Consider the following 56020-nt stretch of genomic DNA (forward strand, 5'->3'; position numbering starts at 1 on the left):
GTTCCCAGGGGGTAATGCATGTACGCGCCCAGCCCGAAGGCGAGCGAAACGGCGGCCAGGAACACGCCGCGGGCTAGGTTTTGGTCTGTCATGGGTTGGGTCCGCATGGAATGCTGAATTGCGGTACACCAATGTAGGAAACCGCCCTCCCAAGCGTGCGTCGGTTTCCACCTACGACAGGCTTTCGACAGGTTTCTAACAGCTTGCGCCGCAGCCGCCAGGCGCAGCCGGAACCAGGGCTACCTGGCTGGCGGGAAGCTGCGCAGGTAGGCCAGCAGGTCGGCGATCTTCTGGTCGCCGTAGCCCCAGCTGGCAAAGCGCATCCTGGTGCCCGGCACCACGCTGTCCTGGTCCTTGATGAAGGCCGCCAGCGTCTGTTCGGTCCAGACGATCCTCGAGTTTTTCATCGCGGCCGAATAGGTGTAGTCCGCGGTGGTGCCTGCCGGCCGGCCGATGATGCCGTTGAGCTGCGGCCCGAAGCCGCCGCGCGCCGAAGGGCCGACCTGGTGGCAGGACGCACAGGGCGCAAACGCCGCCTTGCCGGCCACGGGGTCACCGGCTGCATGCGCTTCGCACAGCAGCAAGGCCAGGAACGGCACCAGGAAGGGCACCAGGAAGTTCAGCGGCTTCATCGGCAAGCATTCTGACCCGGCCGGCGAAGCCCCCGCAGGAAGCGCCCGCACAATTGCGGCTTCGCCAGCTTTCGCCGCGTGTTCCGCCCCGCATGTTCAGCCTGATCCGACGCACGATTCAACGCGCCCGCAAGGAGCGCCTGGTGCAGGTGGCTGGCAGCCTGACCTTCACCAGCCTGCTGTCCGCCGTGCCGCTGCTGGCCGTGAGCTTTGCGCTGTTCACCCGCGTGCCGATGTTCGGCCGGCTCGAAGGCGTGATCGACGACTACGTGCTCAAGGGCCTGCTGCCGGCGGACATCTCGCGCACGGTGTTGAAGTACCTGAATCAGTTCGCCGCGAATGCCGGCAGCCTGACCTGGCTGGGCTCGCTGTTCCTGCTGGTGACGGCCGTGGCGATGCTGCTCACGGTGGAAAACGCGCTCAACCAGATGTGGCAGGTCAGGCGCAACCGGCCGTTCTTCAAACGTGTGGGGCTGTACCTGCTGATGCTGGCCGTGGGCCCGCCGGTGCTGGGCTTGAGCCTGTGGGCCAGCTCCTACCTGCTGGGCGCCTCCATGGGCCTGATCGGTGCGCTGCCGCCGTCGCTGCATTTCGTGCTCGACCTGGGGCCGGCGCTGTTGTTCCTGGCCGCGCTGACGGCGCTGTTCCGCTTCGTGCCCAACACCCAGGTGCCGCTGGGCCATGCCTTTTTCGGCGCACTGCTGGCCAGCACCGCGCTGGAACTGGGCAAACGCGGCTTCGCGGCCTACCTGGTCAAGCTGCCCACCTACAAGGCCGTCTACGGCGCGTTCGCGGCCTTCCCGCTGTTCCTGCTCTGGCTGTACTTCTCCTGGCTGGTGGTGCTGCTGGCGGCCATGATCGCGGCCAGCCTGTCGGGCAACGGCGCGCGGCGCGGTGGCGGCAAGGCCGGCAGAAGCGCCGTGCCGGCCAAACCGCGCCGCGGCTGAACTCACTGCGCCGTGTAGCCGCCGTCCACCGCCAGCGACTGGCCGGTCAGGTAGCGCGCCTTGTCGCTGGCCAGGAAGACGATGGTCTGCGCGATCTCTTCGGGCTGCGCCGCGCGGCGGGCCGGGATGGTCGCCAGGAAGCCGGCTTTGTTTGCCTCGTTGTGGCCGACGAAGCGGTCCAGCATCTGCGTGGCCACCGGGCCGGGGGCGACCGCGTTGACCCGCAGGCCGGCCGCGGCGCCTTCCAGCGCGGCGCTCTTGGTCAGGCCTTCCACCGCGTGCTTGCTGGCCACGTAGACCGAAGCGCCCGGCACGCCGACCTGGCCGGCCATGGACGAGACATTGACGATGGCGCCCGCGCCCTGCTTGAGCATCACGCGCATCTGGTGCTTCAGTGCCAGCAGCGTGCCCAGCACGTTGGTGCTGAAGGTGGCTTCGTAGTTTTCGGCGGTCTGCTCGGTGACGGCGCCCAGCGTGCCTTCGGTGCCGGCGTTGTTCACGGCCACGTCCAGCCGGCCGAAGCGTTCGACCACCTGGTCGACCAGGCCGCGCACGTCCGCTTCCGCGCGCACGTCGGCCCGCAGGTATTCGGCCTGCACGCCCAGCGCACGCAGCTCGGTGGCCAGCGCCTGGCCGGCTTCGTCGCGGCGGCCGGAGACGACCACGCTGGCGCCTTCGTGGGCAAAGGCCAGGGCCGTGGCGCGGCCGATGCCGGTCAGCGCGCCGGTGATCAGCACGACGGGGGTGTGGGTTGCGGTGTTCATCTGCGGTTCCTTCAAGGGGTGAATCGATGGGTTGGACTGTGATTCACGCCCGCCAAACGCACTAGCCAGTCGGTCCGCCTAACATCCAGTCCCATCTGGAATGAATGAGGGCAGACACATGGACCGGCTGGCGGCGATGCAGACCTTTGTGCGCGTGGTCGAAAGCGGCAGCTTCTCGGCCGTGGCGCGCGAGACGCGGTCCACGCAGAGTGCGGTGAGCAAGCAGGTGGCGGCGCTGGAGCGCACGCTGGGCGCCAGGCTGCTCAGCCGCACCACGCGCGCGCTGGCGCTGACGGAGGCCGGCCAGCGCTACTTCGAGCAGGCGCGCCGGCTGGTGGGCGAGATCGCCGAGGCAGAAGCCGCGGCACGCGAAGGCGAGCAGCAGCTCAGCGGCTGGCTGCGCGTGGCCTCGTCGGTCGCCTATGGCCGGCTGAAGCTGCTGCCGCTGGTCAACAGCTTCCTGGCTGCGCACCCGGCCGTGAAGATCGAGCTGCGGCTCAACGACGGTTTCGTGGACCTGGTGGAGCAGGGCATCGACGTGGCGGTGCGCATCGGCGAGCTGGCCGACAGCTCGCTGGTGGCGCGCCGCGTGGGCAGCACCCATCGCGTGCTGCTGGCCAGCCGCGAGTACCTGCGCGCGCTAGCGCCCGGCCTGCAGGCGCCGCGCCTGCCGGAAGACGTGTTGCAGCACAACTGCATCGTCTACTCCGAACTGAACAGCGCCATCAACTGGACCTTCACCGCCGGCCCCGGTGCGCCTGTGGCCGTGGGCACCCAGGTCTCGCTGCGCGCACAGGGCAACCTGCAGACGGACAGCAGCGAGGTCATCCGCGCGGCGGTGCTGTCCGGCATGGGCATCGGCCAGGCGCCCACCTGGCTGTTCGAAGCCGAACTGGCTTCCGGCGAGGTGCAGCGGCTGCTGCCCGATTGGCCCGCACCGCCGCTGCCCATCCACCTGGTGAGCCCGCCGCAGCGCCGCCAGTCGGCCAAGGTGCAGGCTTTTGCGGCGCACGTGGCCGCGGCGAGTTAGAGCGCCTTTTCCAGCGGCGGCGCCCGGTACACCAGCACCTTCAGCGAACGCTGGTCAGACACGTCGGCAAACGCTGGCGGGTTGGCCACGCGTTCCACGAAGCTCAGCTCTGGCGCCAGTTCGCGCACCTGGTCCTGCAGGAAGGCCGGGCCCAGCTCTGGCGCATTGAGGCACAGCAAGACGTGGCCGTCGGGCGCCAGCAGGTCCGGCAGGCGCTTGATCAACCGGGCATAGTCCTTGGTCGCGACGAAGCTGCCCTTCTGGTAACTGGGCGGGTCCACGATGATCAGCCCGTAGGGCCCGCTGCGCGTCACCTTGCCCCAGGAGCTGAACAGGTCATGCGGCAGGAAACGGGCGTTGGCCGACACGTCATTGAAGCGGTGGTTCTGCTGGCCAATGCCCAGCGCGCCCTGGCTCATGTCCAGGTTCACGACCTGCCGCGCGCCGGCCTGCAGCGCCACCACCGAAAACGCGCAGGTGTAGGCAAACAGGTTCAGCACCCGCACGCGATGGTCCTCGGTGGTGTGCTTGGCCACGTGCCTGCGCACCCAGCGCCGCCCCTCGGCCATGTCCAGGAAAAGGCCGTGGTTCTGCCCCTTGCCCACGTGCACGCGAAAGCGCGCCCCGTCCTCGCTGACCCAGTGCGGGTCCGGCACGGCGCCGGCCATCAGCTGCGTGCTGCTCTTGCCCTCGTGCCGGCACTGGAAGACCCAGTTCAGCGGCTGGCCCGGCGCGAGCTGCTCCCAGCGCTGTGCCAGCGCCGCGCCAGCAGCGGCCAGTTCCTCGTCCGCCACCGGCTGGAAGCTGGTCAGCACCCACACGGGCGGGAAGAAGTCCAGCGACCAGTGTTCGCAGCCCGGGTGCAGGCCACCGCGGCCGTGGAAGATGCGCTGGGCGTCTGTGGGCAAGGCCGTCGAGGCGATGGCGTCTAACAAGGGCTGCATGGGGCGCGCAAGATCGAAAATGAGGATCGGGAGGCGAGGGCGGCGATTCTGTCGCAGTTCAGCCGCGGGCCTTGGCGCGCCAGAACTCAGTGTCGAACAACTGCTCGGTGCCGCTGCGCTCATTCACCAGCCAGAACTGCCGCCCATCCGGGCTCAGGCGCGAAACCTCGCCGGTGTGGCGCCCGGCGCTCACGCGCTGGCCCAGCGCATTGGCCGGGAAGCCGGGCCGGCGCGCCAGCTCCAGCAGCGGCACGGCCTCGCGCGTGTCGGTGCCCAGCTTCAGCCGCTGCACCAGCGCGGCCAGCATCGGGTTCGTGATGTCGGCCGCCGACAGGTAGACCAGCACCTTGGCCTGCGCCCGGCTCAGCGCCACGTTCAAGAGGCGCTGCGCCTCTTCCGTCTGAAGGAAAGGCTGCGTGCCATCGGCAGGGTCGAACAGCACGGCCGGCGCTTCGCTGCCCTGCGCCCGGTGCACCGTGCTGACCTTCACCGTCTCCGGCACGCCATGGGCCCACAGCCGCTGGCGGATCAGCGCCCGCTGCGCGCGGAACGGCGTCAGCACGATCAGTTCCTGCGGCAGCCAATGCCCGCTTTCCAGCGCCGCGGCCACGGTCGCGGCAATCAGCTCGGCAGACTCTCTGCGAGCCGGCCCGCGCTCCATGGCCGACCAGGCGCCATCGGTCTTCAGCCGATGCACATGCACATGCGTGCCCGCGTCCGCGTCGCCCAGCGCGCGCTGCCGCGCGGCCAGCCAATCGGGCGAGGCCAAGGCGTCTTCGGCCACACGCAGCGCGCCGTCGTAGAACAGGTCGCTGACCAGCTCGCTGATCGGCCCGGCCATGCGTGACTGTTCGTCCAACAAAGCCACGGAAGCGCCACGCGGTGGCATCTCGCCAAACGCCGAACGGCCCAGCCAGCGGCGCGCCAGTCGGTCCGGGCTGCGCAGCACCGGCGAGAGCTGCTGCGGGTCACCCGCGAACAGCCGTGCGCGGCCCAGCGGCATCAGCGCCAGCGCATGCGCCAGGCTCACCTGGCTGGCCTCGTCGAAGACCAGCAGGTCGAACGGTGGCTCGCCCTCCTCGGGCGCCAGCTCGCGCAGCGTCTTCAGCGTGAAGGCTGCGCGCGTGGTGGTCATGCTCACCAGCCGGCAGCTGCGCAACACCTTCAGCGACTGCGCGCGCAGCTCTTCGCGCAGCGCGGCCAGCCGGTCGGCCCAGGCCTTCAGCTTCGCCGCTTCCCTCGACGACGGCCGCGCCGCCTCGACCCGCGCCAGGCGGCCAATCAGGTCGTGGTCATCGGTGGGCAGCAGGTGTTCGCGGCCGGCATAGGCCGCCGCGTCGAAGCGCGTGCCCAGGCGGCGCACGGTGGCGCGCAAGGTCTCCCTGCGACCTTTCTGCAGCGCCTTGTCCACGGCGAGGGTCGCCAGGTCCACCGCCTGGTTGGTGGTGGACAGCAGCAGCACCCGCGCCTCTGGCCGGCGTTCCAGGTACTCGGCCAGCATCACGCCCAGCGTGGTCGTCTTGCCGGTGCCCGGCGGTCCCCAGAGGAAGCCACTGCTGGCCTGCAGCAGCGACAGCGCCTGCCGCTGCGCCGGCCGCAGCCATCGAAACGGCTCGCCGGTCAGCACCGGCCCGTCGGCCAGCACTTCCGGCCGCGCCAGGTCCGGCAGACAGGCCAGCGCCCGCTCGGCCCAGGGCGTGTCCCACCAAGCATCCGCCACTGCGGTCAGGAAGCGCGGCGGGTACAGCCGTATCAACAGGTCAGTCCCCGGCGGCGGCGAACTCGCGTTCTGCAGCACCAGCTGATCGTCTTCCACCACCACCGCCAGCACACTGGCCCCGCCTTTCTCCGGCGCGCCCCACCAGGCCGAAGCCCCGTCCAGGCTGTCGTCCAGCAAGGCCTGCGCCGAAGCCTGCCCCGGCCGCTGGCCCTCCGCGAACACGTAGCCCGGCGCCAGCGTCACCCGCCACAGCGCGCCTTCGCGCTCGCTGCGCAGCACCTTGAAGTCGTAATACTCAGGCGTGGCCGCCAGCTCGGCGTTCAGGGCCGTGCGGAGGTCGGCGAGGGGCATGGGGAAGGCGCGCCGCGAGGGGCGGTACAACGAGGAGGGCGGACTATAGCGGGGGCCGCTGGAGGCGAGACCTCGCGTCCAGAGCTGGTGGAACGAAAGCCTTTGGCCAGCTGTCGCCGTTGGCACAACGGGCTGTCCAGCGGCAGGCAAGGCCCGCGCGCATCGCAAGGCTGCGACTGGGTTGATTTGGGCGGTCCCGTCCGCCATGTCGATGAACACTTTGAGAGAGCGGCTTCGCATGGAATTGAGCACCACCGACGGCTACCTGCAGCTCTTGCAGGAGATTTCGGACACCTACCTCAAGGTCGGCTGCGGGCGGTACAGGCGGTCAATGCCCAACTGATCGACACATACTGGCATGTTGGCTGCCACATCGTCGAATTCGAGCAGGCCGGTCAAGCCCGGGCCGAGTACGGCACGGCGTTGATCCAGCGCCTTGCGATCGAGCTGGGCCTGCGTCACGGCAAGGGCTTCAGTCGCAGCAACCTGGTGTACATGCGCCTCTTCTATCTGCGCTATCCAGCGAGCGCGCCAATAAGTCAGAAGCCTTCTCACCAATTGAGCTGGTCGCATTACGTCGAACTGCTGAAGATCGAAGATGCGCTGGAGCGAGGCTTCTACGAACAGCAGGCGCAGGCCGAACGCTGGTCGGTGCCCGAGCTGAAGCGGCAGAAGGCTGCCGCCCTGTTCCTGCGCCTGGCCGCCAGCCAGGACAAGGCAGGAATATTGCAGTGGGCCCAGCAAGGCCAGGTCGTCGAGCGACCCGCCGATCTGTTGCGCGAACCCTATGTGTTCGAGTTCTTGAAGATTCCCGAGCCCCATCAGGTGTCAGAGACCCAGCTTGAAACCTTGCTGTGCGACCACCCGCAGCCCTTTCTGCTGGAACTGGGCAAGGGCTTCACCTTTGTGGGTCGACAGTACCGGGTGACGATCAACGGCACACACCACCGGGTTGATCTGGTTTTCTACCATCGGATCCTGCGCTGTTTCGTGCTGATCGACCTGAAGCTGGGCGAAGTGCAGCATCACGACATCGGGCAGATGAACCTCTATCTGGGCTACTTCGCGAGCGAGGAGAACGTCGAAGGCGACAACCCGCCCATCGGCATCATCCTCAGCCGGCAAAAGGACGAGTTGCTGGTCGAGTACGCGACCTACGGCATGAGCAGCCAACTCTTTGTCCAGAAGTACCAGTTGTACTTGCCAGACCGGGAAGCCCTGCGACGCGAGTTGGAAGACACCTTGCGAGCAGCGGGACAGCGAAGCCCCAACGGGCTTGAGTGAATCGCGACTCGCTGCCGTCCAAGGCCGCTCGGCGGTGCGTTCTGGCCCATTGAGCGGATCGGGTGACCGACACAGCTTGTGTTGGCTGCCGGATTTGGCGTTTGGATTGGCCGTCCCAGCGGTGACGGTCCAAGCAGCATGTCCGTCCGCCACTCATCCCGCGAGACAGCGCTCCGCGCCGCCTTTCCAGCAGTTCGTCGCAAGCCGTTCGCAGTGCTTGGGCTGGCTCCATAAAGTACATCCATCGACACCCCAACAGCCACTGACTGGAGCCACCAAATGACCACCGCCAACATCCGCTTCGCCTCTGTTTCCAGCACCGCTCGCCTGAGCTTCGCCGGTCTGGCTGCGGTGGTCACGTTCGCGGTCCTGGGCAGCGTCACGCAGATCGCGAGCGCCCAGGTCAAGGAGGCACAACTTGCCCAGGCGCGCAGCGATGCCGCGCTGGTTGCGATGGCTCGCATGGCTGATGCAGCGCCGCTGCAGATCGTGGTCGTGACGGGCAAGCGTGCCTGATCAACCAACACCCGATTCGCGCTCCCACTCAAAGCCCCGCATTGCGGGGCTTTGTTGTTTGCGCGACCCGCGCCCACTTTGGGATGCGCATGGAGGTGGCCGACCCGGCGTCCAGACCGCCGGGATGTGAAAGCGTCGGTCAGGCCTTGGCGCGCAGCCTGAAAGTGCCCACCACGCCGGAAAGCCGCACCACCTGGTCTTTCATCGACTGTGCGGCGGCGGCCGATTCCTCCACGAGCGCAGCGTTCTGCTGCGTCATCTGGTCGAGCTGGTTCACCGCCAGGTTGATCTGGCCGATGCCCGCTGACTGTTCGCCCGCGGCGCTGGTGATCTCGCCGACGATGTCGGCGACCCGCTGCACCGAGGTGACGATTTCCGTCATCGTGCGGCCGGCATCGGCCACCAGGCGCGAGCCGCCTTCGACGCTGTCCACAGAGGCGCCGATCAAGGACTTGATCTCGCGCGCCGCGGTGGCGCTGCGCTGCGCCAGGCTGCGCACTTCGCTGGCAACCACGGCGAAACCCCGGCCCTGTTCACCGGCACGCGCGGCCTCGACGGCGGCGTTCAGCGCCAGGATGTTGGTCTGGAACGCAATGCCATCGATGACGCCAATGATGTCAGCGATCTTCTTTGAGCTGGTGTTGATCTGGCCCATGGTCGAGACCACCTGCGCCACCACATTGCCACCACGCTGGGCCACCTCGGCCGCCGAAGTGGCCAACTGGTTGGCTTGGTGGGCTGCGTCGGCCGCCTGTTTGACGTTGCTGGTGAGCTGCTCCATCGACGAGGCGGTTTCCTGCAAGCTGGAGGCCGTTTGTTCGGTGCGCAGGCTCAGATCGTGGTTGCCGGTGGCGATTTCGCTGCTGGCGGTGTTGATGCTTTCGGTGCTGGCGTGGACGTGACTCACCAATTCCTGCAGTCGGTGCTGAGTGCGCTGCAGTTCGCCCAACAGGCTGCCGGCCGGGGGCACCACCGCAAGCTCGAAGCTGAGGTCGCCGTCGGCCATGCGGCGCAAGGCCTCACGGGCCCCAGCGGGGTCGCCGCCGAGTTCACGCACCACCGTGCGGCGCATCGCCCAGCAAAGGCCAACCGCTACCGCAGCCGCCACCACCGCCAGCGCAAGCGTCAGCACCGTCATCTGGTTGGCGCGCTGCTTCGTTTTGGCATGTGTCTCGATGGCGGTCTTGCGACCGGCGTCAATCTGCTCGAGCAGCTTGGCGCGCAGGCTGCGCCAGGCCGGTGTCTCGCCGGCAGTCAAGGCCTTGGCCGCCGAGGCTGGATCGGTGGTCACCAATCCCAGCACCTCCTTCTGTTTGGCGGCCAGCCCCTCGCGCAAGGGCGCCAGGCTGTCCAGGCTGGCTTGGGCCGGCGTGCCGCGCACGGCCTGCCCGGTCTCGGCTCGGGCCTTTTCGTAGCCGGCTTCGGCGTTCGTGAAGTTGTCGTAGGCCTTCTTGTTGGCGGGGTCGAGCACGATGTTGCGCAGCGCTTGACCCATCTGCAGGCCCTGTGCATACATCTCCGACAAACCACTGGCGGCGGCCTGCTCGGTGCTGATGTATCGGTCGAACTCGTCTTGCGTGCGCACCAGGCTCCAGAGACCGGCGGAGAGTGCGGCGATGAACAGGGCTGCCGGCACCGCGGCGCAGACGAACAATCGAGAGCTGAAGTTCATGCAATGCTTCCAGAAGGGCGGCGCCCATGGCGCCGCTGTGGTGGTTGCCGGGCCTCGGATGGCGCTGCAATGCAGGGATATCGGCTGCCCGGTGAGGTATTTGAGTGCGGCCAGCTCGCGGACCATGGCTGGCGTGCCCCTCGCCACCGCTCATCCCGTCCTGGCAGCGCTCCGCGCCGCCTTACCTGCAGTTCGTCGCAAGCCGCTCGCAGCGCTTGGCGTGTCTTCATAAAGTACATCCATCGACACCCCAACAGCCACTGACTGGAGCCCCCAAATGACCACCGCCGCCACCCGCTTCTCTGCCGTTTCCAGCACCGCTCGCCTGAGCTTCGCCGGCCTGGCCGCGGTGGTCACGTTCGCTGTCCTGGGCAGCGTCACGCAGATCGCAGGCGCGCAAGTCAAGGAAGCCCAGCTTGCCCAGGCCCGCAGCGATGCTGCCCTGGTCGCGATGGCCCGCCAGGCTGACGCAGCGCCGCTGCAGATCGTGGTCGTGACGGGCAAGCGTGCCTGATCAGCCAACACCCGATTCGCGCTCCCACTCAGAGCCCCGCATTGCGGGGCTTTGTTGTTTTGGATGGCCACGGCTTGCCGAGCGCCTGCGCGGCACCCCGGCCACGCCTTCATTTCAAGTCGCGGCGGTGCTGATCGAAGAATTGCCAGATCACCTCGTTGGCGTCGATGTCGCGGGTGGTCTTTCCAAGTGGCAGGCCGACGTTGAACGGATCGGCGCCGGGCCAGGTGTGACCGCCTTCCCTGATCGTGACGAGTGCAACGTGTGCCTCTCCATCGCCGCCTTGTTCGGTCCAGGTCACGTCGGCGCCGTCGCTGGTGTCGGCGTCGATGAGGCGACGGCGCGTGGCGGCTGACGCGACGCCGTTGTGCTTCAGCCAATGGGCATGGGAGGCTTCGGCCGACAAATAGCCGGTTGGCTTGCCGCCGTAGGCGACCACCTGGTCTGCAGTGCCGTGAACCAGCAGCACGCCAACCTTGCCGGGCTTCGTGTGATGCTGGACCACGGGTTCCGGCATGGGCCCACCAACAGAGGCCACGGCCGCGAACAGCTCGGGAAGTTCGGCTGCGATGCGCAGCGCGAAGAAGCCGCCCCGCGACAGCCCGGTGGCGAACACACGTTGCGGATCCACGCGGTAGTCCTTGCTGAGCTGGCCCAGGACGGCTGCGGTGAAGCCGATGTCGTCGGTTCCCCCGAGGTAGGGCATGCCAAAGCCGACGTTCCAGTCCTGCTGAATGCCGGCCGGATACACGGCGATGAACTGGTGACGGTCCGCGGCGCGATTCATCTGCGTGTAGAGCATGTGCTCGGCCATGGTCATGCCGCCGCCGTGGAAGTTGAAGACGACCGGAAAGACCTTGCCGGGCTGGCTGCCGTAGGAGGCCGGCGTGTAGACGAGATAGCGGCGCTTCTCTTCCTTGTGAAGCAGGGATTTCACCTGCGCAAATGCCGTGTGAGATGCGAAGGCAAGGACGACGAAGCTGATCCAGATTTTCATGATGCGCAGGCGGTGAACGGCTGCGCAGGATAGAAGGCTGGTGGTGAAAAACGGGTGAAATCCGGCGGGTTTCAGTGGGCGCGCAAAGGCACGATGTGCACCCGGTAGTCGTTGACGCCGGCATGAATTTCAAGCTCCCAGCGCATGGCCTTGGCAATGCGCAACAGCAGGTTCTGGCCATGCGAGAAGCCTTGCACCACGCCCGCCCGGTCAGGGTCGACTGTGTTGACCACGCACAAGGCCCCGTCTGCAAACGAGATCTGAAAAGGCGAGCCTGGTTGGCCGTGGAACAGGGCGTTGCCAAGGCAGTTGTGGAGCAGCAGCGTGGCCAGATGGCGGTTGCCGATCACGTCGATTCGCTCCGGCAGGTCGAGTGCAAATCGTTCGGCGCCATGGTCGGCGTTTTCCAGCAGCCGCAACAGGCATTCCTCGATGCCGCCACGCAGGTCGAAGGTCTCGGTCGCAATGTGTGTCGCGCGCGCCAGCGCAAACAGAACATCGAGGGTGGCGCGCATGTCGTCCAGGCTCGCCTGCAGTTGCGCCACGTCCTGCCTGGCCAGCGTGCGCGACGTGGCCTGACCGAGGAGGTTGTTCATGACGGTCAGCGGCGTGCGCAGTTCATGGCTGACATCGCGCGTGAATGCATGCTCCCGGCGCAGCGCCGAATGCAATGCCGCAAGCGTCGCGGCAAGCTTTTCTGCCAGGTATCCGATTTCGTCCGGCCGCTGCCTGGCGCTGAAGTTGACCGAGGCTTCCGGCGACGAATCTCTCACTTCGTCTGCCAGCACCTGGAGCGGAAGTACCAGCCGCCGGGACAGCCGGTAGGCCAGCACCAGCGCCAAGGCAATCAAGCTCATTGCAGCGGCCACCAGGCCCCCGCCGACTTCACGGAACAGCTTGGACACCACCAGGAGCGGGCCCACGTCCGCCAGCAGGTAGACATGTTGCGGCTCGCCGGTCGCACCGAGGTCCAGGCTGCGGAGGTGATAGTGCTGGCCGGTATCGGTGAATATCTCCGCGCGTGGGTGACCGCTCAAGACCTTGTCGCGCACGACAGGCGGCAGTGATTCGACGCTTCGGTGCACCTGGATCCAATCGTTGCCGGGCGGCCCGACGTCGCCATGCAGGCGGAAATGCGCGGCCATGGCCTCGGCCTCGCGCGCGAGCAGCCGGTCGATCAGCATGTCTTCGGTCACATAGGAAATGACCAGGGCCAGCCCGGTGTAGAAGACGCAGATCAGGACCGTGAAGCCTGCGAGCGCGGCAAACAGGCCGTGCCGGATGGACCTAAACATCGTCCGCGGCGGCAAGTGCGAGCCGATAGCCCAAATGGGGAATGGTGGCGATCATGTTCGGCGCGCCGGCCTGTTCGAGCTGCTTGCGCAGCGCGTAGATGTGCGATTTGAGGGCGTCCGAATCAGGCGGATCAGCACCCCAGAGTTCGTGCATCAAGGCGGACCGGGAAACGGCGTGGGGATGGGCGGTGCAGAGCATGAACAGGACCTTGAAGCAGGCCTGGGTGAGTGCAACCGGCGTGCCGTTGTGCGAGGCGCGCTTCTCCCTTGCATGCAGGCTCAACGGACCGACACGCATCTCCTGGCCGATGTGCAACTGTCCACGCCTTGCCAGCGCTTCGCAGCGCAGCGCAAGCTCGCGCAGGTCGAATGGTTTCGTGAGGTAGTCATCTGCGCCACCGTGGAAACCGCGAGCCTTGTCTTCGAAAGCATCGCGAGCTGTGAGCATCAGCACCGGCACATTGCGTGGCGCCTGCGCCTTGATCGTGCGGCAGACCTCCAACCCATCGATGTCCGGCAGGTTCAGATCGAGCAGCACGACATCGTAGATCTCATGCATGGCGAGATGGATGGCCATTGCGCCGGTGGCGGCATGGTCGGCCTGCCACTTCAGTCCATCCAGGAAGTCCACGATCTGGTGAGCGATCGTTGGATGATCTTCCACCACCAAAACAGTCAGCGATCTTTTGTTCATGATTTCTTTGTGCGCTCCGCCATCATCGCCCGGAATGCCCCCTCGATCGATGCCGCCGCTCATCCCGGCTGACAGCGCTCCGCGCCGCCTTCCCTGCAGTTCGTCGCAAGCCGCTCGCGGCCGTTGGGCTGTCTTCATAAAGTACATCCATCGACACCCGAACAGCCACTGACTGGAGCCCCAAATGACTACCGCCAACACCCGCTTCGCCTCTGTTTCCAGCACCGCTCGCCTGAGCTTCGCCGGCCTGGCTGCGGTGGTCACGTTCGCGGTCCTGGGCAGCGTTACGCAGATCGCGGGCGCTCAGGTCAAGGACGCCCAACTCGCCCAGGTCCGAAGCGATGCCGCCTTGGTTGCCATGGCCCGCCAGGCTGATGCAGCGCCGCTGCAGATCGTGGTCGTGACGGGCAAGCGTGCCTGAGCCAGCATCCAGCACCCGATTCGCGCTCCGACCAAAGCCCCGCATTGCGGGGCTTTGTGGTTTTGGGGCGCCACGGCCTGCGTCGACGCTGTCTCTTGGTACAACCCACGGCGGCGGGGCGCTGTTCCCCGCCGAGCAAGTCGCCAAGGCGGACGCCGCCGCGCTTGCTGCCCATGACGAAACGCTCCTTCGATGAAACACCAACAACAACGCATGTCGTGCGGCGCGCTCCTTCTGTTGGCGCTGTGCCTGCAGGTTCACGCGGCCGAGCCCACGGTCTCCGAACCGCCCGCATCGGCGGCCGACGAGGCGCGCATGTCGCGGGTGGCGCAAGGCTTGTCCACGCGGGTCGTCGTCAAGGATTCGCCGAACCGCAAGATGGCCATCGCCGAGCGCATGGCGTTCCATCAAGTGCCCGCCGTCAGCATTGCCGTGATCGACCACGGACAGGTGGCCTGGGCCCGTGCCTATGGCGTGCTCGATGCCGCGAGCCAGCGGCCCGCGACGACCACCACGTTGTTCCAGGCCGCGTCCGTCAGCAAGGCCGTCAGCGCCATCGGCGCGCTGCGCCTGGTCGAACAGGGCAAGCTTTCGCTGGATGGGGCGGCGAATCGGCAGCTGTCTGCCTGGCAGATTCCGGGCAATGGGTTCACTCAAGGCCGCGAGGTCAGCCTGCGCATGCTGCTGAACCACAGCGCCGGCCTCTCGGTGCACGGCTTTGATGGCTATGAGGTCGGCCAGAAGATCCCGACGCTGCTGCAGGTGCTTGATGGCCTGCCGCCTGCGAAATCTGCCCCGGTCCGTGTCGAGGCGGTGCCCGGCACCGCGTGGCGCTATTCCGGTGGCGGCTTCAGCGTTGTCCAGCTGATGATGAGCGAGGCCAGCCAGCAGCCGTTCGAGCAGTACATGCAGGCGTCAGTGTTGAACCCTTTGGGCATGACCCACAGCACGTTTGCGCAGTCGCTGCCGCCCGGCTGGCGTGAGCTTGCGGCGAGCGGCCACGGCGCCGACGGCACGGCCGTCAAAGGCGGCTGGCACGTGTACCCGGAAGCCGCCGCAGCCGGTTTGTGGACCACGCCCACCGACCTGGCGCGTGTCATCACCGAAGTCCAGCGCGCCGAGGCAGGCCAGTCCAACGAGCTGCTGTCGCGCGGCATGGCCTCCACGATGCTGACCCGCGGCCTGGGCGAATACGGCCTGGGCTTCTTCGTTGAAAACCTGGGCCAGACCACCAGCTTCAGCCACAGCGGCGGCACCGAAGGCTTCCGCGCGCAGGTCTATGGCTACACGCGCTCCGGCCAAGGCGCCGTGGTGATGACCAACGGCGCAAACGGCGCCGCCCTGATCGACGAAATCCTCTGCAGCATCGCCGCCGAATACGGCTGGCCCGAATTCCAGGTGACCGAGAAACCGGTCGCCAAGCCGGATGCCGCCGCGAACAAGGCGGTGGCTGGCACCTACCAACTGCTGGACAAGCCCGCCCAGGTGATCGCCGCAGGCGAGCACCTCTACTTCCAGAGCGACCTGTTCGGCCCCAAGCGCATGGAACTCTTCCCCGAATCCAAGACCGCCTACTTCATGACGGCGCAGGACATGTCGGTTCGCTTCGAGTTGAAAGACGACGGCACGGCGGCTGGGTTCTCGCTGATCCGCGGGGCGAATGCGTACCCGGGGACGAAGCAGAGGTAGGCCGAAACGGCCCCGTCCTCGGATCATCAGCGCTGCAATCTCGCAACCGGGGCGACTTGACCGGGCGCCGGCCCAACCTTTCCTCGGCGCCCTGCTATCCAAATGAAGCCAGTCCAGGCTGTCGTCCAGCGGGGCTTGTGCCGTACCTGCCAAGCTACTGCCCGTTGGCGCACGGTAGGTGACGCCTTTTGCATCAATTCCGATGATGCAAAATTTCTTGCGCCGTACACGTTGATTCCATAGAATGCATCATGCCGATTGATGCAAAAATATTCAAGATCGACAGCCTGGCTTTGCTGCGGGGTGGTCATCCGTTTCGCGGTGCCGTTGAGGAGTTGGCCAATGGCGATGCATTGGCCGTGCAGATGAAGGACGTCGGCCTTGAGCTCGGAGTTGACTGGGCAGGCGTCACCCGAACCTCGCTTGCTGGACGCAAGCATCCCGATTGGCTCAAGGCCGGGGATGTTCTGTTCGTCTCCAAGGGTACGCGCTTCTACGCTGTCTGCATTGATGAGCCGCCCAGCCCTGCCGTGTGCAGCCCCCACTTCTTTCTTCTACAGGTGGCGGCGCATGCGCCGTTGCTGCCAGCCTTCCTTGCGTGGCAGATCAACCAGCCTCCATTCCAGCGCCAACTTCAGCAGGCTGCCGAGGGCAGCAGCCAACTCAGCATCCGCCGACCTGTGCTGGAGTCACTCACGTTGAGCGTTCCATCACTGGCAGACCAGCGGCGCATCGTCGCCTTGGCTGAACTTGCGCGCCAGGAACGCCGCGCGCTAAACCAACTGATTCACAACCGTGAGCGGCAACTCCAGTCGCTCGCCGAGGACCTGGCTCGCTCAGCCCAGGCCACACCCTGAACACCGCAATAGTTCCAGAACGCATGAACAACAAGACCAACACCCCATCCGCCCCCGTCAGCCAGGACGCGATCAATGCCGCCGTCTGGGCTGCATGCGACACCTTCCGTGGCACCGTGGACCCGAGCATCTACAAGGACTTCGTGCTCACAACGCTGTTCCTCAAGTTCGTTTCCGACGTCTGGCTTGATCACTACGACACTTACAAGAAGCAGTACGGCGACCAATCGGAACTGATCACGGAAATGCTCAAGAGCGAGCGTTTCGTTCTGCCCGCGAGCGCCAACTTCTACGCGCTGCACAACCAGCGCCACACTCCCGGCAATGGCGAGCGCATCGACAAGGCCCTGCATGCCATTGAAGAGGCCAACATCAGCAAGCTGCGCGATGTGTTCCAGGACATCAGCTTCAATTCCAACAAGCTGGGCGACGAGCAGCAGAAGAACGACATCCTGCGCCACCTGCTGGAAGACTTCGCCAAGCCCGAGCTGGACCTGTCTCCCAGCCGCGTCGGCCAGCTCGACGTGATCGGCAACGCCTACGAATTCCTGATCAAGAACTTCGCGTCTACCAGTGGCAAGAAGGCTGGCGAGTTCTACACCCCGCCCGAGGTCTCAGCGCTGATGGCAAGGCTGATGGCGCCTCAGGAGGGTGATGAAATTTGCGATCCCACTTGCGGCTCTGGCTCGCTGCTGATGAAGTGCGGCCGCCTGATCCGCGAGAACACCGGCTCGCGCAAATACGCACTCTACGGACAGGAGGCCATCGGCAGCACCTGGGCGTTGGCCAAGATGAACATGTTCCTCCACGGCGAGGACAACCATCGCATCGAGTGGGGCGACACCATCCGCAACCCCAAGCTGCTGGAAGGCGATGTGCCGGGCTACGACTTCTTTGCGGCGGTTCGCGGCGAGAAGAAAAAGCCGTCGCCAGCCACCGCGCCGAAGCTGCAGTTGCTCAAGCACTTCGACATCGTGGTGGCCAACCCACCGTTCAGCCTGGAGAAGTGGGGCTTTGAAGGAGCCGATGCCGACAGGTTCAGCCGCTTCCGCCGCGGTGTGCCGCCGCGCACCAAGGGCGACTACGCCTTCATCCTGCACATGATCGAGACCATGAAGCCCGGCACCGGCCGCATGGCGGTTGTGGTACCGCATGGGGTGCTGTTCCGTGGCGCGGCTGAGGGGCGCATTCGCCAAAAGCTGATCGAGGAAAACCTGCTCGACATCGTGATCGGCCTGCCGGAAAAGCTTTTCTACGGCACGGGCATTCCCGCCGCCGTGCTGGTGTTCCGCAAGAACAAGGCCGACGACAAGGTGCTGTTCATCGACGCCAGCCGCGACTTCGAGGCCGGCAAGAACCAGAACATGCTGCGAGAAGCCGACCTGCAACGCATCCTGGCCACTGCCTTCACACGGCAGGCTGTCGACAAATACGCCTACCTCGCCACGCCCGCCGAGATCGCCGAGAACGACTTCAACCTCAACATCCCGCGCTACGTGGACACCTTCGAGGAAGAGGCCGAAATCGACTTGATGGCCGTGCGCCGGGAGCGCGAGCAACTGAAGGCCGAGTTGGCCAGCCTGGAAGCACAGATGGCCGTGTACCTGAAGGAGCTGGGCTATGAGTAAGCGAGCCAGTGCAGCCTACAAGGAAAACAGCAAGGCGTTGAAGGCTGGCCACAGCATCACGCGCTCGTCAGCAGCCGAATATCTGACTTTTGTGGCCGCTGCCGGCCAGGGCGGCGTGGAGGCCCTCTACGCCGACGAAAACGTCTGGCTCACCCAAAAGATGATGGGCCAGCTCTATGACGTGGAAACCCAGACCATCAACTACCACCTGAAAAAGGTGTTTGCCGACCGCGAGCTGGCCGAGCAAGCAGTTATTCGAAATTTTCGAATAACTGCCGCAGACGGCAAAGGCTACGACACCAAGCACTACAGCCTGGGCGCCATCATCGCGGTGGGCTACAAGGTCAACTCCGAGCGTGCGGTGCAGTTCCGCAAATGGGCCAGTGCCATCGTCGAGTCCTTCACCATCAAGGGCTTCGCGATGGACGACGAGCGTCTGAAAAGCGACGGCTCGGTGCTCACTCGGCAGTATTTCGAAGAGCAACTGCAGCGCATCCGGGAGATCCGCCTCTCCGAGCGCAAGTTCTATCAAAAGATCACCGACCTCTACGCCACGGCGATTGACTACGACAGCCAGGCTCAGGCCACCCAGCGCTTTTTTGCCACCGTGCAGAACAAGCTGCACTGGGCCATTCACGGGCAGACGGCGGCAGAGGTGATCTACAGCCGCGCCGATGCGAGCAAGGAACGCATGGGACTCACTACCTGGAAGGACGCCCCTCTGGGCAAGATCCAGAAATTCGATGTGGTGGTGGCCAAGAACTACCTGACCGAGGGCGAAATGGCGCAATTGCAGCGCCTGGTGTCCGCTTACCTGGACGTGGCAGAAGACATGGCGCTGCGCCAGATCCCGATGACCATGCAGGACTGGGAGACGCGCCTGAACCGTTTCATCGCCGCCACCGACCGGCGCGTGCTGCAGGACGCCGGCCAGGTCACCGCAGAGATCGCGCGTGCCCATGCCGAGAGCGAGTTCGAGAAATACCGCATCGTGCAGGACCGCCTGTACCAGTCGGACTTCGACAGGTTGTTGGAAGGGCCAGGCTCAGAGGATGAGGTGCCTGTAGTTGTGGTGGCGCCGCAGCTGGCAAAGAAGAAGGGAGAGCGTGATGCTGGTTGATGGTTGGAGAGAATGCAGGCTTGGCGAATTGTTCGATAGCCGCAAGGAACGCGGTCGAGCTGGCTTGCCGACCCTCTCAGTCACCATGAGAGAAGGGCTGGTTGATCGCGATGATTTAGACCGCAAGCAAGACACCGCACTTTCACCTGCCGAGCACCTTCTGGTTAAGCCTGGGGACATCGCCTACAACACGATGCGAATGTGGCAGGGCGCGTTTGGGCTTTCTGACCGCGAGGGTATGGTCAGCCCCGCCTACGTTGTCTTGAAGCCAAGGGCCAACGTTGACCCTGCATTTCTTGCGCAGCTACTGCGCACGCCTCGAATGCTTCATCTACTCTGGGCCTACTCATATGGCCTGACTGATGATCGCCTTCGGCTGTACTTTGACGACTTCGCGGCAATTCCAGTTTCGATCCCAGGACTAGAAGCCCAGCAGCGGATGGCCTCTGGCATGGCGCTGTGGGACAAGGCCGCTAAGGTCCTTGAAAAGCTCGCCGCAAATGCTCGCGCTGAGAAGCGTGCACTCCTTCATCGACTACTGCCCACACCAACGCATCATGCGTCGTCAGGCAAGCAGTCAAGGGACTGGCAGCTTGTCCGGCTCGGCGATGTGGTGGACCTAAATCCGAGAAGGCCCGAAATGCCCGAAGACGGCAGAGTTACGTTTTTGCCGATGGAGGCTGTATCCGAACAAGGACGCATTGATACAAGCCGAGTTCGGCAATATTTGGATGCTTGTGCGGGACATCCAGGCTTCAAAGACGGTGACTTGCTGGTGGCAAAGATCACCCCTTGCTTCGAGAACGGAAAGGGCGCGCTGTTGGCCGATCTGACCAACGGGGTGGGCTTTGGAAGTACGGAATTTCACGTACTCCGCCCCAAAGGGGTGATCGAGCCACGATTGATTGCGCAAGTTCTTCAAAGCCGCGAGTTTCGGAACAGGGGTGCCGCGGAGATGGAGGGGTCGGCAGGTCAGAAACGAATCTCCGCCGATTTCCTTAGGTCATTCAGATTCCTCTGCCCCTTGGACAAGTCTCAGCAGCGTGAGATCTGCAACTTGCTGGACGCAGCGGATCGAGTCGCGCACATGTTCGATCTCGCCAAAGGTGCCGTGTTGCGCGAGAAGCAAGCCTTGGTTCAACGTGTCGCGGGGCAGCATGCGCCCGGTGAGGTCATATGAACATCACGCCCAACTCTCGTGAGCAGTACAGCGCCCATCTGCCCGCGCTGCACCTGCTGTGCAACCTGGGCTGGAACTTTCTGACCACGGCGCAAGCCCTGGCCCTGCGGGGCAGCACGCGCGAGGTGCTGCTCAAGCCGAGGCTGATCGAGGTGCTGCAGACGCGGCGCTACCAGTACAAGGGGGAGTGGTATCCGCTGTCGCCCAGCGGCATCGACCAGATCGTGCGGGAGTTGTCGGCGTTGAGCCTGGCGGAAGGGCTGATGCCCGCCAACGAGCGGCTGTACGGCAAGCTGGCGCTGGGCATCACGGTGACGGAGTTCATGCCCGATGGCAAGAGGCACCAGCCCACCATTCCGGTGATCGACTGGGCCGATGCGGCGGCGAACCGCTGGGACGTGACCGAGGAATTGGATGTGCTGGCCGCACAGGGCATGCACCATCGCTCCCCAGATGTGGTGGGCTACGTGAACGGCATCCCTCTGGTGGTGATCGAGGCCAAACGGCCCGAGTCGGGCGGCGGCAGCCATCCGTCCAAGGCGATGGTGCAAGAGGGCATCAGCCAGCACCTGCGCAACCAACGGCCGGACGAGATTCCCAACTTGTTCGCCTACGCCCAATTGCTGCTGTCCATCAGCCAGACCGAAGGGCGCTACGGCACCACGCACACGGCGGCCAAGTTCTGGGCCAAGTGGCGCGAAGAGGAGTTGGCCGACGCACACATGCAGGCGCTCAAGAACGCGGCGCTGAAGCCGGAGGTGCGCGCGGCGCTGTTCGATGGCAAGCCAGCCGGGCTGGCGGCGTACTTCGACGCGCTGTGGAGCGCGCCCATGCAGGCCACGGAGCAGGACCGCTTGCTGGTGAGCCTTCTCACGCCGGCACGGCTGCTGGCGTTCCTGCGCGGCTACGTGCTGTTCGACCGCAAGGTGGGCAAGATCGTGGCGCGCTACCAGCAGTTCTTCGGCATCCGTGCGCTGCTGGCGCGCGTCTGCCAGATGAAGCCCGAGTCACAAGGCGGCGGCCGCGAGGGCGGCGTGGTGTGGCACACCACGGGTTCTGGCAAGAGCTTCACCATGGTGTTCCTGACCAAGGCGCTGCTGCTGGTGGATGCCTTGAAGGAATGCCGTGTGGTCGTCGTGACCGACCGCATCGACCTGGAAACCCAGCTCGCCCGCAACTTCATGACCGGCGGCGCCTTCGGCTCCAGCATGGCCACGCAGAAAGACGGCGAGAAGAGCCGCAGCCTCTCCGGCCGCGACCTGGCGCAGCGCATCGGCAAGGGCACAGAGCGCATCACCTTCACGCTGGTGCACAAGTTCAACACGGCGTCCAGGCTGCCGGACTGCCGCAACGACTCGGCCGACATGATCGTGCTGGTGGACGAAGGCCACCGCAGCCACGGCGGCGAGACGCACGAGCGCATGAAGAAGGCGCTGCCCAAAGCAGCCTACATCGCCTTCACCGGCACGCCGCTGCTCAAGGACGAGAAGACGGCCAACAAGTTCGGCCCCATCGTGCACGCCTACTCCATGCAGCGAGCGGTGGAGGACGAGACCGTGGCCCCGCTGCTGTACGAAGAGCGCGTGCCTGAGCTGGACATCAACGAAGAGGCCGTCAACCGCTGGTTCGACAAGATCACCGTCAACCTCAGCGAGGCCCAACGCACCGACCTGAAAAAGAAGTTCGCCAAGAAGGGCGCCATCTACGGCGCGGCCAACCGCATCGAGCTGATCGCCTGGGACATCGCGACCCACTTCAGCGAGAACATCAAGAAGCTGGCCCTCGGCCTGAAAGGCCAGGTCGCCACCGACAGCAAGCTCGACGCCGTTCGCTACAAGAAGGCGCTTGACGACACCGGCCTGGTGACCAGCGTGGTGGTGATCTCGCCGCCGGACACACGCGAGGGCAACTCTGAGGTGGACGAGGACACGCTGCCTGAGGTGCAGAAGTGGTGGAAGCAGGCCATGGCCACCTGCGGGAACGACCCTGAGGCCTATGAGAAGCAGGTCGTGAACGACTTCGGCACAGACGGTGCTCCGGACTTGCTGATCGTCGTGGACAAGCTGCTGACCGGCTTCGACGAGCCGCGCAATGCCGTGCTGTACATCGACAAGCCTTTGAAGGGGCACAACCTCATCCAGGCCGTGGCGCGCGTCAACCGCCTGCACGACGCCAAGCGCTACGGTGTGCTGGTCGACTACCGAGGGGTTCTTGAGGAATTGGACACGGCCGTTCGCGCATACCAAGACCTGGAGGCCCGCACGCAGGGCGGCTTTGATATCGGTGACCTGGAAGGCCTGTACCACCAGTTCAGCACCGAGTACAAGCGCCTGCCCGCATTGCACGACCGGGTGTGGTCTTTCTTCAAGCTGGTGGCCAACAAGCTGGACCGTGAGCAGTACCGGCAGGTATTGGCGCCGAAGTTCGGGAAGGGCAGCGATGGCGAGGAATACGACGAGCGGCAGAAGCTGCGTGACGACTTCTATGAGGCGCTGACGGCCTTCGGCCTTTGCTTGCAGACGGCGCTGTCGTCCCGCAGCTTCTTCGAGGACAAGAGCTTTTCCGAGGCGCTGATCGCTCGCTACAAGGCCGACCTGCGTTTCTTCACCGAGCTGCGCCAGACCGCCAGGCGTGATGCGATGGAGGCGGTGGACTACAGCGTCTATGAAGAGCAGATCGGCAAGCTGGTGGACAAGCAAGTCATCGGCACCGAGGTGCGCGAACCCGAAGGTGTCTACTTGGTGCACCAGCTGGGCCGAGCGGAAGACCCGAAAGAATGGTCTGAAGAGAAGACGCGCAACGAGACGGACATGATCCGCACCCGAATGCGCAAGACCATCGAGCAGGAACTGGCGGCGGACCCGTTTGCGCAGAAGGTGTTTGGAGAACTGTTGCGGCAGGCCATCGCCGAGGCCGAGGCGATGTTCGACCATCCGCTGAAGCAGTACGCCTTGTTCAAGTCCTTCGAGCAGAAGCTGGCGTCTCGAGCGACGCCGGGTGTGCCGGATGCGCTGGCGGACAAGCCGCACGCCAAGGCCTACTTCGGGGCGGTTCGCCTGGTCATGGGGGAAGAGGCCTTTGCTGCACAGAGAGAGGAGGCCGTCGAAGACCTGGTGCAGCAGACCCTGGCCATGGATGCCGTCGTTCGCGATGCCGTGGCTGAAAACTCGCTCAACCCGCAGAACATCGAGGCGGCCATCCGCAAGGGCTTGCTGCCCTTGTTGTTCGGCACATTGGGCCTGGACAACGCGAAGCAGGTGGTGGAGCAGGTGATTCAGATCACCCGCCTGGGCTTGAGCAAGTCTTGAGCGTGCTCGTACCTGAAGCCGCCAGCCGGCACCGGTTTGTCTACGGTGATGAGGTCATTGACTTCAGCTTGCGCCGCCAGCCTTCTCGGACTGTGACGCGAATTGCGATCCACGTGGAGCCAGACGGACGCGTCTTGGTCGATGCACCGGAATCGGCTTCGGTGGCTGACGTGCTGGCGGCGGTAAAGAAGCGGGCACGCTGGGTCAGCCAGCATGTGGCGGCCGCCAAGGCGCGGCTGGCCCATGTGCTGCCGCGCGAGTATGTGAGCGGGGAATCACTGCACTACTTGGGCCGCCGCTATCGCCTGAAGGTCATCGTTGCCGCCGGTGCCACGGCAGAGGCACGCATGCGCGGTGCATTCATCGCCGTGAGCGTGCCGGAACATGGTGACGCAGCAACGATACGCGGCGCGCTGGACGCCTGGTACCGGCAGCGCGCGCGAGAGCTGTTCGCGGTTCGTCTGGCAGCTGTGGCTGCACCGCTGCGATGGGTCAAGCAGCTTCCACCCACGCGGCTGCAGTTCATGACGGTGCAGTGGGGAAGCTGTTCACCGTCCGGTCGCATCACGCTGAACCCGCTATTGGTCAAGACGCCACGAGAGTGCATCGACTATGTGCTGCTGCACGAGCTGTGTCACCTGCTGCACCACAACCACAGCCCCAAGTTCTACCAGGCGCTGAACAGGCACATGCCGAACTGGCAGGCGGTGAAGGAGAAGCTGGACAACATGGCGGAAGAGGTGTTCAGGACTTGAGCCCGGGTTTTGCTGTTCGTGGCAATGCCAGCAACCACGCCCCGCGGGCCGTCCCCTCTAGTTCGTCTTGGCTGATCGTCAGGTTCCGTGGCGCAATGAAATTGACAAGCGCCGTGCGGAACGCCGCATTCGACGCCAGCGGCCCTTCAAGAAGCAAATTGTTAGCAGCGGCTCGCGGATCCAGCCGCTGCACCATCGCCGCAATGATCTCCGCGCAGTAAAGCGAAGCCAACGCAGGCCGAAGTTTGTGCGGCACAGCGTCGATGGTGGTTTCAACCCCACGCTTGAACACCTGTCCCCGTTGCCCCGGAAACGGCCCCCCGGCCGCCGCAAACGCCGGCACCGCCTTCCACCCCTCCCGCATCACCTCCGCCAGCGCTTCAGCCGTCGCCAACGCAGGCGAAGCCTCCCCACACAGCACCGCAAACTCCCGCCCGCCCATGAACCGTGCAGTGGGCACCGGCCGGCCGTCGACTGCCACGTTCACGAGTTCATCCCGCGTTGCGTCCAAGCCTTCAACCGAAGCCCCCGGTGCCATCAGCACGCACCAGGTGCCGGTTGAAAGCACCAGCGCGTTCGGGTCGCTGCGCAGGTAGCGGGCGAGGCAGGCGTTGCTGTCGTGGGAGCCGGCCATGACTTGGATGTCGGGGGGCAGGTCCAGGCGTTGGGCGAGGGCGGGGCGCAGGGTGCCGATGGCTTCCCAGGCGCGGCGGATGGGGGCGAAGCGGGCGGCCAGGCCGCTGCGGTGGGCCCAGGGGCTGAAGTCGGCTTTGGTGGGGGACCATAGGCCCGTGTGGCAGCCCAGCGATGAGACCTCGCTGCAGGCCACGCCGCTGAACCACCAGGCCCAGTATTGGGGGTAGGGCAGCCAGTGTTGGACGCGGGCGCAGGCTTCGCCGTGGTGGCGCTGCAGCCAGTGCAGTTGCAGGCCGGCGTTCAGGCCCATGGGCAGGAAAGGGGTGCCTGTTTCTTCGAAGGGGTCGGCCAGGGCCTGCCATTCGGCGCGGGTGTCACCGTAGCCGTCCCATTCGTAGTCCATGGGCGGCAGCACCAGGCCCTCGGCGTCATCAATGCCGCAGAAGGCGGCGCCGTGGGTGGTGATGGACAGGCGGCGGATGGCGCGGCGGCGGGGCAGCTCGGGGATGGTGGCGAGCAGCCAGGCTTCCAGGGCGGGCACGCCGAGGGCGGTGTAGCCGGGGCCGGGGGCGCTCTGGTTGGGCTGGACCTGGCGGGCCACGACCTCGCCGGCAGCGTCGATCAGCACCAGCTTGGCGTGGCTCTTGCCGATGTCCAGCACCAGCGTGAGGTCGTTGTCGGGAGGCGGGGTCTTGCTCATGTTGGAATTTTCAAAACGCGCGGCACTGCCTCTGTTCGGGCTTGTCGAAGCCTGACCCTTCGACAGGCTCAGGGTGAACGGTTCAGTAACGGCCCCTTCGACGAGCTCAGGGCGAACGGATCAAGAACAGGCACTTCGACAAAGCCTTCAGTCCTGAGCCCTGTCGAAGGGTCAGTGCGAACGGATCTAAAACTCAGTCGAACGGATTCAAAACGTCTCGAATAAGAGAAACCTCATTCGTCCATGTGAAACATGCAGGGCAGGGGCTCGACGACGGGCGAGCCGTCTTCGTGGGTGCGCATCAGGTCCGCCATGTGGGCCCACCAGCGGCGCATCACCGGGTGCTCGGGCAGCGCGGCGGTGCTGTGGCCGGGGCGCAGGCGTTGCACGGCAAACAGCACGTGGTGCTCGGCGTCCAGGTAGATGCTGTAGTCGTGCACGCCGCTCTCGCGCAGCAGCGCGGCCAGCTCGGGCCAGAGGGCGTCGTGGCGGCGGCGGTATTCGTCGGCCTGGCCGGGGTTCAGGAACATGCGGAAGGCGCGCTTTTCATCGGCCATCGCTTCACGCTCCTTGCACGCGCAGGCCGGTGGGCGCTTTCAGGCGGCGCAGCAGGCGCGGCAACACCATGGCGACGATGAGCAGCGCGCCGACGATCATGGACATCACGATGCCGGGCACGTTCAGCATGCCCAGGGCGAAGGTGAAGCTGCCCAGCAGCACGGCGGCGAGGACTGTGCCCAGCACGCTGCCGCGCCCGCCTTCGATGGCCACGCCGCCGAGGATCACGATGGTCACCGCGTCCAGCTCCCAGCCCATGGCCAGGTTGGGGCGGGTGCTGCCGATGCGGCCGGTGAGCAGCACGGCGGCCAGCGCAGCCATGATGCCGACGAAGACAAACAGCGCGAAGCGGTAGCGGTTGACCGCCACGCCGGAGAAGCGAGCGGCCACCGCGTTGGCGCCAATCGCATAGATGCGCCGGCCGTGCACCGTGCGGTGCAGCAGCAGGCCGACCGCGACGGCCGCGAGCAGCAGCACCGCGAACTCGACGGGCATGATCAGCTTCTCCACGCCCAGCAGGTCGCCCAGCGTGCCGTTGCCCCAGGTGCTCAGGGTTTCGGGGTAGCCGGTGATGGCCTGGTCCCCCAGCAGCACCAGCGCGAGACCGCGGTAGAGCGACAGCGTGCCGATGGTGACGACGATGGACGGCAGCTGCAGGCGCGTGACCAGCCAGCCGTTCAACGCGCCGCAGGCGATGCCGGTGGCGAGTGCGGCCAGCAGCATCAGCGGCACACCCGCGCCGGCCTTCATCGCAAAGCCCATGGCCAGCGAACACAGCGCCATCGTGGCGGCGACAGAAAGGTCGATCTCGCCGGAGACGACCAGCAGTGCCATGGCCAGCGCGATCAGGCCTTTCTCGGAGAAGTTGAAGGTGCTGTCGGCCAGTGCATAGGGCGAGAGGAAGTTGTCCACCGTGAGGCCGAACAGCAGGTAGACCAGCACGATGAGCGCGAGCAGCACGCGCTCCCAGGTGTCGAAGGCTTTCACGCGGCGGCTCCTGCAGTGGCCATGTGCCTGGTTTCGAGGATCTGCCGGCCGCCCCTGGCCTGGCTGCGCGCGTTCAGCGCCACCGAGAACAGGATGACGGCGCCGGCAATCGCCTGCTGCCAGAAGGGAGAGACCTGGATCACCGGCAGCGCGCCGTTGACCACGCCAATGAACAGCACGCCCAGCACCGCGCCGGTCACGCTGCCAATGCCGCCGGCAATGCTCACGCCGCCGATCACGCAGGCGGCGATGACAGTGAGCTCGTAGCCTGCGGCCAGCTCGGTGAAGGCGATGGAATAGCGGCCCACCCACAACAGGCCGCTGATGCCGGCGAACAGGCCCGAGAGCGTGTAGGCCATCATCACGCGGCGGTTGACCGGAATGCCGGCATAGGTGGCGGCAGACGGGTTGCCGCCCAGCGCGTACAGTTCGCGGCCCTCGCGCCGCCAGCGCAGCAGCCAGGCGGTGGCGGCCACGGCCAGCAGCGCCAGCCACAGCAGGGCCGGCAGGCCCAGCCAGGTTTCGCGCGGCAGGCCTTTGATGAGCGGGTGGATCTGGTGGTCCGAAATCCACGCGCCGCCGCTGGCCAGGAAGATGGCGCCGCGGTAGGCCGACAGCGTGCCCAGCGTGACGACGATGGGCGGCAGCGAAAACGCGGTGATCAGCACGCCGTTGACAGCGCCCAGCAGCGCGCCGATGAGGGCCGCCAAGGCCAGCAGCACCGGCAGCGGCATGCCGGGCCAGGCGCGTGCGGCGAGCGCGCACAGCATGCCGGTGAGCGCCAGGTTGGACGCGGCGGACAGGTCCACGCCGCGAGTGAGCAGCACCAGCATCTGGCCCATCACCAGAATGGCGAGGATGGCCGAGTCGTTGGCAATGTCCAGCGCGTTGCGCAGCGTGAGGAACACGGGCGCGCGCAGGCCGACCGCGATGGCGACGACCGCGATGATGGCGAGCAGCACGCCGTCGCGACGGGAAATGAAAGCGGCGGTGTGCTTCATGCGGCCAGCTCCGGGGTGTAGGCCTTGCCGGCGTGGACGCTGGCGGGCAGCGCATGGCGCGGCGCGTGGCCGCCGTCCAGCCCGGAGGCAGCCGCGACGATGGCTTCGGCGTCTGCCTCGCCGCGTGTGAATTCGGCCACCTGCAGGCCGCGGCGCATGACGATGGTGCGGTGCGCCAGGTGCATCACCTCGGGCAGCTCGGAGGACACCAGGATGACCGCCAGGCCTTGCGCGACCATCTCGGCAATCAGCTGGTAGACGGCCTGCTTGGCGCCCACGTCAATGCCCTTGGTCGGCTCGTCCAGGATCACGATGCGCGGGTTCAGCCCCAGCCACTTGGCGATGACCACCTTCTGCTGGTTGCCGCCCGAGAGGCCGGACAGCGGCGTTTCCGCGCCGGCGCACTTGATGCGCAGCCGCTCGATCATGCGGGCGGCCAGGCCGTTTTCCCGCGCATGCGAGAGCCACGGGCCACGCGAGAGCCGCTCGTTGCTGGCTGCACGCGGGCCGGCGAGTGCGGCCAGGCTGATGTTGTGCATCACCGAAAACGGCAGAATGCCGCCCTGGCGCTGGCGCTCTTCGGGCACATAGGCCAGGCCGGCGCAGATCGCATCAGCCGGCTCGTTGATCTTCAGCGTCTCGCCGTCCAGCTTGACGTTGCCGGTGACACCCGGGTTCAGGCCCATCAAGGCCAGCATCGCCTCGCTGCGGCCGGCGCCGACCAGGCCGTAAAAGCCCAGGATCTCGCCGCGATGCAGCTCGAAGTCCAGCCCGTCGAACTCGGTGGGGTGGGACAGGCCGCGCACCTGCAGCAGCACCTCGCCGCGCTGGTCCGGCACGTGCGGGTAGATGTCCTCGATCTTGCGGCCGGCCATCAGCGCAACCAGTTGCTGCTCGTTGGCCTTGTCCATCGCGCCGGTGCCGACCGAGGCGCCGTCCCTCAGCACCACGTAGCGGTCACACACGGCGAAGATTTCGTCGAACTTGTGGGTGATGAAAAGGACGGCGACGCCGCGGCTTTTAAGGCCTTGCACGATGCCGTAGAAGTCGCGGATCTCTGCCTGCGAAAGCGCAGCGGTCGGTTCGTCCAGGATCACCACGCGGGCCTGCTGCGACAGCGCACGGGCGATCTCGATCAAGTGGCGCTGCGCCAGGCTGAGCTGGCGCACCGGCGTGGTGGCCGCAAAGCCGGCGCCCACCTGGTCCAGCGCCTGCTGGGCCTCGCGGTTCATGCGCGCCCAGTCGATGACGCGGAAACCGCGCGGGCCTTTCATCGGCTGGCGGCCGATGAAGATGTTCTCGGCCGCACTCAGCTCGTCGAACATCACCGTTTCCTGGTGCACTGCGACGATGCCGGCCGCCTGCGCGGCCTGGGCATTGGCAAAGCGCAGCGGCTGGCCGTCCAGCAGGATCTGGCCCTCATCCGGGGCGTACACGCCGGTGAGCAGCTTGACCAGCGTGGACTTGCCGGCGCCGTTTTCGCCGATCAAGGCCAGTGCCTGGCCGGGCACCAGTTCCAGGTCCACGCCGCGCAGCGCGTGCGTGGGCCCGAAGCGCTTGTGAAGGCCCCGCAGCGATAGCAGGGGAGGAGATGCGTTCATGAGAAATGCTGTGTTCCGTAGCAGCTGAGCGTGCGCCCCCCGTTCGCCCTGAGCTTGTCGAAGGGGGCTTCGACAGGCTCAGCCCGAACGGAATTCGGGTGGTCGAGTGTTCCAGGCGCGTGGTCCCACCATCCGTTCGGGCTGACTACCCCTCCGTTCGCCCTGAGCTTGTCGAAGGGGGGCTTCGACAGGCTCAGCCCGAACGGGGAGGTCGGCTCAAGGCTAACGGTTCGGGAACCTTTCGACGGGCTCAGGGAGAACGGAGGAAGGAATCAGAAAATCTTCGCGAAGCTGTCCACGTTGCTGGCGTCGTAGGTGAAGGGCTCGGCCATCGCGGCTTCGTTGTCCTTGTCCAGCGTGGCGGTGCCCACGCGGCCCATGCTCAGCTTGGCGCCCGGCTCGGCCTTGGCGCCCTTGACCAGCGCCTCGGCGATCTGCACGCTGGCATAGCCCAGGTCGATCGGGTTCCAGATGGCGAAGGACTTGACCGCGCCGCTGTGCACATGGCCGGCCATTTCCGAAGGCAGGCCCAGGCCGGTGACGAACACCTGGCCGACCTTCTTCTCGTCCTGCACCGCCTTGCCTGCGGCGGCCACGCCCACGGTGGTGGGCGCGACGATGGCCTTCAGATTGGGGTAGCTCTTGAACAGGCCTTGGGCCTCGCGGTAGCTCTTGTCGGTCTGGTCGTCGCCATAGACGACGTTGACCAGCTTCAGCTTGGCATGCGAGGGCTGGGCCAGCACCTTTTTCATCTCGGCGATCCAGACGTTCTGGTTCGTGGCCTGCGCGGTGGCGGACAGCACGGCGATCTCGCCGCCGCCGCTGCCGGTGACCTGCTCGGCCATCTTGACCAGCTTCTCGCCGATCAGCGCGTTGTTGGACGGCGCCAGGTGCATCAGCCGGCCGTCCTTGCGGATGCCGGAGTCGAACGAGATGACCTTGATGCCGCGCTGCATCGCCTTCTTGGTGACGGGCACCAGCGCGTCCGGGTCGTTGGCCGAGATGATGATGGCTTTGACGTTCTGGTTGATCAGCGAGTTGATGATCTCGATCTGGCCCTCGGCCGTGGGCTTGGCCGGGCCGGTGTAGATGATTTCCACGTCCTTCAGCTCCTTGGCGGCTTCCAGCGCGCCCTGGTGGGCCGCGTCGAAGAAGCCGATGCCCATGGACTTGACGACCAGCGCGATCTTGTCGACCGCGAAGGCCGGGGCCGTGAGGAATGCGGACAGCGCTACCGCGGCGAGCTTGAATTGAATCTCCATGTCTTGTCTCCTGCTTTCTCTTCTGTGGTGTCCGGCCTTGGATGAAGAATCGGCCGGTGGGGACGGGCCGCAAAGTTGGGCGGCTTTTCTGGTGTCTTCGGTGTCTTGGTTTGTCTCGTATTCCGTTCGCCCTGAGCCTGTCGAAGGGTTGGTTCCTGAACCGTTCGTCCTGAGCTTGTCGAAGGGGGCTTCGACAAGCTCAGCCTGAACGGGGAAGGGGCTCAGTCCCAATGAAAGGGGGCTTCGACAGGCTCAGCCCGAACGGACCTAGACGATCCCGCCGCTGCCACCCTTCACCGCTGGCCGCTCCTCGGCCACGCGCTGACGGTAACCGCTGGCGCGGTAAGTGGCGATGGGGTCGATCGCGCCCCCGGCGTCCAGGCGCACGCGCTGCAGCAGCGGCGTCACGTCGGTCTGGAAGGCCTTTTGCAGCAGGCCGGTGGCGGTGAGCGCGTCGTTGGCGTGCTGGGCCGCGTCGAGTGCTGCGCGGTCGACCAGCAGGGCTTGGGCGCAGGTGCGCTGCACTTGCGCGGCGCTGCTGATCAGGCTCTCGATGGGGTCGGTCACGTTGTGGCTCTGGTCCAGCATGTAGGCCGGGTCGAAGCCGGTGGCCTGCTCGTGTTCGGCGGCGATCAGCTCGTTGAAGACCAGGAACAGCCGGTAGGGCGAGACGCTGCCGGCGTCCAGGTCGTCGTCGCCGTACTTGCTGTCGTTGAAGTGGAAACCGGCCAACTTGCCGGCGGCAATGAGCCGGGCCACGATCAGCTCGATGTTGACGTTGGGCGCGTGGTGGCCCAGGTCCACCAGGCACTGCGCCTGCGGGCCGAGTGCACTGGCCGCCAGGAAGCTAGAGCCCCAGTCCTGGATGACGGTGGCGTAGAAGGCCGGCTCGCAGATCTTGTGCTCCAGGAACATGCGCCAGTCGCCCGGCAGCCCGGCGTAGATCTGGCGCGTGCTGTCCAGGTAGCGGTCAAACGCACGGCGGAAATGCTGCTGGCCGGGGAAATTGCTGCCGTCGCCAATCCACACGGTGAGGGCCTTGGAGCCCAGCTTGCGGCCGATCGCTATGCATTCGAGGTTGTGGGCCACGGCCTGCTCTCGCACTGCCGCGTCCACATGCGTGAGGCTGCCGAACTTGTAGCTCAGCGGCTGGCCGGGCTGGTCCGAGAAGGTGTTGGAGTTCATCGCGTCGAAGGCCAGCCCGCCGGCCTCGGCCGCCTGGCGCAGCTCGCTCCAGTCGCTGCAGCGGTCCCAGGGAATGTGCAGCGAGACGGTGGGCGTGGCCCGGCCCAGCTGCTGGATGACGGCGCAGTCCTGCAGCTTGTCGAACACATGCCGCGGTTCGCCCTGGCCCGGAAAGCGCGCGAAGCGCGTGCCGCCCGTGCCGACGCCCCAGCTCGGAATGGCGACGCCAAACGCGGCGACCCGCGCCCGCACCGTCTCGATGTCAATGTTCCGCCGCGCCAACTGCTCGCCCAGGTGCTCGTAGTCGTGGTGCACATGCCGCGCCAGCTTGTCGTTCTGCGCCGCAATCAGCGATGGATCAATCGTCTTCATGTCTTGTGTCTCCTTCCAGGAACCGCGCGAAGCGCAGGTTCAAATCCAGCAGCCGCCGCGGAACTGGCTCTGCCAGGCCGCTGGTGGCGCCCCCTGGGGGGAGGCGGCTTGCCGCCTCGGGGGGGTCTACCGGGTGAATGCAGCGAGATTGCCGGCATCAACGTTCAGGATGTTGCCGGTGCTCTTGGCCGACAGGTGCTCGGCGGCGAAGAAATAAGCCGCCTCGGCAATGTCCTCCGGGTAGACGCTGCGCTTGAGCATGGACCGGTCGCGGTAGAAGGCTTCCAGGTCGGACTCGCTGATCTTGTTGGCCGCAGCGCGTTCCTCGCTCCATTTGCCGGTCCATATCTTGGAGCCGCGGATCACGGCGTCCGGGTTCACCACGTTGGAGCGGATGCCCAGTGGCGCGCCTTCCAGCGCGAAGCTGCGGCTGAGCTGGATCTCGGCGGCCTTGGCGGCGCAGTAGGCGCTGGCCTGGTTGCTGGCCACCATGCCGTTTTTGCTGGCGATGATGATCATGCAGCCGCCTGTGCCTTGCGCCTTCATCTGCCGGAAGGCTTCGCGGCCGACCAGGAAGTAGCCGGTGGCCAGGATGTCCTGGTTGCGCTTCCACAGCGCCAGCGTGGTGTCCTCAATCGGCGCGGCCGAGGCGATGCCGGCATTGCTGACGAGGATGTCCACGCCGCCGAATTCCAGCGCGGTGCGGTCCAGTGCGGCGATCACGCTGGCTTCGTCGGTCACGTCGCAGCGCAGGCCGCGCACGGCGTCCCGGCCGAAGCCCTTGGCCAGCGAGGCCTCCACCTCGTCCAGCGCTTCCTGGTCGATGTCGGCCAGTACCACGCAGGCGCCCTCGGTCAACATGCGCCGGGCGATTGCCTGGCCAATGCCGCCGGCGCCGCCGGTCACCAGCACCACCTTGCCGACCAGCGGTTTCGGTTTGGGCATGCGCTGCAGCTTGGCCTCCTCGAGCAGCCAGTACTCGATGTCGAAGGCCTCCTGCTCGGGCAGGCCGACGTAGCGGTCCACCGCATTGGCTTCGCGCATCACGTTGATGGCGTTGACGTAGAACTCGCCGGCAATGCGGGCGGTGGCCTTGTCCTTGGCAATCGTCACCATGCCGATGCGCGGCAGCAGGATCACGACCGGATTCGGGTCGCGCAGTGGCGGGCTGCTGGGGCGCTTGCAGCGTTCGTAGTAGGCGGCGTAGTCGGCGCGGTAGTCGGCCAGCAGTTCGCCCAGGCGGTCGCGCAGCGCGTCGCCCTGCAGCGTGTAGACGGCTTCGGGCACGACCAGCGGGCGGATCTTGGTGCGCAGGAAGTGGTCTGGGCAGGAGGTGCCCAGCGCGGCTAGCGGCGCCAGGTCCACCGAGTTGACGAACTCCAGCACCTCGGGCGAGGTGTTCAGGTGCAGCAGCTTCGGAGCCCCCTCGGCGCTGAGGCCGCGCAGCACCGGCAGCAGCCGTGCCAGGGCCTGGTTGCGCTGGTCCTCGGGCAGCGCGCTGAACTGCACGCCGCCAAAGGCCTGGGCCTGGCGAGCCGAGCGCTCGCGGGCCAGCCAGCCCTGGGCGCGCTGGATCAGGTCCACGGTGTTCTCGTAGCAGGCCTTGGACGTGTCGCCCCAGCTGAACAGCCCGTGGCCGGCCAGCACGATGCCTCGCAGGCCCGGGTGCTGGGCGTCGTATTCCGCCAGGCGCCGGCCCAGCTCGTAGCCGGGCCGCAGCCAGGGCAGCCAGCCGACGGTGCCTTCGAAGACCTGTTTGGTCAGCGCCTCGGAGTTGGCCATGGCCGCGATGGCGATGACCGCGTCCGGGTGCATGTGGTCCACGTGTGCGTAGGGCAGCAGCGAGTGCAGGGGCGTGTCGATGGACGCGGCGCGGCTGTTCAGGTTGAAGGTGCAGTGCGGCAGGTAGCCCACCATCTCGTCTTCGTGTTCCAGGCCGCGGTACAGGCTGCTGAGCGCGCGCAGCTTGTCCATGTAGAGGGTGGAGAAGCCGTCCAGCTTCATAGAGCCCACGTCGCCGCCCGAGCCCTTGACCCACAGCACCTCGACTGGCTGGCCGGTGAGCGGGTCCGGCTGGGTGAGCTTGGCCGAGGTGTTGCCACCGCCGTAGTTGGTGATGCGCAGGTCCGAGCCCAGCAGGTTGGAGCGGTAGAGCAGCAGGCCGGGTTCGTCCAGCGTGGCGGCGCGGGTGTCGTCCCAGCGGGGGAAGGGCTTGATCGGCGTGGGGGCCATGGCGGTGTGTGCGTGAGGGCTTGAGCGGGAATGAGCCGAAGGTTAGAAGCCAAGTCCTTCAGCATCAATTGATGAAGCTTGATGGTGAAGTTCAGGCAATACTGATGCTGCAGCGCTCCGGCCCTCGCCTGGGCCTGTTTCTCGGGGTTAGCCCGCGCAAAACTGCTCGATCCGACCGTCGACATGCCGGGAAACCCCCAACCGTCTTTTCATCTGGACATGAAGACCTTCAACCTGCGCCACCTGCACCTGTTCGAAGCCATTGCCAGCGGCGGCAGCTTTTCGCGCGCGGCCGAGTCGCTGGCGATGACGCAGTCGGCGGTGTCCATGCAGATGCGCCAGCTGGAAACCGACCTGGGCCTGAAGCTGTTCGACGGCCCGCGCCGCCAGCGCCTGACCGATGCCGGCCAGGAACTGCTGCAGCACGCACGCCTGCTGCTGGCCCAGGCGCGCGCAGCCGACCAGGCGCTGGCGCAGCTGCGCGCCGACCCGGCCGAGCAGGGCAGCCCGCGCGGCCTGCTGCACCTGGGCGTGGTGTCTACCGCCCACTACTTCGCGCCGCGCCTGCTGCACGCCTTCTGCCAGCGCCACCCGCAGGTGCGGCTGAAGCTCACGGTGGCCAAGCGCAGCGAGGTGCTGGCCATGCTGCAGGAGCACCGCATGGACATCGCCATCGCCGGCCATCCGCCTTCGGAAGCCGACCTGGAAGCGACCCGCTTCGCGCGCCATCCGCACTGCATCGTCGCCGCGCCCAACCATCCATTGGCCGGCCAGCGCGGCCTGAGCTGGGCCGAGCTGCGCGAGGAAAACTTCATCTTCCGCGAGCCCGGCTCGGCCACCCGGCAGTTCCTCGAACACCTGCTGCAGCAGCAGTCCATCCAGGTGCGCGCCGGCCTGGAGCTGGCCGGCAACGAGACCATCAAGCAGGCGGTGATGTGCGGCATGGGCATCAGCTTCCTGTCCGCCCACAGCTTCCAGGTCGAAGCCGAAACCGGCCGCCTGGCCGTGCTCGACGTGCGCGGCATGCCCAAGCACATCGACTGGTGTTTCCTGCAGCGCAGGGACAGCCAGCTGACGGGTGCGAACGCGGCGTTCAGGCAGTTCGTGCTGGATGAAGGGGCGGGGTATGCGGCGTGCCGCTATACCTGATCACCGCTGCGAGGTGTAGGCTTGCACCCGCCCTGCAACCCTTGCCGCGGACTGCACCATGAAGCTTGCCGAGGAAACCATCCCCAGCGGTGAGGCACAGGTCATCGAGGACCTGGTGGCGCGGCTGCAGGCCAAGATCACGCGGGACAACGCGGGCGGGCCGATGCGGCGGGATGCGCATCCGAAGATGCATGGGCTGGTGAAAGCCGAGTTCATCGTCGAGCCCGGCCTGCCGCCGGAGCTGCGGGTGGGCGTGTTCGCCGAGCCGCGCAGCTATCCCGCGTGGATACGCTTTTCCAACCAGGACGGCAGCCTGAACCCGGACAAGGGGCGCGACATCCGTGGCATGGCCATCAAGCTGATGGGCGTGCCGGGCGACAAGCTGCTGGACGAGGAACGGGATGCGCCCACGCAGGACTTCATCCTGATCAGCACGCCTGTTTTCGTGACGCGCGATGCAGCCGAGTTCGATGCGCTGCTGGCCAGCCTGACCGGCAGCGGCTGGGCCAAGCTGGTCTTTTTCCTGACGCATTGGCGGGTCACCTGGAACCTGCTGCGTTCGATGGTGCGCTTTGCCAATCCGCTGCAGATCCGCTACTTCAGCACCACGCCCTACCTGTTCGGCAACACGGCGGTGAAGTATTCGGCCATGCCGCATGTGAGCGTGCCGGACCGCATCCCGGACCGGCCGGATGACGACTACCTGCGCCTGGCGATGCGCCAGCAACTCACGGTCGGCGAGGCGCGCTTCGATTTCGCGGTGCAGCTGCAGGTAGACGCGCAGGCCATGCCGATCGAGGACCCGGGCCATGAGTGGTCGCAGGCCCTGTCACCGTTTCGCAAGGTGGCCAGCATCGTGATTCCAGCGCAGGCATTCGACACCGAGGCGCAGCGCGAGCTGGGCGAGAACCTGTCGTTCACACCCTGGCACGCCTTGCCAGCGCACCGGCCGCTGGGCGGCGTGAACCGGGCGCGCAGGGTCGTCTATGCGGCCATCTCGAAGTACCGCCACGCCTGCAACCAGCAGCCGCGGCGCGAGCCGCAGGGCTGGGACGGCTGAGCGCCCGCCGTGATCAGGTCGGGTCGATGACGCCGGCCGCGATCATGCGCAGCGCCGTGAGGCTGGGCACGAAGAAGTAGTCGCCGCCGCGGGTCTCGACGAAGCGCGGGATGCGGGGCAGGAAGTGCGGGGCGTCGTGGCCGGCGGGGTCGGTCTGCAGCACGGCCTTGCTGGGCTGGGTCGGGTCTTCGCTGTGGTTGCCCAGCAGGATGTCCTTGTCGTTGCCGGCCTTGAAGTCGTTGCCATAGTTCATCCATTGCTGCTGGACGAATTCGAACTGGCGGTTGATGTCGGCATTCACCAGCATGATGACGATGCCGTGGTTGCCGTCGTCGCGGCTGCGGTCCTTCACCTGGCCATAGGGCAGGCCGCGCCGCAGCATGCGGCGGCGGTTGGACAGCGCGCCCGGGGTGTCGAAGGCGTCCACACTTTGCTTCAACGAACCCGGCAGGTCGCCCGGCTCGTGGATCATCTGCAGCGAGCCACGCGGGTTGCAGCGGCGGATGTGGGCGCTGAACGGGCACTTGGCGCCGCTCATGTCCTGGTTGTAGTCGAAGTCGCTCAGCAGGTCGTCGACCTTGGCCATGTCGCCGGCTTTCAGAGCCGCGTAGAACTCGGCGTCAAAGCGCTGCTTGGACGCGGCGTCGGGTGCGCGGGCCAGTGGTGCGCCGTTGTCTCGCCAGCGGCCGGCGAACTTGGCGGCCAGCAGCTCCTTGCCGCCGGGATAGGCGCGGCCCTGCTGTTCGAGGTAGGCCTCGAAGGTGCCCACGTTCTGGTGCAGCTTGCGGTAGATCAAGTAACTGCCATTGCGCGCCAGCAGCCCCGGCTTCGGGCCGGGTGGGTATTCGTGCGCCTCGTCCGGATGGCCGAGCAGGAACTCGCCGGTGGCCAGCGGCGCCCAGGTGCTGCCGGGCATCGGTTTGCCGCGGCCCTTGGTGCTTTGCGCGGACGGCGGCATGCCTTCGAACACCGGGTCGCTGATGCCGTCGGTGTAGCCGAAGTGTTCCTTGGCGACCACTTGCCCGTTCTCCACCAGCGCGTGGGCATCCTGGTAGTCCAGCAACTCGCCATCGTCGCCCACGTTGCCGCCGAGGATCTGCGCGCCGTCGCCGTAGGTCTCGACGATGGACTGCAGCTTTGCGTAGCCCTTTGCCAGTGCTTCGGGGCTGACGGCGTTCAGCGAGGCGAACACATGCACGTCCTGCGTGTCGCGGTGCTTGCGCCAGATCGGGTCCCAGTGCTGCGGCGCGCTGCTGCCGGTGTCGCCGAGGATGTCGCGGCGCTCGCGCATGCCGGCGGCGAACTCGGGCGAAAAGCTCATCAGCGAGGCGGTGGGCAGGCCGAGCTGGGCCAGGCCGGGGTAGGTGAAGGCGAGGTTCAGGGTCCAGTCCGGGCGCGGCATCTGGCCGGGACCGGGGCCCCAGTCCAGCGAGCCGGTGACGTAGCGGGTCAGGTCGCCCACCAGCGCCCGGCCGGCGGCCGGTTGGTGAACGGCCAGGAACACGTAGCGGGCGAGCGGGTAGCCGAAGCGGCCATAGGCCCGCACCAGGTTGCCCTGGATGTCCAACAGGTCCAACTGCTTGGTCATGGGTTGCTCCGGGGATCAGCGGCGATCAAAGGCATTCAAAGGCGGTAGCGGCCGGGCGACCAGGTCGGCCCGGCGATGTTGGGCGGGTCCACGCGCTGCATGAACTCGGCCATGCGCCGGCGCAGCGTGGCCGGGTCCAGGCCCTGGCTGTCGACCGCGAAGCGGGTGAACTCCTGCTTCAGGTAGAGCGCCTTGAGCTGCTCGGCCAGCGGGTCGTCGTTGCTGCCGTTGAAGAACAGCGCGGCCGGCAGTTGGCACTTGCGGATGTAGGCGGCAAAGCTCGAACCGTCGGTGACCTGCTCGAAGCCATGGCACCAGCCCCAGACTTCGCGGATGCGGCCTTCGATGGCGCCCCACATGCCGCGCAGGTAGGCATCGACATCGCCGTCCACCCCGCCATGCAGCTCCGACGAAAAGACCAGGTAGCGGCTCTTCAGGTGATCCTCGGCCGGCAGCACGCTCTTGCGCAAGGCGTTGGGCAGCACCGGCAGCAGGTCCGACAGCGTGTCCAGCACACCGGCACCGGGCAGGGATTGGTGGTAGACATCGTCGAGCACGAAGAAGCGGCACAGGTAGGTGTTGGGCACGCCTGTCATCGGGCTGTTGGGCTCGGTGTTCCAGCCTTGCAGGCGGTCCCGCACGACGTCGGCGTAGGCAATGCCGTCCGAGGTCCAGCCTTCGCGGATGGGGGACAGGGCCGTCAGGGCGTAGGCCCGGCCGCTCACGTTAGCTGGCATGGCTTGCCTCCTGGCCAGCGGTGGGTGCCGGCGGTTTGCCTTCCTTGGGCAGGCTGGCGTGCCAGCGTTCGCGGCGCTCGACCTGGTAGGCCGACATGCTGACGATGGGCGTGGGCGCCATGTCGCCCAGGTCATGCTGCAGCGAGCGCAGCAAGGCCTTGTAGCGTGTCATGAAAGCCTCGTCGCTGACGTCCGAACCTTGCTGGAAGGCCAGCAGTGCGTTACGCACTGCATGCGCGCTCTTCACGTCGTTGGAGGTCGCCAGCGGGTAGGCGTTGTAGTAGTGGATCGTCTCGATCTGGTTGAAGCGGATGTACTGGTGAAACGGCGTCAACGCGATGGAGCGCGGGTAGCGCAGGTTCCACTTCCAGAACATGTCCAGGCCAGCGGGAATAGCGAAGGAGAACGAGTCGACGTACTGGTCCCAGCTGCCATTGAAGTTGCTGAAGAACAGCATGTAGGCGTACTTCAGTTCCTCCCTGGGCTGCTGCGGCGACAGGTGCGGGAACTGCTTCGGACCGATGATCACCCAGCGGGCATAGTGGATCAGCGACAGCGTGATCAGCCCCTTGAGCGTGGACGGGATCTTCAGCGCGACCCAGAAGATCAGCTTGTTCAGCCACGCCGTGTACCAGCGGATCGGCGTGAGCACGTTCATCGCGTAGGCCTTGCCTGCCACGTTCGACATGGGTCCTCCCTCGGATTGCGGGAAAGAATGCCCCCTGAACCGCGGGACGGCGCTTGAGTTTCCTCAAGAGCGCGGCGATGGTACGGCCAAGGCCTTGCCGCCGATACCCCTGATTTCGCGTGGTTCGTGCCGCAAAGAGGCGACGCAGCGACCATCCGTCCTCAAGGCAGAGGGCGCGGCGCGTCGATCTCGTCAATGGGCCAGCCGATGCGCGCCCCGGCGACTTCAGCGCGGTTTGACGAACTTCAGCGTCATGCGGTCGGACTCGCCAATGGCCAGGAACTCGGCCTTGCCCACCTCGCCGCCTTGCAGCGTGGGCGGCAGCGACCAGACGCCGTTCGGGTGCTCGTGCATGTCCTTGGGGTTGGCATTGACTTCGCTGCTGCCGGCCGGTTCGAAGCCGGCGGCACGGGCGCGGGCCACGACGAAGTCCACCGGCACGTAGCCGGTGGCTATCACCTTGGCCAGCGGCGTGCCTGGCGTGGCGCGGTGTTCCTCCACGCCGAGCACGCCACCCGGCTTCAGCACCGCGTAGAAGGCGCGCAGCGTGTCGTCCAGGTTGCCGGCTTCTATCCAGTTGTGGATGTTGCGGAAGGTGAGCACCAGGTCGGCGCCGCCGGGCGGGGCGATGTCGGTGAAGCCCACGGCCGTGGGCATGCTGCCGACCTTGGCATGGCCGTAGACCGCCGGCTCGGCGGCCAGCTTGGCCTCGAAGCGGGCGCGACCCTTGCGCGCGCCCTCGCTGCCGCCGGTGGCGCTGTTGTGCGCCGCGTAATAGTGGCCATGGTCGCGCAGGTAGGGCGCCAGGATCTCGGTGTACCAGCCGCCGCCCGGCGCGATCTCGATCACCGTCTGCCCCGGCTTCAGGCCGAAGAAGCGCAGCGTCTCGAACGGGTGGCGGTAGACGTCGCGCGCGCGGTTGGCGGCGCTGCGCTGCGGTCCGTCGATCACGGCCTTCAGCAGCGCGCCATCGGCGTCGGCCGGCGTGGCGGTGGCAGCTCGTGCGGCCAAGGGCAGCGCGGTCAGCAGCGGGCTCAGCAGCAGCACGCTGGCGGCACGGCGGTCGGGGCGAAAGCTCAGGGTCATGTCGGGGCGCCTTGGGTCGGATGATCGGAGCGGAGGGCGGCCTGAGTGTCCGACAAGTGCCGCATGCCAGCCATGGCAGGGGCTTTTGGCGGCGCTTGCCTACACTTGCGGCTGTTCCTGCCTGCTCCGTTGCCATGTCCGCCCCTGCCGCCGCGCCGCCTCAGCCCCTGCCCAACACCATTGCCGCGCTGCGCCAGCAGTTCGCCGCCTTGGGCGCACAGCCGGCGCACGCCCAGCGCCTGCTGCGCCACTGGGCTCAGGCCCAGCCGCTGGATGCCGGCAAGCGCCGCGTGGAGGACTTCCTGCCCAAGCCGCTGCGCGAGGCGCTGCCGGCGCTGCAGCGGCAGCTGGAAGGCCTCGTCAGCCTGCGCTCCAGCCACCCGGGCGAAGACGGCTCGGCGCGGCTGTTGGTGGACCTGGCGGACGGCCAGGCGGTGGAGAGTGTGCTGCTGCCGCGCGACGGGCTTTGCGTGTCCACGCAAGTGGGCTGTGCGGTGGGCTGCGTGTTCTGCATGACAGGCAAGGAAGGGCTGATCCGCCAGGTCGGCAGTGCCGAGATCGTCGCCCAGGTGGCGCTGGCGCGGCGCCAGCGGGTGGTCAAGAAGGTGGTGTTCATGGGCATGGGCGAGCCGGCGCACAACCTGGACAACGTGCTCGAAGCCATCGAGCTGCTGGGCACCGGCGGCGCCATCGGCCACAAGAACCTGGTGTTCTCGACCGTGGGTGATGCGCGCGTCTTCGAGCGCCTGCCGCAGGGCACGGTGAAGCCCGCGCTGGCGCTGTCGCTGCACAGCACGCGGGCCGACCTGCGCGCCGAGCTGCTGCCACGCGCACCGCGCATCGCGCCGGCTGACCTGGTGGACGCGGGCGAGCGCTACGCGCGGGCCACCGGCTATCCCATCCAGTACCAGTGGACGCTGCTGGACGGCGTCAACGACAGCGAGGAGGAGATGGATGGCATCGTGCGGCTGCTGCAGGGCAAGTACGCGCTGATGAACCTGATCCCCTACAACACCGTGCCCGAGCTGCCGTACCGCCGGCCGGCCTGGGACAAGGCCGCGGCGATGGCGCGCCGGCTGCACCAGCGCGGCGTGCTGACCAAGCTGCGCCACTCGGCCGGGCAGGACGTGGACGGTGGCTGCGGCCAGCTGCGCGCCCGCGCGGCCGATGGCAGCCAGGCCCAGCCGGTGCATGTGCTGCGGCGCCGCGCGGCGACCTAAGGCAAGTTGGCAAACTGCCGCCGGTAAGCCGCCGGGCTGACCTGCGCCAGCCGGCGGAAGTGTCGGCGCATGGATTCTTCGGCGCCAAAGCCGGCCAGCTCGGCGACCTCGGCCAGCGCGCGTTCCGGGTGGGTTTCCAGCAGCTCCTTGGCCAGGCCCACGCGCTCGCGGATCAGCCAGTCCACCGGCCCCAGCCCGCTGGCCGCCTGGAACTGGCGCTGCAGGCTGCGCGGGCTCATCGACGCCTCGGCCGCCATGCTGGCCAGCGTGTGCGGCAGGCGCGGGTTGGCGCGCAGCCAGTCCATCAGCCTGGCCACGCGGCTGCCTTCGTCGCTGGGCAGCGGCCGGGGCACGAACTGGGCCTGGCCGCCGTCGCGGTGCGGCGGCAGCACCAGGCGCTGCGCCACCTGGTTGGCCACGCGCACGCCGTGGTCGCGCCGCACCAGGTGCAGCAGCATGTCCAGCCCTGCGGCAGAGCCGGCCGAGGTGAGGATCTGGCCCTGGTCCACGTAGAGCGCATTGGCGTCCACCTTCAGCGCCGGGTAGCGCGCGGCGAGCTTCTCGGCGTAGCGCCAGTGGGTGCTGACGGTCAGCCCGTCCAGCAGGCCGGCCCCAGCCAGCACGAACACACCCGAGCAGATGCTGCACAGCCGCGCGCCGCGTGCATGGGCGCGGCGCAGCGCACGCAGCAGCGGCTCGGGTGGTGCTTGGTCCGCACCGCGCCAGCCGGGGACGACGATGGTGTCGGCGCGGGCCAGCGTGCGCAGCCCATGCGGCGCCAGCACCTGGATGCCGCCGGCCGCGCGCAGCGGGCCGGGCTCGGCCGCACAGACCTTGAAGTCGTACCAGGGCACGCCCAGCTCCGGACGCTGCAGTGCAAACAGCTCCACCGTGCAGCCGAACTCGAACGTGCACAGCTGGTCGTAGGCAAGGGCGGCGACGAGGTGATCCTGCATTGGCGCATTGTTGCCGGAGACTGTCGTGTGCGCCACTGGGCGGAAATGCGGCGGGTGCCGACACTGAGGCATCTTTCAACACCCCAGGACCCACCGATGACCACCGCCGTGACCGCCATCCCCGCCGCCGCTTCAGACGAAGCGCTGCGCCACTTCGAATCTGCCTTCCGTTTCGAGACCGATTGCTGGGACGTGCACGACGCGCTGTCCCAGGCCGAGCCCGGCTTCGTGCTGCTGGACGTGCGCAACGCCGAGCTGTATGCCGCCGGCCATGTGCCTGGCGCGCTGCATTGGCCACACGGCAAGCTGACCGAAGGCAAGCTGGCGGGCTATCCGGCGGGCACCTTGTTCGTCACCTATTGCGCCGGCCCGCATTGCAACGGCGCACATCGCGGCGCGGCCCGGCTGGCGAAGCTGGGCCGGCCGGTGAAGATGATGATCGGCGGCATCACCGGCTGGCTGGACGAGGGCTTCGAGCTGGCGCGGGGGGCGGGCATCACGCCGACTGATAGAGCGTGACGACGCAGGCCCCGCCCAGGCCTAGATTGTGTTGAAGCGCGGTGCGTGCCAGCGGTACCTGGCGCTGCTCGGCCGTGCCCCGCAGTTGGTGGGTCAGCTCGTAGCACTGCGCCAGCCCTGTCGCACCGAGCGGATGTCCCTTCGACAGCAGTCCACCCGACGGGTTGGTCACGACCTTGCCGCCATGGGTGTTGTCGCCTGCGTCGATGAACGCAGCGGCCTCGCCTTCGCGGCACAGGCCGAGCGCTTCGTAGGTGATCAGCTCGTTCTGCGCGAAACAGTCATGCAGCTCGACCACGTCAAGGTCTTCGGCACCGATGCCGGCCTGTTCGTAGACCTGCTTCGCTGCAGCCTGGCTCATGCCGTACCCGACCAGCTTCATCATGTCGTGGCTCTCGAACGAGTCGGGCCGGTCGGTGGTCATGGCCTGCGCCGCGATGAACACGTCGGTGCGTAGGCCATTGCGCTTGGCGAAGGCTTCCGACACCAGCACGGCAGCCGCTGCGCCGCAGGTCGGCGGGCAGGCCATCAGGCGTGTCAGCACGCCGGGCCAGAGCATCGGTGCGTTCATCACATCGTCCACCGAGAGTTCCTTGCGCAGCAGCGCGAGCGGGTTGCGCGCTGCATGGCGGCTGGCTTTCGCGCGCACCTTCGCGAAAGCTTCGAGCGGCGTGCCGTGCTTGCGCATGTGCGCTTGGCCGGCACCGCCGAAGTAGCGCAGTGCGAGCGGCAGATCGGGCATGCCGACGAGTTCTGCGGCCTCGCGGTCGAAATCCTCGAATGGGCTCGGCCGGTCGTTGAACACGGTGCCGATGGCGCCGGGGTTCATCTGCTCGAAGCCAAGCGCCAGCACGCATTCGGCCGCACCCGACTCGATGGCCTGCCGCGCAAGGAACAGCGCGGTCGACCCGGTCGAGCAGTTGTTGTTGACGTTGAAGATTGGAATGCCGGTCATGCCCAACCCGTAGACCGCCTTCTGGCCGGCGGTGGAGTCTCCATACACATAGCCGACGTAGGCCTGCTGCAGCGCGCCGAACTCGATGCCGGCGTCGGCCAGCGCGAGCCGGCCGGCCTGGGCGGCCATCTCGGGATACGGCGCGTTCGCGCCGGGCTTGACGAAGGGGATCATGCCGATCCCTGCGATGAATGCCTTGTTCGACATGGCGTCCTTCAATGTGGCGCCGGCATGCGTTGCAGCATCTCGGCGCGGATGTCCTTCTTCATCACCTTGCCGACCTTGGAGCGCGGCAGGTCGGCCCAGATCTCGACCAGCTTGGGCGCCTTGACGCTGCCGATGCGCGCCTTGACGAACGCGACGATCTCCTCGGGCTGCACGCTGCGGCCGGCATGCAGCTGCAGCACCGCCACGACCTTCTCGCCCCATTTGTCATCGGGCAGGCCGATCACCGCGCTGTCCTGCACATCGGGGTGTTGCATTAGCGCCTGCTCGACCTCGACCGAGTAGACGTTGAAGCCGCCGGTGATGATCATGTCCTTGGCGCGGTCGACGATGTACAAGAAGCCGTCAGCGTCGAGCCGGCCGATGTCGCCGGTGTGGTGCCAGCCGAAGCGGCCGACCTCTTCGGTGGCCTTCGCGTCCCGGTAGTAGCCCAGCATCACGAGCGAGCTGCGGATCACGATCTCGCCGGTCTCGCCCGCCTTCAGTAGCTCGCCCTCGCTGTTCATGGTCGCAACCTGCACCAGCGGGCCGGGGCGTCCGGCCGACGACAGGCGCGACTGCGCGACCGAGCCGTCGGCGTTGAAGTGGTCCTTCGGCGCCATCATCGAGATCATCATTGGCGCCTCGGTCTGGCCGAAGAGCTGTGCCATCACCGGGCCGATCTTCGCCAGCGCTTCTTCGAGCCGCGCGGCCGAGATAGGCGCAGCGCCGTACCAAAAGCACTGCAGCGAATCGAGTTGGGTTGTCGCCAGCTTCTCGTGCTGCAGCAGCATGTAGATCAGCGTTGGCGGCAGGAAGGTATGCGTCACGCGGTGCTTCTCCACCAGCGCGAGGAAGTCGGTGAGGTCGGGCTTCGGCATGATCACCAAGCGGCCGCCCAGCGCCATCACCGGGAAGGTGAGCACGCCGGCCGCATGCGTCAGCGGCGCAAGCGCGAGGTAGGTCGGGCGGCCGTCGAACGGGTAGCCCATCAGCGTCAGCGCGCTCATGGTCTCGAGGTTGCGGCCTGAGAGCATCACGCCCTTGGGCTGGCCCGTCGTGCCGCCGGTGCCGGCGATCATCGCGACATCGTCGACCACCGGCACATCGAGCGCCTCATCGCTCATGCCCTCCAGCCACTGCGCCAGCGAGACCGCGAACGGCCACGGCTGGTCGAGGCAGACGAACAGCTTCACCTTCGGCAGCTTCGCGCGCATCTGCTCGACCATGGGTGCGTAGGCGCCTGCGAAGATGAGGCAGCCGCAGTCGAACGCGTCGAGCACGAAGCGGTTCTCGGCGGCCTCGTTGCGCGGGTTGACGGGGCACCACACAGCAGCGGCGCGCGAGATGCCGAACACGCAGGCGAACGCGGTCGCGTCGTTGCTGGCCAGCACGGCAACCTTGTCGCCTGCGTGAATGCCCGAGCGCTGCAGCGCGCGCGCGACGCGGTGGCTGAAGCGCTGCACGTCGCCGTACGAGAGGTCGGTGGTGCCCATCGTCAGGCACGGCGCGCCCTCGCCGAGCGATGCGCCCTTGTCCAGGTAGTCGATCAGTCTCAATGGAGCCCCTTGTCCGGTGAGTACACCGGCCGATCCCCCGAGGGGATGCGGGCCGGCTTGGGGCGGCCCGGCACTCGGCCAGCCGCGACCTGATGCATCACTTGTGCACGGTCAGTATGGGCGCCTGCACCAGCCCGAAGCTGCGCAGCGCGCCGAGCAACTCGCGGTGCCCGAACGCCTGGCAGCCCGACGCAAAACCAACCCGCTTCGGCGCCTGCTGCAGCAGCGAGGCCGCGGCGAAGGCCTGCAGCAGCCCCGTCTGCTTGTAGTTGCAGTTGCCGTAGATCACGCAGTGCGCGCGTGCCAGCGGCCCCTGTGCGTGCACCGAGTCGACCGACTTGTTGATGCGTGGGTTCTCGCGCGGCGGCATCGTGTTCATCACGCTCGCGGCGGTTTTCGAAAGGGCGACGTAGCGGTCCTCGTCGTTCATGCCTTCGGTCGCCTTCAACGCCGCCGCGACGATCTGCGGCACCCCCAGCATCAAGGGCTTGTTGAAGACGCCGCCGAGCACCTTGACGTTGGAGACGCGGGGATCCTTGCGGAACCAGACCGGGTGCGAGGTGCCACCCCACGGCAATGCGAGCGCCGCTTCGTGCTGGCCGGGGATCGTGACGTTGTAGAGGCCCGCATCCGGCTGCCACTCGACGAGCTTGTTCTGCTCCAGGAAGAAGGCCTTCGAGGTGGCCGCGTTGACGAGGATGGTCTGCGTCGACGCGATCGTCGGGCTGCCGCCCCAGAAGACCGCAATGTCCAAAGTGTCGAGGCCGGGCGTTTCGAGGCACAGTTGTGCGGCGATCTCGCCGGTCGTGTACATCTGGGCGAGGCCGGGCGAAAGCAGCAGGCCGGCGGCGGCGAACCTGGCGCCGTATTCGTCGTCCAGCGTGATCAGCCAGTCCTGTTCGCCGGTCGTGTCGGTGTAGTGGCACTTCGCGGCCAGGCAGGCCTGCACGACCTCGTGGCCGTACTTCGAGAACGGGCCGACGGTGTTCAGCACGACGGAGGCGCCGCGGAACAGCTCGGTCAGCGCCTCGGCGGTGTGGATCACCTCGACGACTTCGTAGTCGGCCGTCTCGATGCCCGCGACGTTCGACTTCATTGCCGCCTGGATCTTCTCGCCGCTGCGCCCCGCTGCGATGAACGGCACGCCGTACTCGCGAAGGTACTCGCACACCAGCCGGCCGGTGTAGCCGGAAGCGCCGTACACGACCACGGGTTTCTTGTTCTTGCTCATGGTTTTCTCGTCCTTTGTTTGTGAGGCTTACATGCCCATGCCGCCGTCGACCGGCAGCCCTGCGCCGGTGATGAAGCGCGCCGCATCCGAGCACAGGAACACGACCGCATCGGCCATGTCGGCAACCTCACCGAGGCGGCCCGAGGGCGTCTGTTCGATGATCGCGCCCACCGCTGCCTCGGGCGAAGAGAACAGGCCTGCCGCGACCACATCGGCGGCGAGCTTCATGCCCATCTCGGTGGGCACCAGCCCCGGATAGATGCAGTTCACGCGGACGCCGTAGCCCAGCTTGCCGGCCTCCATCGCGGCCACGCGCGTCAGGCGGTCGACGGCCGACTTGGTCGCCGAGTAGCCGGCGATGGCCGGGAACGCGATCGTCGCGGCGACCGACGAGAGGTTGACGACCGCGCCGCCCTTGCCAGCCGAGCCGTTCGGCCGCATCGCGCGGAACGCGTGTTTCAAGCCGAGCGCGGTGCCGACGATGTTGACGTCCAGCATCTTGCGCAGTTGATCCGGATCGATCTCCGAGACCAGCGCCGTGACCTCGATGCCTGCGTTGTTGATCAGGATGTCGAAGCCGCCAAGCGTGTCGATGGTGGTCTTCACGGCGGCTTCCCAGTCGGCCTCCTGCGTCACGTCGAGCTTCACGAAGCCGACCTTCGCGCCGTCCGCGGTCAGTTTGCCGGCGGTATCGCGGCCGAGCGAGGTGAGCACGTCACCGATCATCACCGAAGCACCGGCGGCGGCCAGTGCCTGTGCCATGCCTTCACCGAGGCCGCGCGCGCCTCCGGTGACCAGGGCCTTGCGGCCGGTCAAGTCGAACTTCGTCATTGCCTTGTCTCCTACTGTTTTTGGACGCTCGTCAAAGAGCGCGATTCGATGCTAGGAGTGGCCTTGACGAGTGTCAAGATTTATCCTTGACAGTTGTCAAGATCGCGGGTTTGCACCGAGAGGTGCTGGCCTTTCGGCGCGCTTCCTTCCTACAATTCATGGCATGGAGAAACTCGCAGCCCCCCGCGCGAAACCGCGCGACGAAAAGTTCACCGAACGCCGTGCGCAGCTCGGCGAGGCGGCGCTGCAGACGTTGGCCGAACTCGGCTACGCGCGCACGAGCCTGCGCGAGATTGCGCAGAACTCCGAGTTCTCGCACGGCGTGCTGCACTACTATTTCACCGACAAGGTCGACCTGATCCTTTGCAGCGTGCGCCAATACAAGGCGCGTTGCGTGATCCGCTACGACGCGGTCACCACCACCTCGACCACCTTCGAGCAGTTGCTCGATGGCTTTGTCGCTGCGCTCGGCCAGACCGTGCGCGACGAAGCGCCGATGCACCGGCTTTGGTATGACCTGCGTTCGCAGTCGCTGTTTGAAGAGGCCTTTCGCGCCGATGTGGCGGCGATTGAAGCGAGCCTGGAGAAGATGATCTGGCGCGTCCTCACGCGCATGTCGAGCCTTGCCGGCGCGCCGTTGCGCGCTCCCAGCAACGTGGCCTACGCGATGTTCGACGGGATCTTCCAGCAGTGCCTGATCAAGCACCTGTCTGGCGACCGCAAGGCGATTGCCGCGATGCAGTCGAACGCGCGATTGCTTGTTTCTCAACTGCTGGGGTTGCCGGTTTCGGTCGAGCGCAAAAGGCGCGCATGACGCCGGGCCGCGCAGCGGTCAACGCGGTCGCCATCAGCGCCACGCCCGCCAGCTGCACCGCGCTGAGCGCGTGCCCGTACACGGCCCAGTCCATCACGATGGCCGCAGCCGGGTACACGAACTGCAGCAGTGCGATGCGGCTGGTGGCCAGGCGCGTCATGCCGGCGTAGAGCAGCACGTAGGCCAGCCCGGTGTGGATCACGCCCAGGCCAGCCAACCAGGCCCAGCTGCTGCCAAACGCCGGCCAGCCGTGCAGGACGGGCCAGGCCAGCAGCGCCAGCGTGCCCAGCGCACATTGCCACCACGCGAGCGCAAACGAGCTGATGCCGCGCGCCTGCTTGGCGATCAGCGTCACACCGGCGTAGCAGAGCGACGCGCCCAGGCACATGGCCAGGCCGCTCAGGTAGCCCGGCTGCTGCAGGTGGCCGGTGGCGCCAGCGTCCAGCAGCCCGGTGGCCAGCGCCAGCCCGGCCAGTGCCGCCAGCGCGGCAGCAGCCTGGCGCCATGACACCGGCTCGCGCAGCCACCATGCGCCCAGCGCCAGCACCCACAGCGGCTGCACGTGGAACACCACGGTGGCCACGCCGATGGAGGTGCGCGTGATGGACGCGAAGAACAGCGCCCAGTTGCCCAGCATCAGCGCACTGGCTGCCAGCGCGGCTGCGAACGCCGTGCCTCGCAGCCGCAGTTCCGCCAGCCGACTGCTGGCCGCGCCCCAGGCCAGCAGCGCCAGCATGCCGAACGCACAGCGAAACCACACCGTGGTCAACGGGTCCTGGCCGGCGTCTTCGACAAAGGCGCCGATGCTGCCCAGCAGCAGCCCGCCGGCCACCATCAGCAGCACGCCTTGGCGCTCGCGCTGCAAGGCCTGGGGAAGGGCCGGGTTCGGCAAAGGTGAAACAGCGGTGCCGGGGTTCGATGAGCGCATGGTGCGAGCCATTGTTCGGCCCTGCCAGCCAGCCAACAAGCGCATTGTTTTGGCTGCTAGCATTCGAAAACCGAATACATGAGCTTGCCCAGCATGCCTGCCGCCGACCTTCAACTCGACTGGATGCGCGCCTTTGTCGCGGTGGTGGACGCCGGCTCCCTGACCGCCGCGGCGCCGCTGGTGCACCGCTCGCAGTCGGCGCTGAGCATGCAGCTGAAGAAGCTGGAAGACGCCGTGGGCCGGCCGGTGCTCAACCGTGGGCCGCGCCACCTCGAACTCACGCCCACCGGCCTCGAACTGCTGGGCCATGCGCGGCGGCTGCTGGAAGTGCATGCGCAGGCCCAGGCGGCGCTGCACGGCCCGGCGCTGAGTGGCCGCGTGAGCCTGGGTGTGCCTGACGACTATGCCGCCACCTACCTCACGCCGGTGTTGCGCAGCTTTGCCACGCGGCACGCCGGCGTGGAGATCACGCTGGTCTGCGAGCAGTCCACCTCGCTGCTGCCGAAGATTTCGCGCGGCGAGATCGACCTGGCGCTGGTCTCGCGCGACCGGGCCAACCGCGGCACGCCGCTGTTCCGTGAGCCGCTGGTGTGGGTGGGCGCGCCGCAGCACGAGGCCTGGCGGCGCGACCCGCTGCCGGTGGCCACCTACGAGGTCGGCAGCCTTGTGCGCAAGCATGCACTGGCCGCGCTGGACGCCCAGCGCCGCGCCTACCGCGTGGCCTACAACAGCGCCAGCCTGGCCGGGCAGCTGGCCGCCGTGGAAAGCGGGCTCGCGGTGGCCGTGCTGACGCGTTGCTGCCTGCCGCCCGGCTTGCAGTTGCTGCAGGACAAGCACGGCCTGCCGGCGCTGCCTTCAGTGGAAGTGGCGGTGGTGCGCAGCCGCGCGTCGGCGGGTTCGGGCGCGGTGGATGCGCTGCATGCCGAGGTGCTGCGCACGCTGCGGCGGGCGGGCTGAACAGCTGGCGCGCCAGCTGCCCGTAACATACGCGCGGTCTCATCGCCCCACATCGCCATGCCAGCCAAAGCCGCCCGCGCTGGCGCGCCCCGTCCCGAAACGCCTGCCAGGCGCGGTGCCGCCAGGCGCGTCACGATGACCGATGTCGCGACGCAGGCCGGTGTGTCTCAGTCCACCGTCTCGCTGGTGCTCAACGGCATGACCGGCACGCAGCTCGCCGAGGAAACCCGGGCCCGTGTCGCGCGCGTGGCGGCCGAGCTGGGCTACCAGTTGCCCGAGCGCAAGCCGGAGCGGCGGGTGGCTGCGGCCAGGCGTGTGCCGGCAGGCGCGGGAGCCGGCACCGGGCTGATCCTTTACCTGGTCGACGAGGTCTCGACCAGTCCGCATGCGGCGCTGTCCATCGACGGTGCGAAGGACGAGGCCTGGCGCCAGGGCGCGCTGGTCTGCGTGTTTGCCACGCGCTCGAGCAGCGCGGTCGAGGCTGCGGTGCTGGCCACCATGCTGGCCAACCCGCAGCTGCTGGGCGTCGTCTACTCGACCATCTTCACCCGCGCGGTGACGCTGCCGGCGCCGCTGGCCGGCGTGCCCACGGTGCTGCTGAACTGCCACCCGGTGGACGAGGGCACGCCGCCAGCGGCGCTGTCGATCTCATCGGTGGAGCCCTCGGAGGTGACCGGCGGCCAGGTGGCGACCGAATGCCTGATCGATGCCGGCCACCGCCGCATTGGTTTCATCAACGGCGAGCCGTGGATGGACGCCGCGCACGACCGGCTGCTGGGCTACCGCCGCGCGCTGGCCAGCGCCGACATTGCCTTCGACCGCAAGCTGGTGCGCGAGGGCGACTGGCACGTCGCCTCCGGCCACGAGTGCACGCTGCTGCTGATGCGCCAGGAGCCGCCGCCCACGGCGATCTTCTGCGCCAACGACCTGATGGCCGTGGGCTGCCTGGAGGCGCTGCACGAGCTGGGCCTGCGCGTGCCGCAAGACGTTTCGGTGATGGGCTACGACGACCAGGAAATCGCCCGCCACACCAAGCCGGCGCTGAGCACGCTGGTGCTGCCGGACTACGAGATGGGCCGGCTGGCGGTGGAAATGCTGCTGGCCGAAGTGGCAGACCCGGCGCGCCGCAAGCGCCGGCACAAGGTCGAAGGCAGCCTGGTGGCACGCGCCACTGTGGCGCCGCCCAAGCCGCGTTGATCAGCTGACTGCCGGCGCGTGCCCGTTGCCGCGCGGGTCATGCCAATGCCTCTGGCCGCAGCTCGCTGCCGGCAAACCACCACATACCAACGCTTACATCGTTTCGCTGGTGTCGCCATCGCCCGTTTACTAATAATCTGAGTATTAGCAAATTATTAGTGACGACCGCATGGGGCGAGTCGTCCGGCACACGACAGGAGACAAGATGGACCTGAGATTGAGACACTGGCTGGCAGCCTTGACGCTGCCGCTGCTGGCCGCCGGTTGCGGTGGCGGAGCAGGGGACGGCGAGGATGCCGCTGCCGCCGATGCGTCGCGCATGCAGGCGCTGGCGGCCAAGACCGCTTCTGCGCCACAGGCGCCCACTGCACGCCTCACCACGCCGTGGACCGACGCCGCGCAGCAGGCCGAGGTTCCGCTGCCCGAATACCCGCGTCCGCAGGTCGCGCGGACCGACTGGCTGAACCTCAACGGCAGCTGGAGCTATACCGGCGGCGCCGCCGCGCCCGATGCCGACAACCCGCCCGCCACCGCGCCGGCCTTCCCGGCCCAGCCCGAGCAGATCCGCGTGCCGTACCCGGTGGAGTCCTACCTCTCCGGCATCCAGCGCATGAACGAGCGCAACCTCTGGTACCGCCGCAGCTTCACGGTGCCGGCCGGCTGGGCCGGCAAGCACGTGAAGCTGAACTTCGGCGCGGTGGACCGCAAGGCCACCGTCTACGTCAACGGCCAGCAGGTCGGCCAGCACAGCGGCGGCTACGACGCCTTCAGCTTCGACATCACGCCCTACCTGAAGAGCGGCGAGAACGAACTGGTGGTCGGCGCCTTCGACCCGACCACCGGCGACGACATGCTGGGCAAGCAGACGCTGAACCCCGGTGGCATCTTCTACACACCCACCTCCGGCATCTGGCAGACGGTGTGGCTGGAGCCGGTGACCAGAGCCCACATCACCCGGCTGGACATGACGCCGGACCTGCCGAACAAGCAACTGCGCATCATCGTGCGCGGCGACAACCTGGACGGCCTGGTGGTGGATGCCGTGGCGTCCTCCGGCGGCAAGAAGGTCGGCACTGGCAGCGGCGTGGGCGACGTTGAATTCACCGTGCCGGTGCCCAACGCACACCTGTGGTCGCCCAGCGATCCTTTCCTCTACGACCTGAAGGTGCGGCTGCGCAAGAAGGCCGGTGCCAAGGTGCATGACGAGGTCAGCAGCTACTTCGGCATGCGCTCGATCAGCATCGGCATCGTCGACGGCGTGCCGCGGCCGCTGCTCAACGGGCAATACGTCTTCCAGTACGGCCCGCTGGACCAGGGCTTCTGGCCCGACGGGCTCTACACCGCGCCGACCGACGACGCGCTGAAGTCCGACCTGCAGGCCATCAAGGACCTCGGCATGAACATGGTGCGCAAGCACATCAAGGTCGAGCCGCAGCGCTGGTTCTACTGGGCCGACAAGCTGGGCCTGATGGTCTGGCAGGACATGCCACACGCCTGGGACGCCGAAAGCAATGCCGACGTGCAGGCTCGCGTGAAGGTCGAGGACAAGGAGATCGTCGACGAGCACCGCTCTTCGCCGGCCGTCGTCACCTGGGTCATCTTCAACGAAAGCTGGGGCGACTTCGACATGGTGGGCATGGCCAACCAGTTCAAGGCCTGGGACCCGAGCCGGCTGATCAACACCCACTCGGGCATCAACTTCGCCCCAGGCGATTCGGGTGCCGGCGACCTGATCGACCTGCACGACTACCCCGGCCCGTCTGCCCCGGCCTGGCAAGCCAACCGGATCTCGGTGCTGGGCGAGTTCGGTGGCAACGGCCTGCGCGTGGACGGCCACATGTGGAACCCGGATTCGACCTGCTGCTACAACCTCTATCCAGACTCGGCGACGCTGACCAATGTCTACGCGGCTCAGGTCGACAGCCTGCGGGAGCTCTCGGCGTCCAAGGGCCTGAGTGCGGCGGTCTACACCGAGATCTCCGACGTGGAGGACGAGCTCAACGGCTTCCTGACCTATGACCGCCAGGTCCAGAAAATGGACTTCGCGCGCGTCAAGGCAGCGCACCAGGCGCTGATCGCCGGCGTGCCTTACCTGCGCAAGGGCAGCTCGTACTCGTTCAGAACCGTGAGCCCCGGCGTGACCGACCGCTACCTGCGCCATGGCGACAGTGGCCTGGGCGTGACCGACGTGGTCAACGCCGGCAGCCCCGCCGGCCTGAAGCAGGACAGTTCCTGGAAGGTGGTCAACGGACTGGCCGACAGCAGCTGCCTGTCCTTCGAGGCGGTGAACCTGCCCGGCCAGTTCCTGCGCCACGCGGCTGACCGCTTGCGCATCGACGCCAGCGACAACAGCGAAGGCTTCCGCGGCGACGCGACCTTCTGTCCGCGCAAGGCGCTCAATGGCGGCGGCGGGCTGTCGCTGGAGTCCAAGAACCTGCCGGGGCAGTACCTGCGGCACATGAATGCCGAGCTCTGGCTGAATGCCTTCGAGGACAGCAGCAGCTTCCGCGCCGATGCCTCCTGGGCGCAGGCCACCGGCTGGTGGCGCAGCAGCGTGCTGATCAATCCGGGCGACATGCATTCGCTGCGGGTGCTGACGCCTGGCTACGACAACCGCTACGTGCGGCACCAGGACGGGCTGGCCTTCACCGAAGTGGTGGCTGCCGACAGCAGCGACACGCTGAAGCTGGACGCGACCTGGCACATCGTGACCGGCCTGGCCGATGGCAGCTGCTACTCGTTCGAGTCGCGCAACTTCCCTGGCGAGTACCTGCGCCACAGCAACTCGCGCGTGCGCCGCGATCCGCTGGAGGACTCGGACCTCTACCGCGCCGATGCGACCTTCTGCGCCGAAGGCACGCCCGACGGCAGCAGCGGCACGCGCTTCTCGGCCAGCAACTTCCCGAACCGCTACCTGCGCCACTACGCTGCCGAAGTCTGGATTGCTGACGGTACCGGCGGCAGCGACTGGAACACCTCGGGCAGCTACCTGAACGACACGCGCTGGGCGGTGGAGAACGCCTGGGCGCCTTGATGTCGGCCCGGTTCATCCCGGGCCTTTTTGGCTCAGCCGGGCGTCACTGCCAGCCGAAGTGCTGGCGGATCAGCTGGGCCGAGCTGTTGACCGGCTGGTGCAGCACATTGGGAAACTGCGCCACGCCGCTCTTCAGGTCCAGCCGCAGCGGATGGGCGCCCAGCACCGCGACCTTGCTGATCTTCCAGCCAGCGCTGCGGAATGCCGCGAGGTAGGCCTGCGCATCCGGCAGCCGTTCGCTGTCATGCGGATGCGCTTCGGGCCACAGCGAAAACGCCACCTGCTGGCAGCGGCTGCGCGCCACCTCGTTGATGAACTCGGCTGGATCGGTGCGCGAGTCCTGCAGCGCGGCCACCCGCACATAGAGCTTGACCTGGCCGCCGCCGTGCAGCGCGATGTCGCGCACGTTGCGGTTGAAACAGCCGGTCAGGCAGCGCAGCAGCGTGGCCTTGCGG

At 66.9% G+C, this 56020-nt stretch carries 49 protein-coding genes (2 of these 49 running past the window's edge); 21 read left to right on the forward strand and 28 right to left on the reverse strand.

Annotated elements, in window-relative coordinates; genetic code table 11:
• Together LRH25_RS09380 and LRH25_RS09385 are read right to left on the reverse strand one after the other, a co-directional pair.
• A protein-coding gene (locus LRH25_RS09380; RefSeq protein WP_141290105.1) for a tripartite tricarboxylate transporter TctB family protein crosses the window boundary here: on the reverse strand, positions 1-92 show its start. It extends 334 nt beyond the left edge of the window; the window shows 92 of its 426 coding nt (coding positions 1-92); the start codon lies at positions 90-92; the stop codon falls past the left edge of the window.
• Positions 93-239: 147 nt separating this feature from the next.
• Positions 240-632, reverse strand: coding sequence for a c-type cytochrome (locus tag LRH25_RS09385; protein ID WP_141290106.1), 393 nt, complete (start codon positions 630-632; stop codon positions 240-242).
• A 92-nt stretch (positions 633-724) separates the two neighbouring features.
• Here LRH25_RS09385 and LRH25_RS09390 point away from each other — a divergent pair, with 92 nt between their 5' ends.
• Entirely contained in the window at positions 725-1579 is an 855-nt protein-coding gene (locus LRH25_RS09390) for a YihY family inner membrane protein (protein WP_231011038.1), read from the forward strand.
• 2 nt (positions 1580-1581) lie between these two features.
• On the opposite strand, the gene LRH25_RS09395 is transcribed toward LRH25_RS09390, so the two are convergent.
• A complete protein-coding gene (locus LRH25_RS09395; RefSeq protein ID WP_231011039.1) occupies positions 1582-2343 on the reverse strand; it encodes an SDR family NAD(P)-dependent oxidoreductase in 762 nt (253 codons plus the stop codon).
• Between the two features lie 118 nt (positions 2344-2461).
• Between LRH25_RS09395 and LRH25_RS09400 the strand changes: the two genes are divergently transcribed.
• Positions 2462-3373 carry a LysR family transcriptional regulator gene (locus LRH25_RS09400; protein WP_231011040.1) on the forward strand — a complete coding sequence of 304 codons (912 nt, stop codon included), beginning with the start codon at positions 2462-2464 and terminating at the stop codon, positions 3371-3373.
• Here the strand turns inward: LRH25_RS09400 and LRH25_RS09405 are convergent.
• Both LRH25_RS09405 and LRH25_RS09410 read right to left on the reverse strand, forming a co-directional pair.
• Positions 3370-4317 carry a class I SAM-dependent methyltransferase gene (locus LRH25_RS09405; RefSeq protein ID WP_141291359.1) on the reverse strand — a complete coding sequence of 316 codons (948 nt, stop codon included), beginning with the start codon at positions 4315-4317 and terminating at the stop codon, positions 3370-3372. The genes LRH25_RS09400 and LRH25_RS09405 overlap by 4 nt on opposite strands.
• 58 nt (positions 4318-4375) lie before the next feature.
• A complete protein-coding gene (locus LRH25_RS09410; RefSeq protein WP_231011041.1) occupies positions 4376-6388 on the reverse strand; it encodes a DEAD/DEAH box helicase in 2013 nt (670 codons plus the stop codon).
• Between the two features lie 87 nt (positions 6389-6475).
• On the opposite strand from LRH25_RS09410, the gene LRH25_RS09415 reads away from it, so the two are divergent.
• Together LRH25_RS09415 and LRH25_RS09420 are read left to right on the forward strand one after the other, a co-directional pair.
• Positions 6476-7672 (forward strand): PDDEXK nuclease domain-containing protein, encoded by a 1197-nt coding sequence (locus LRH25_RS09415; RefSeq protein ID WP_211361288.1) that lies wholly within the window; start codon positions 6476-6478, stop codon positions 7670-7672.
• Between the two features lie 279 nt (positions 7673-7951).
• The gene (locus LRH25_RS09420; RefSeq protein ID WP_141285168.1) at positions 7952-8188 is read left to right on the forward strand and encodes a hypothetical protein; all 237 of its coding nucleotides are present in this window, start codon (positions 7952-7954) and stop codon (positions 8186-8188) included.
• 139 nt (positions 8189-8327) lie between these two features.
• Here LRH25_RS09420 and LRH25_RS33040 read toward each other — a convergent pair whose 3' ends face one another.
• A complete protein-coding gene (locus LRH25_RS33040; RefSeq protein WP_141285170.1) occupies positions 8328-9860 on the reverse strand; it encodes a methyl-accepting chemotaxis protein in 1533 nt (510 codons plus the stop codon).
• 277 nt (positions 9861-10137) lie between these two features.
• Between LRH25_RS33040 and LRH25_RS09430 the strand changes: the two genes are divergently transcribed.
• Positions 10138-10374 carry a hypothetical protein gene (locus LRH25_RS09430; protein ID WP_141285172.1) on the forward strand — a complete coding sequence of 79 codons (237 nt, stop codon included), beginning with the start codon at positions 10138-10140 and terminating at the stop codon, positions 10372-10374.
• Between the two features lie 109 nt (positions 10375-10483).
• Here LRH25_RS09430 and LRH25_RS09435 read toward each other — a convergent pair whose 3' ends face one another.
• From LRH25_RS09435 to LRH25_RS09445, 3 genes are all read right to left on the reverse strand, one after another.
• Positions 10484-11371, reverse strand: coding sequence for an extracellular catalytic domain type 1 short-chain-length polyhydroxyalkanoate depolymerase (locus LRH25_RS09435; protein ID WP_141285173.1), 888 nt, complete (start codon positions 11369-11371; stop codon positions 10484-10486).
• 71 nt (positions 11372-11442) lie between these two features.
• Positions 11443-12666 (reverse strand): sensor histidine kinase, encoded by a 1224-nt coding sequence (locus LRH25_RS09440; RefSeq protein ID WP_141285175.1) that lies wholly within the window; start codon positions 12664-12666, stop codon positions 11443-11445.
• The gene (locus tag LRH25_RS09445) at positions 12659-13498 is read right to left on the reverse strand and encodes a response regulator transcription factor (protein ID WP_231011042.1); all 840 of its coding nucleotides are present in this window, start codon (positions 13496-13498) and stop codon (positions 12659-12661) included. Before LRH25_RS09445 ends, LRH25_RS09440 begins: the two co-directional genes overlap by 8 nt.
• A 46-nt stretch (positions 13499-13544) precedes the next feature.
• Between LRH25_RS09445 and LRH25_RS09450 the strand changes: the two genes are divergently transcribed.
• From LRH25_RS09450 to LRH25_RS09485, 8 genes are all read left to right on the forward strand, one after another.
• Positions 13545-13781, forward strand: coding sequence for a hypothetical protein (locus LRH25_RS09450; protein WP_141285176.1), 237 nt, complete (start codon positions 13545-13547; stop codon positions 13779-13781).
• 192 nt (positions 13782-13973) lie between these two features.
• Positions 13974-15470, forward strand: a complete 1497-nt coding sequence (locus LRH25_RS09455) for a serine hydrolase domain-containing protein (protein WP_211361289.1) — start codon at positions 13974-13976, stop codon at positions 15468-15470.
• 251 nt (positions 15471-15721) lie between these two features.
• The gene (locus tag LRH25_RS09460; protein WP_141285177.1) at positions 15722-16327 is read left to right on the forward strand and encodes a restriction endonuclease subunit S; all 606 of its coding nucleotides are present in this window, start codon (positions 15722-15724) and stop codon (positions 16325-16327) included.
• 23 nt (positions 16328-16350) lie between these two features.
• Positions 16351-17955 carry a type I restriction-modification system subunit M gene (locus LRH25_RS09465; RefSeq protein ID WP_141285178.1) on the forward strand — a complete coding sequence of 535 codons (1605 nt, stop codon included), beginning with the start codon at positions 16351-16353 and terminating at the stop codon, positions 17953-17955.
• Positions 17948-19075: a virulence RhuM family protein gene (locus LRH25_RS09470; protein WP_141285179.1), complete on the forward strand. Its 1128-nt coding sequence runs from the start codon at positions 17948-17950 to the stop codon at positions 19073-19075. The genes LRH25_RS09465 and LRH25_RS09470 overlap by 8 nt, the downstream gene beginning before the upstream one ends.
• The gene (locus tag LRH25_RS09475; protein ID WP_141285180.1) at positions 19065-20255 is read left to right on the forward strand and encodes a restriction endonuclease subunit S; all 1191 of its coding nucleotides are present in this window, start codon (positions 19065-19067) and stop codon (positions 20253-20255) included. The genes LRH25_RS09470 and LRH25_RS09475 overlap by 11 nt, the downstream gene beginning before the upstream one ends.
• Positions 20252-23563: a type I restriction endonuclease subunit R gene (locus LRH25_RS09480; protein WP_141285181.1), complete on the forward strand. Its 3312-nt coding sequence runs from the start codon at positions 20252-20254 to the stop codon at positions 23561-23563. The genes LRH25_RS09475 and LRH25_RS09480 overlap by 4 nt, the downstream gene beginning before the upstream one ends.
• A 68-nt stretch (positions 23564-23631) precedes the next feature.
• Positions 23632-24318, forward strand: coding sequence for a M48 family metallopeptidase (locus LRH25_RS09485; RefSeq protein ID WP_231011043.1), 687 nt, complete (start codon positions 23632-23634; stop codon positions 24316-24318).
• Here LRH25_RS09485 and LRH25_RS09490 read toward each other — a convergent pair.
• The 8 genes from LRH25_RS09490 to LRH25_RS09525 form a co-directional block, all read right to left on the reverse strand.
• Positions 24308-25654 carry an FGGY-family carbohydrate kinase gene (locus LRH25_RS09490; protein ID WP_141285182.1) on the reverse strand — a complete coding sequence of 449 codons (1347 nt, stop codon included), beginning with the start codon at positions 25652-25654 and terminating at the stop codon, positions 24308-24310. The two genes, LRH25_RS09485 and LRH25_RS09490, sit on opposite strands and share 11 nt — an antisense overlap.
• A gap of 233 nt (positions 25655-25887) precedes the next feature.
• The gene (locus LRH25_RS09495; RefSeq protein ID WP_141285183.1) at positions 25888-26211 is read right to left on the reverse strand and encodes an L-rhamnose mutarotase; all 324 of its coding nucleotides are present in this window, start codon (positions 26209-26211) and stop codon (positions 25888-25890) included.
• 4 nt (positions 26212-26215) lie between these two features.
• The gene (locus LRH25_RS09500) at positions 26216-27199 is read right to left on the reverse strand and encodes an ABC transporter permease (protein ID WP_141285184.1); all 984 of its coding nucleotides are present in this window, start codon (positions 27197-27199) and stop codon (positions 26216-26218) included.
• The gene (locus LRH25_RS09505) at positions 27196-28200 is read right to left on the reverse strand and encodes an ABC transporter permease (RefSeq protein WP_231011044.1); all 1005 of its coding nucleotides are present in this window, start codon (positions 28198-28200) and stop codon (positions 27196-27198) included. The genes LRH25_RS09500 and LRH25_RS09505 overlap by 4 nt, the downstream gene beginning before the upstream one ends.
• Positions 28197-29801: a sugar ABC transporter ATP-binding protein gene (locus tag LRH25_RS09510; RefSeq protein WP_141288433.1), complete on the reverse strand. Its 1605-nt coding sequence runs from the start codon at positions 29799-29801 to the stop codon at positions 28197-28199. The genes LRH25_RS09505 and LRH25_RS09510 overlap by 4 nt, the downstream gene beginning before the upstream one ends.
• 272 nt (positions 29802-30073) lie before the next feature.
• Positions 30074-31063: a rhamnose ABC transporter substrate-binding protein gene (gene rhaS / locus LRH25_RS09515; protein ID WP_141288432.1), complete on the reverse strand. Its 990-nt coding sequence runs from the start codon at positions 31061-31063 to the stop codon at positions 30074-30076.
• Between the two features lie 267 nt (positions 31064-31330).
• A complete protein-coding gene (gene rhaI / locus LRH25_RS09520) occupies positions 31331-32620 on the reverse strand; it encodes an L-rhamnose catabolism isomerase (protein ID WP_141288431.1) in 1290 nt (429 codons plus the stop codon).
• Positions 32621-32746: 126 nt separating this feature from the next.
• The gene (locus LRH25_RS09525; RefSeq protein WP_141288430.1) at positions 32747-34852 is read right to left on the reverse strand and encodes a bifunctional rhamnulose-1-phosphate aldolase/short-chain dehydrogenase; all 2106 of its coding nucleotides are present in this window, start codon (positions 34850-34852) and stop codon (positions 32747-32749) included.
• A 219-nt stretch (positions 34853-35071) separates the two neighbouring features.
• Between LRH25_RS09525 and LRH25_RS09530 the strand changes: the two genes are divergently transcribed.
• A complete protein-coding gene (locus LRH25_RS09530; RefSeq protein WP_231011045.1) occupies positions 35072-36001 on the forward strand; it encodes a LysR family transcriptional regulator in 930 nt (309 codons plus the stop codon).
• A 58-nt stretch (positions 36002-36059) separates the two neighbouring features.
• A complete protein-coding gene (locus tag LRH25_RS09535) occupies positions 36060-37061 on the forward strand; it encodes a catalase family protein (protein WP_141289419.1) in 1002 nt (333 codons plus the stop codon).
• Between the two features lie 13 nt (positions 37062-37074).
• Here LRH25_RS09535 and LRH25_RS09540 read toward each other — a convergent pair whose 3' ends face one another.
• From LRH25_RS09540 to LRH25_RS09555, 4 genes are all read right to left on the reverse strand, one after another.
• The gene (locus LRH25_RS09540) at positions 37075-38649 is read right to left on the reverse strand and encodes a Dyp-type peroxidase (protein WP_141289418.1); all 1575 of its coding nucleotides are present in this window, start codon (positions 38647-38649) and stop codon (positions 37075-37077) included.
• A gap of 35 nt (positions 38650-38684) precedes the next feature.
• Positions 38685-39386, reverse strand: coding sequence for a hypothetical protein (locus LRH25_RS09545; RefSeq protein WP_141289417.1), 702 nt, complete (start codon positions 39384-39386; stop codon positions 38685-38687).
• Positions 39376-40074, reverse strand: a complete 699-nt coding sequence (locus tag LRH25_RS09550; protein WP_211361479.1) for a hypothetical protein — start codon at positions 40072-40074, stop codon at positions 39376-39378. Before LRH25_RS09550 ends, LRH25_RS09545 begins: the two co-directional genes overlap by 11 nt.
• Positions 40075-40299: 225 nt before the next feature.
• Entirely contained in the window at positions 40300-41160 is an 861-nt protein-coding gene (locus tag LRH25_RS09555) for a class I SAM-dependent methyltransferase (protein WP_231011046.1), read from the reverse strand.
• 134 nt (positions 41161-41294) lie between these two features.
• On the opposite strand from LRH25_RS09555, the gene LRH25_RS09560 reads away from it, so the two are divergent.
• A complete protein-coding gene (locus LRH25_RS09560; protein WP_231011047.1) occupies positions 41295-42380 on the forward strand; it encodes an RNA methyltransferase in 1086 nt (361 codons plus the stop codon).
• On the opposite strand, the gene ftrA is transcribed toward LRH25_RS09560, so the two are convergent.
• Positions 42377-43336: a transcriptional regulator FtrA gene (gene ftrA / locus LRH25_RS09565; protein WP_231011048.1), complete on the reverse strand. Its 960-nt coding sequence runs from the start codon at positions 43334-43336 to the stop codon at positions 42377-42379. The two genes, LRH25_RS09560 and ftrA, sit on opposite strands and share 4 nt — an antisense overlap.
• A gap of 96 nt (positions 43337-43432) precedes the next feature.
• Here ftrA and LRH25_RS09570 point away from each other — a divergent pair, with 96 nt between their 5' ends.
• Positions 43433-43855: a rhodanese-like domain-containing protein gene (locus LRH25_RS09570; RefSeq protein ID WP_141288741.1), complete on the forward strand. Its 423-nt coding sequence runs from the start codon at positions 43433-43435 to the stop codon at positions 43853-43855.
• Here the strand turns inward: LRH25_RS09570 and LRH25_RS09575 are convergent.
• From LRH25_RS09575 to LRH25_RS09590, 4 genes are all read right to left on the reverse strand, one after another.
• Positions 43833-45017 carry a lipid-transfer protein gene (locus tag LRH25_RS09575; protein ID WP_141288740.1) on the reverse strand — a complete coding sequence of 395 codons (1185 nt, stop codon included), beginning with the start codon at positions 45015-45017 and terminating at the stop codon, positions 43833-43835. The two genes, LRH25_RS09570 and LRH25_RS09575, sit on opposite strands and share 23 nt — an antisense overlap.
• Positions 45018-45025: 8 nt before the next feature.
• On the reverse strand, positions 45026-46573 hold the full coding sequence (locus LRH25_RS09580) for an AMP-binding protein (protein ID WP_141288739.1): 1548 nt from the start codon (positions 46571-46573) through the stop codon (positions 45026-45028).
• A gap of 97 nt (positions 46574-46670) precedes the next feature.
• On the reverse strand, positions 46671-47804 hold the full coding sequence (locus tag LRH25_RS09585; RefSeq protein WP_141288738.1) for a DUF5938 domain-containing protein: 1134 nt from the start codon (positions 47802-47804) through the stop codon (positions 46671-46673).
• 27 nt (positions 47805-47831) lie between these two features.
• Positions 47832-48635 carry an SDR family NAD(P)-dependent oxidoreductase gene (locus LRH25_RS09590; protein WP_141288737.1) on the reverse strand — a complete coding sequence of 268 codons (804 nt, stop codon included), beginning with the start codon at positions 48633-48635 and terminating at the stop codon, positions 47832-47834.
• Between the two features lie 70 nt (positions 48636-48705).
• Between LRH25_RS09590 and LRH25_RS09595 the strand changes: the two genes are divergently transcribed.
• Positions 48706-49449, forward strand: coding sequence for a TetR/AcrR family transcriptional regulator (locus LRH25_RS09595; RefSeq protein WP_231011049.1), 744 nt, complete (start codon positions 48706-48708; stop codon positions 49447-49449).
• Here LRH25_RS09595 and LRH25_RS09600 read toward each other — a convergent pair.
• Entirely contained in the window at positions 49334-50377 is a 1044-nt protein-coding gene (locus LRH25_RS09600) for a DMT family transporter (RefSeq protein WP_231011050.1), read from the reverse strand. The two genes, LRH25_RS09595 and LRH25_RS09600, sit on opposite strands and share 116 nt — an antisense overlap.
• 93 nt (positions 50378-50470) lie before the next feature.
• Here LRH25_RS09600 and LRH25_RS09605 point away from each other — a divergent pair, with 93 nt between their 5' ends.
• The 3 genes from LRH25_RS09605 (at position 50471) to LRH25_RS09615 (ending at position 55565) form a co-directional block, all read left to right on the forward strand.
• The gene (locus LRH25_RS09605) at positions 50471-51334 is read left to right on the forward strand and encodes a LysR family transcriptional regulator (protein WP_231011129.1); all 864 of its coding nucleotides are present in this window, start codon (positions 50471-50473) and stop codon (positions 51332-51334) included.
• Positions 51335-51391: 57 nt separating this feature from the next.
• Positions 51392-52531 carry a LacI family DNA-binding transcriptional regulator gene (locus LRH25_RS09610; protein ID WP_310742418.1) on the forward strand — a complete coding sequence of 380 codons (1140 nt, stop codon included), beginning with the start codon at positions 51392-51394 and terminating at the stop codon, positions 52529-52531.
• Positions 52532-52736: 205 nt separating this feature from the next.
• On the forward strand, positions 52737-55565 hold the full coding sequence (locus tag LRH25_RS09615; protein WP_231011051.1) for an AbfB domain-containing protein: 2829 nt from the start codon (positions 52737-52739) through the stop codon (positions 55563-55565).
• A gap of 43 nt (positions 55566-55608) precedes the next feature.
• Here LRH25_RS09615 and LRH25_RS09620 read toward each other — a convergent pair whose 3' ends face one another.
• A protein-coding gene (locus LRH25_RS09620) for a hypothetical protein (protein ID WP_141289424.1) crosses the window boundary here: on the reverse strand, positions 55609-56020 show its 3' portion. It continues 38 nt past the right edge of the window; the window shows 412 of its 450 coding nt (coding positions 39-450); the start codon falls outside the window, past its right edge; its stop codon occupies positions 55609-55611.

The organism is Ideonella azotifigens (assembly GCF_021043325.1).
Classification (GTDB): Bacteria; Pseudomonadota; Gammaproteobacteria; order Burkholderiales; family Burkholderiaceae_C; genus Ideonella; species Ideonella azotifigens.

Coding starts and splice junctions, on each gene's coding strand:
- LRH25_RS09385 (WP_141290106.1), bottom strand. CDS start 632: ATGAAGCCGCTGAACTTCCTGGTGCCCTTCCTGGTGCCGTTCCTGGCC.
- LRH25_RS09390 (WP_231011038.1), top strand. CDS start 725: ATGTTCAGCCTGATCCGACGCACGATTCAACGCGCCCGCAAGGAGCGC.
- LRH25_RS09395 (WP_231011039.1), bottom strand. CDS start 2,343: ATGAACACCGCAACCCACACCCCCGTCGTGCTGATCACCGGCGCGCTG.
- LRH25_RS09400 (WP_231011040.1), top strand. CDS start 2,462: ATGGACCGGCTGGCGGCGATGCAGACCTTTGTGCGCGTGGTCGAAAGC.
- LRH25_RS09405 (WP_141291359.1), bottom strand. CDS start 4,317: ATGCAGCCCTTGTTAGACGCCATCGCCTCGACGGCCTTGCCCACAGAC.
- LRH25_RS09410 (WP_231011041.1), bottom strand. CDS start 6,388: ATGCCCCTCGCCGACCTCCGCACGGCCCTGAACGCCGAGCTGGCGGCC.
- LRH25_RS09420 (WP_141285168.1), top strand. CDS start 7,952: ATGACCACCGCCAACATCCGCTTCGCCTCTGTTTCCAGCACCGCTCGC.
- LRH25_RS33040 (WP_141285170.1), bottom strand. CDS start 9,860: ATGAACTTCAGCTCTCGATTGTTCGTCTGCGCCGCGGTGCCGGCAGCC.
- LRH25_RS09430 (WP_141285172.1), top strand. CDS start 10,138: ATGACCACCGCCGCCACCCGCTTCTCTGCCGTTTCCAGCACCGCTCGC.
- LRH25_RS09435 (WP_141285173.1), bottom strand. CDS start 11,371: ATGAAAATCTGGATCAGCTTCGTCGTCCTTGCCTTCGCATCTCACACG.
- LRH25_RS09440 (WP_141285175.1), bottom strand. CDS start 12,666: ATGTTTAGGTCCATCCGGCACGGCCTGTTTGCCGCGCTCGCAGGCTTC.
- LRH25_RS09445 (WP_231011042.1), bottom strand. CDS start 13,498: ATGAAGACAGCCCAACGGCCGCGAGCGGCTTGCGACGAACTGCAGGGA.
- LRH25_RS09450 (WP_141285176.1), top strand. CDS start 13,545: ATGACTACCGCCAACACCCGCTTCGCCTCTGTTTCCAGCACCGCTCGC.
- LRH25_RS09455 (WP_211361289.1), top strand. CDS start 13,974: ATGAAACACCAACAACAACGCATGTCGTGCGGCGCGCTCCTTCTGTTG.
- LRH25_RS09460 (WP_141285177.1), top strand. CDS start 15,722: ATGCCGATTGATGCAAAAATATTCAAGATCGACAGCCTGGCTTTGCTG.
- LRH25_RS09465 (WP_141285178.1), top strand. CDS start 16,351: ATGAACAACAAGACCAACACCCCATCCGCCCCCGTCAGCCAGGACGCG.
- LRH25_RS09470 (WP_141285179.1), top strand. CDS start 17,948: ATGAGTAAGCGAGCCAGTGCAGCCTACAAGGAAAACAGCAAGGCGTTG.
- LRH25_RS09475 (WP_141285180.1), top strand. CDS start 19,065: ATGCTGGTTGATGGTTGGAGAGAATGCAGGCTTGGCGAATTGTTCGAT.
- LRH25_RS09480 (WP_141285181.1), top strand. CDS start 20,252: ATGAACATCACGCCCAACTCTCGTGAGCAGTACAGCGCCCATCTGCCC.
- LRH25_RS09490 (WP_141285182.1), bottom strand. CDS start 25,654: ATGAGCAAGACCCCGCCTCCCGACAACGACCTCACGCTGGTGCTGGAC.
- LRH25_RS09495 (WP_141285183.1), bottom strand. CDS start 26,211: ATGGCCGATGAAAAGCGCGCCTTCCGCATGTTCCTGAACCCCGGCCAG.
- LRH25_RS09505 (WP_231011044.1), bottom strand. CDS start 28,200: ATGAAGCACACCGCCGCTTTCATTTCCCGTCGCGACGGCGTGCTGCTC.
- LRH25_RS09510 (WP_141288433.1), bottom strand. CDS start 29,801: ATGAACGCATCTCCTCCCCTGCTATCGCTGCGGGGCCTTCACAAGCGC.
- rhaS (WP_141288432.1), bottom strand. CDS start 31,063: ATGGAGATTCAATTCAAGCTCGCCGCGGTAGCGCTGTCCGCATTCCTC.
- rhaI (WP_141288431.1), bottom strand. CDS start 32,620: ATGAAGACGATTGATCCATCGCTGATTGCGGCGCAGAACGACAAGCTG.
- LRH25_RS09525 (WP_141288430.1), bottom strand. CDS start 34,852: ATGGCCCCCACGCCGATCAAGCCCTTCCCCCGCTGGGACGACACCCGC.
- LRH25_RS09530 (WP_231011045.1), top strand. CDS start 35,072: ATGAAGACCTTCAACCTGCGCCACCTGCACCTGTTCGAAGCCATTGCC.
- LRH25_RS09535 (WP_141289419.1), top strand. CDS start 36,060: ATGAAGCTTGCCGAGGAAACCATCCCCAGCGGTGAGGCACAGGTCATC.
- LRH25_RS09540 (WP_141289418.1), bottom strand. CDS start 38,649: ATGACCAAGCAGTTGGACCTGTTGGACATCCAGGGCAACCTGGTGCGG.
- LRH25_RS09545 (WP_141289417.1), bottom strand. CDS start 39,386: ATGCCAGCTAACGTGAGCGGCCGGGCCTACGCCCTGACGGCCCTGTCC.
- LRH25_RS09550 (WP_211361479.1), bottom strand. CDS start 40,074: ATGTCGAACGTGGCAGGCAAGGCCTACGCGATGAACGTGCTCACGCCG.
- LRH25_RS09555 (WP_231011046.1), bottom strand. CDS start 41,160: ATGACCCTGAGCTTTCGCCCCGACCGCCGTGCCGCCAGCGTGCTGCTG.
- LRH25_RS09560 (WP_231011047.1), top strand. CDS start 41,295: ATGTCCGCCCCTGCCGCCGCGCCGCCTCAGCCCCTGCCCAACACCATT.
- ftrA (WP_231011048.1), bottom strand. CDS start 43,336: ATGCAGGATCACCTCGTCGCCGCCCTTGCCTACGACCAGCTGTGCACG.
- LRH25_RS09570 (WP_141288741.1), top strand. CDS start 43,433: ATGACCACCGCCGTGACCGCCATCCCCGCCGCCGCTTCAGACGAAGCG.
- LRH25_RS09575 (WP_141288740.1), bottom strand. CDS start 45,017: ATGTCGAACAAGGCATTCATCGCAGGGATCGGCATGATCCCCTTCGTC.
- LRH25_RS09585 (WP_141288738.1), bottom strand. CDS start 47,804: ATGAGCAAGAACAAGAAACCCGTGGTCGTGTACGGCGCTTCCGGCTAC.
- LRH25_RS09590 (WP_141288737.1), bottom strand. CDS start 48,635: ATGACGAAGTTCGACTTGACCGGCCGCAAGGCCCTGGTCACCGGAGGC.
- LRH25_RS09600 (WP_231011050.1), bottom strand. CDS start 50,377: ATGCGCTCATCGAACCCCGGCACCGCTGTTTCACCTTTGCCGAACCCG.
- LRH25_RS09605 (WP_231011129.1), top strand. CDS start 50,471: ATGCCTGCCGCCGACCTTCAACTCGACTGGATGCGCGCCTTTGTCGCG.
- LRH25_RS09610 (WP_310742418.1), top strand. CDS start 51,392: ATGCCAGCCAAAGCCGCCCGCGCTGGCGCGCCCCGTCCCGAAACGCCT.
- LRH25_RS09615 (WP_231011051.1), top strand. CDS start 52,737: ATGGACCTGAGATTGAGACACTGGCTGGCAGCCTTGACGCTGCCGCTG.